Here is a 57,107-nt window from a genome sequence, read left to right on the forward strand (position 1 = left end):
CAGTTGGAGGTAACGGTTCAGCAAACGGATGGCGATGTTCGCGTGCGGGTGCTGGATCTGTCGGCAACTCCCGCGCTTGGCGAGGATCCGGACTACTTACAGTTGATCGGCTTAAGCCCCTGGCTCCCGCGCTTACCCCCGGTGCTAGGGGAGGTTGTCGGAGGCGGTCCGGCAGCTAACGCAGGCCTGCAAGTAGGCGATCGCGTTGTCGCCGTCAACGGCGATAAGGCGGAATCCTGGGCAGAGTTAGTCGAGTTGGTTCAGGCGCGTCCGAATCAGTCGGCTCGCCTCAGCGTAGTGCGGGACGAGCGTCAGTTCGCGATCGATGCGGAACTCGGCAGCCAGGAAATCGGGGGGAGACGGTTGGTTTGCTGGGCGCTCGCCCGGAGGTGCCCGACGATCTTTATGAAGGGATGCTTCGCGAGGTACGATACGGGCCGTTGGCCGCCGTTACGGAGGCTGCGCGGGCAACCTGGGAAGCGAGTTTGTTGACGGTTAGAGTCTTGTGGCGCATGGTGACCGGCGACGCTTCCCTGAAAAATCTAAGCGGGCCTATCAATATTGCGCAGTATGCCGGTGACTCGGTCAGCCTTGGGCTGGTACCGTTTCTACAGTTTTTGGCCATTGTCAGCATCAGTCTCGGCATACTCAATCTACTACCTATTCCCGTGTTAGACGGTGGGCATTTGCTTTACTTTGTTATCGAAGGCATACGCGGGAAGCCTTTATCTGAAGCCGCACAAGTCGCGGGGCAGCAGATCGGCATACTGCTTTTGTTGATGCTGATGGGCCTCGCTATTTATAACGATCTTGCCCGGCTATTCGGGTAACCAACGACTGGGACCGGCACACGCGTGATGGGACGGAGCTTACTCGTACTATTTTTATTGTTCGCCGTTATCGGCCAGGCAAAGGCGTTTGAAGCCTTTGAAGTCGAGGACATTCGGGTTGAGGGCTTGCGACGCATCGATGTTGGTACGGTTCTTAACTATCTTCCCGTTAGCGTAAATGACGTTGTCGACCAGCAAGTCGCGGCCAATGCCATCCGTAGCCTTTATCAGACAGGCTTCTTTCAGGACGTTGGTTTAGAACGCGACAACGGTGTGCTGGTCGTCGAAGTGGTGGAACGTCCGGCCATCGCTCGTATCGAGTTGCGAGGTAACCGAGCTATTGGGGACGACGCTTTGTTGGCCGCGCTGAACGAAGTCGGTCTGGCCGAAGGTCGGGTTTTTAATCGGTTTCTGCTTAACGATATCGAGCGAGAACTGCGTCGCCAATATTTGAACCAGGGGCAGTACGGGATGCAGGTGGAAAGCACCGTCTCGCCGTTGCCAAGAAACCGGGTAGGTATTCGCATCGATGTGACCGAAGGCGATCCGGCGCGAATTCGCGAAATTAACTTCGTCGGGAACGAGGCGGTGGCCGACAGCACCTTGCAAGGTTTGTTTGAGCAGGGTCCGCGTCGTTGGTACCAATTTTTCTCGCGTAGGGATCAATATTCGCGCGAGCAACTGGCGGCTGACTTGGAACGCCTGACATCTTACTACCACGACCGCGGTTATATTAATTTCAATGTAAGCTCAACTCAGGTATCGATTAGTCCGGATCGGCGCGATATCTATATCACGGTCAACGTATCCGAGGGCGAGCAGTACGATATCGGCGACGTTACCCTGGCCGGCAATCTGATCGTCGACGAAGCCGAGTTGCGCGAGCTGTTAGCGACACGACCGGGCGATCAGTATTCGCGCCAGGGCGTTACTCAAAGCAGTAACCGGATACGGGAGCGGCTCGGCCAGGAAGGGTATGCCTTCGCTAACGTTAACCCTGTCCCCGAGGTCGATGAAGATACCAATACGGTATCGTTGGTCTATTATGTCGATCCAGGGAAGCGGGTCTATGTAAGACGGATCAATATCGCCGGTAACTATCGTACTCAGGACGAAGTCATTCGCCGCGAATTACGGCAGATGGAAGGCGGCTGGTTGTCGAGCGATCGCTTGCGGCGTTCGCAAACTCGCCTACAGCGGCTGGGTTTCTTCTCTAACGTGAATATCGAAACGCCCCAAGTGCCGGGGACCGACGATCAGGTCGATGTCAATGTGTCCGTGCAGGAGCAGCTTTCTGGCAGTTTACAGGCCGGTGTCGGCTACGGGGACTATCAAGGTTTTTTGGTTAACTTCTCGGTTGAGCAGGATAACGTACTTGGTACGGGCGATCGGTTGAGCTTCGCCATTAACAACAGTCGCGTTAACCGCATTTATAGCCTGGCCTATACCGAGCGCTATCACACAATCGACGGGGTAAGTCGCAGTTTCAACGCAAGCCTAAGGGAAACCCAGGCGAGCCGTGCGGATTTGTCCGACTACGGGGTTCGTGCGGGCAACTTGGGGGTTGGCTATAACATTCCGATTAACGAAGACGATTCGATTAACGTCCAGTTCTCCTACGAGAACCTGCGGTTAGACGTGAGCGATACTACCGCGGCTCGAATTCTCGACTTCACCGACGAGTACGGCGAGCGTTTCGATAACTATAAGGCGACTTTAGGTTGGACTCGGGATACCCGTAATCGGGCGTTCTTCCCCAATTTCGGAGGCCGCCAACAGATATCGGCCGCAGTGGCAGTGCCGGGTAGCGATCTAGAGTTCTATAAGCTCAGCTATAACCATAAACGTTGGTTTCCTATAACTGACACCTGGACGTTGTCCGTGGAGGGGCGGCTAGCTTACGGCGACGGCTATGGTAATACCGATGAGCTGCCGTTTTTCGAAAACTATTATGCCGGCGGTATCTCCACCGTTCGGGGCTATCGAGGCAACTCGTTGGGGCCGCGGGACGAGGTCGACGATCGCCCATTGGGCGGTAACGCACGGATTTTAGGTTCGGCTGAGCTTATATTCCCGGTACCGTTTACGGAAGCGCAGTCTCTTAGGCTGTTCGGTTTTCTTGACGGGGGTAATGTTTTCGACACAACTGACGATGGTATAGATCTTGACGAGCTACGTTACTCTACGGGTGTAGGGCTGATCTGGCTTTCGCCGTTGGGTGCATTATCGATGAGTTTAGGCTGGCCGTTGAACGAGGAGCCGGAAGACCGGACGCAGCGGTTCCAGTTCTCCTTAGGGACATTCTTCTGATGAAAAAACGGAACATTTCTTTTTCGAGCACGGCGCTGGTCGCCGTCGTTGCGGTGTTCATGACGCTAGGTGCCGCCGGTGCCGCAGCGGCCGAAAGTCTGAAAATCGGTTTTGTTAACGCCGCGCGCGTCTCTTCCGAGGCTCCGCAAGCGGAGGAGGCGAGGCGTAAGCTTGAAAGCGAGTTTGCCGGCCGCGATCAGGAACTGGTGGCCATGCAGCGCGAAGCGCGGCAGCTCGAAGAGCGGCTGGCCCGCGATGCCGATGTGATGAGCGAGAGCGAACAGCGAGAGCTTGAGCGGCAGTTGGTGAGTCGACAACGTGAAATTCGTCGCGTGCAAGATGAATTTCGTGAAGACTTCAGCATGCGTCGTAATGAGGAGCTTGGTAAGCTGCAACGGCGTATTGTCGAGGCGATTCACGAATTGGCCAAGGAAGAAGGCTTCGATCTAATCGTCAGTGATGGCGTGATTTTCGCCAGCGACCAAGTCGATATTACCAATAAGGTGATTGAACGCCTGGGTACGGGCGAGTCCGGTAGCCGGCGTTAAGTTGCCCCCGTTTCGATCGGAGCGCTTACCGTTGACTGAAAAACGCTACTGCTTGGCTGACCTGGCCGAGCAACTGGAGGTTGAACTCCACGGCAATCCCGACTTGGAAGTCGATCATGTAGCACCGCTGGATCGGGCGCATAAGGGAGCTATCAGTTTTTTTGCCAATCCTCGTTACCGACAGCAGTTGCGCGCTGCGCGTGCAAGTGCTGTCATTCTTGACGGCAAGTCCGTGGACGATTGTCCCACAGCTGCGCTAGTGACGGATAACCCGTATTACATTTATGCGCGTGTTGCGCAATTACTGAACCCGATGCAAGCCCCGGCTGCCGGTATCGCGAGCAGTGCTTTTGTTCACCCGAAGGCGGTATTGGGCGAGGCGGTCAGCATTGGGCCGCACGCGGTTATCGAAGCCGGTGCCCGGCTTGGAGATCGCGTTGTGGTCGGTCCTGGCGCCGTTATCGGAAGCGATGCGGTCGTGGGCGAGGCGTGTATTCTCGGTCCGAACGTTGTGGTTGCTGCCGGTGTGGTGCTGGGCTGCCGAGTGCGCGTTCATGGTGGCGCGGTGCTGGGTGCCGATGGATTCGGTTTTGCGCGCGGCCCGGACGGTTGGGCGAAAGTTCCTCAGCTCGGAGGTTTGCGGATTGGTAACGATGTGGATATCGGAGCCAATAGCACGATCGATCGCGGCGCCTTGGACGACACTGTTATCGAGGACGATGTCAAGATCGACAACTTGGTGCAGATAGGGCATAACGTGCGCGTCGGTAAACACACGGTATTGGCTGGCTGCGCGGGCGTGGCCGGCAGTACGACAATCGGGGAAAACTGTTTGATCGGCGGTGCGACGGCCGTCGCCGGGCATCTTGAGATTGCCTCCGGTGTGACCCTGACGGGTATGACCGGTGTTACCGGCTCGATCGATAAGCCTGGCATGTATTCCTCAGTAACCCCAGTGGCACCGACGCGGCAGTGGCGCAAGAATGCGGTCCGCTTCAACCATCTGGATGAAATGTATCGACGCTTGAAGGCGTTGGAGCAGGAGCTTGCCGAGCTGAAAGGGCAAGCTTCCGAACAAGAATAAGCTTGAGGCACGCTAATGTTGATGGATGTGAAAAAATACTCAGTCACCTTCCGCATCGCTATCCGATGTTATTGGTGGATCGAGTACTCGAGTGCGATGTCGAAGGCATGTCGTTGGTGGCGGTCAAGAACGTCAGCATTAACGAGCCTTTCTTTGCCGGTCATTTCCCGCAAGAGCCGGTCATGCCGGGCGTATTAATCCTCGAATCGCTTGCCCAGGCCTGTGGTCTGTTAGGATTCGCCACCAGTGAAGAGCTGGAGGGCGACCATATTTTTACCTTGTCGGTATTGAGAATGCGCGTTTTAAACGGCCGGTCGTGCCGGGCGATCAGTTGCGTTTAGAGGTTCAGCATCGTCGTACTGTTCGCGGATTGTGGATCTTTGACGCACAAGGCACGGTCGACGGTGCCTTGGTAGCCGAAGCAGAAATCCGTTGCACGATGAGGGAAGTTGAGTGATTGACCCACGCGCTGTCATTGATCCGAAAGCCAAGCTCGGCGCAAATGTCAGCGTCGGCCCGTTTAGCGTTATTGGCGCGGACGTGGAGATTGGCGATGACACTTGGATTGGGCCGCACGCCGTTGTGCAAGGGCCGACCCGAATCGGGCGCGAGAATCGAATCTACCAGTTCGCTTCTATTGGCGAGGCGCCCCAGGATAAAAAGTACCAAGGCGAGCCAACGGTGCTGGAAGTCGGCGACCGCAACCTCTTCCGAGAGGGCGTAACCGTTCATCGCGGAACCGTACAGGGCGGCGGTGTGACGCGTATCGGTAACGATAACTGGATCATGGCCTATTGCCATATCGCGCATGATTGTATCGTAGGAAACAATACGACGTTCTCCAATTCGGCGTCGTTGGCGGGGCACGTTATCGTTGGCGATCATGCGATTCTGGGCGGTTTTTCGTTAGTACACCAATTCTGTCGGATTGGAGCGTATAGTTTCTCCGGCTTCGGTAGCGCTATTAATCGCGACGTTCCTCCTTACGTGATGGTTTCCGGTCAGATGGCTGCGCCGCACGGGATTAATTCGGAAGGGTTGCGTCGTCACGGCAAAGCGCAGAAGTCATCCGGGCGTTAAAACGAGCTTATAAGACCCTCTACAAATCCGGCTTGCGCCTTGAGCAGGCCAAAAGCAGCCTGCGCGACATGGCGGGCGATACCGAAGAGGTGAGCTTGCTGGTCGAGTTCCTCGAGCAAAGTGAGCGCGGCATCGTTCGCTGACGTTAGCGACAACTTTCGGCAACGGGCAACTCCGGGTTTGCGATGCCCCCTGCAGGGCCGGTTGTTTGTCGCACGGTATTAATAATCTTCAAGGCCCCGACGTTTTCGTTGGGGCCGTGTTTATTTCCTGTACGGCCAAGGAAGATTCATGCGTATCGCGGTAGTAGCCGGCGAGTTGTCCGGCGATTTGCTTGGCGCCGGTTTGATTCGCGCGTTGAAGCGTCGTTATCCCGACGCGCATTTCGAAGGCATTGGGGGGCCGGGGATGGCGAGCCAGGGGTTCGACAGCCTCTATCCCCTCGAAACGCTCTCGGTGATGGGGCTGACCGAGGTTTTGGCCCACCTGCCGCGGTTGCTTAAGCTGCGCCGGAGTTTGATCGAGCGCTGGAAAGCCGAGCCGCCCGATGTTTTTATCGGCATTGATGCCCCCGACTTCAATTTGGGGTTGGAAGAGCAGTTACGGCAAGCTGGCATCAAAACCGTTCATTACGTAAGCCCTACCGTTTGGGCCTGGCGGCAGGGGCGCATTCGCAAGATTAAACGTGCCGTCGATTTAATGTTGACCGTGTTTCCCTTTGAAGCCGATTTTTATCGACAACACGACGTTCCCGTGCGCTTTGTCGGGCATACGGCGGCGGATCGCTTTCCTTTAGAGCACGATGTGGAACGCGCGCGCGGTAAGTTGGCCATCGAAGGGAACGACCCTGTTATCGCTATCCTGCCGGGTAGTCGAGTCAGTGAAGTCAGTCGCTTAGGGCCCGTATTTGCAGAAGCGGCGAGTCGGCTTGCGGAACGTTTTCCGGCGGCACGATTCATCGCGCCGATGGCGACCGAGCAAGTTGGGACATTGTTTGCGAAGCAGCTCGCGCAACTGAATCTGACGGACCGGGTTCGTTGTCTGAAAGGGCGCTCCGAACTCGCCATGGGCGCTGCGGACGTTGTGCTGTCGGCGTCCGGCACCGCCACGTTAGAAGCGATGCTGTTAAAACGGCCGACGGTGGTCGGTTATATTGTCTCGCCAGTCAGCTATTGGTTGTTCCGGATGATGATTAAGGTCGATCGTATTGCGATGCCGAACCTGTTGGCTGGCGAAGAGTTAATGCCAGAGTTCATTCAGGGGCGGGCGACGCCGGTTGCGTTAGCCGAGGCGGTGGCCGCTTTGCTTAACAATCCGGACAACGCGGCGGCGCGGCGGGCACGCTGTCTTGAAATTCACAAGGAGTTGCGGCAGCAGGCCGACGAGGCCGCAGCGGAGGCGATCGCCGAGTGTTTGCTCTAGATCAGTTGGAATTAGGTTTTTCCGCGAACGCGGCCCGCATATGCGGGGTCGACGAAGCAGGCCGTGGCCCGTTAGCTGGACCGGTGGTGGCCGCTGCAGTCATACTGGACCCGGCGCATCCTATCGCTGGGGTGGCAGATTCCAAAACCTTACGTGCGAACGATAGAGCCTTGCTTTGCGAGCGCATTCAGGAAAATGCGTTAGCGTGGGCAGTGGGTCGTGCCGAGGTTGAGGAGATCGATCGGATCAATATTCTACAGGCCACCCTGTTAGCGATGCGACGTGCGGTAGACGGCTTAGACGTTCGCCCCGAGCACGCCTTGATCGACGGTAACCGTTGTCCAACGTTGGCATGCGCTGCAACCGCGATCGTTGGCGGAGACCGCAAGGTGGCGGCCATTTCGGCGGCGTCTATCATTGCTAAGCACCTGCGCGATCAAGAAATGGAACAACTGGATGAGGCGTTTCCGGGCTATGGTTTTGCCCAGCACAAGGGTTATGGTACGGCTGCGCATATGGCGGCGCTGCAACGGCTGGGCCCCTGTGCCATTCATCGTAAGTCGTTTCGTCCGGTTCGGGAACTGATGGTAAGTTGCTGAATTAAGGTGCCTGGCACAGCTTGCGATAGGCGCTGCCTGCCGGGTTTCTTCCGCAGTAATTTGCTACTAGCCAATTGAGTGGCCATCGATGAGCGTTAGCTTCGTACATCTTCACCTGCACACTGAATACTCGCTTTCCGACGGCATTGTCCGTATCAAGCCGCTGATCAAAGCGGCGGTTGACGCGGGAATGCCGGCGCTCGCGGTTACCGACCAAGGTAACTTGTTTGGGATGGTGAAGTTCTATGGGGCAGCGATAGCCGCCGGCATTAAGCCGATTATCGGCGCCGACGTGTGGGTGGAGGATGACGGCAGTCCCGAGCAGCGTTCCCGCCTTGTGTTGTTGTGCCGCGATGTCGAAGGCTACAAAGCCCTTAGCCGTTTGCTCAGCCGGAGTTATCTGGACGGACAGCAGCAAGGCCTGCCGGTCATCGCGCGAACATGGCTCGAGAATGATTGTGCGGGACTGATCGCGTTGGCCGGTAAGGAAAGCGAGCTTGGTCGTCTGTTGCTGGGCGGCGATATAAACGCGGTGGACGGCGCGCTAGCATATTGGCAGGAACTCTTTCCAGATGCCTTATATCTTGAGGTTCAGCGGACAGGGCGGCTGGGCGACGAGGATCACCTGCACGCCGCAGTCGAGATGTCGGCTCGCACCGGGGTGCCGGTTGTAGCGAGCAACGACGTTCGGTTTCTCACGGCCTCCGAGTTCGAGGCCCACGAGGCACGCGTCTGTATTCATGACGGTCGAACGCTGGACGACAACAAGCGCCCTCGCCGGTACAGCGAAGAGCAATATTTGCGTACCCAGGAGGAGATGGCGGAACTCTTTGCCGACTTGCCGGAAGCGCTGGAGAATACGATTGAGGTTGCCCGCCGGTGTAATCTTGAGCTAACCCTCGGCGAGAACTTCTTACCTGATTTCCCTATTCCCGAAGGGATGACCATCGATGAGTATCTGCAACAGCAGTCTCATGAAGGCTTGGATGAGCGCTTAGAGGTTTTGGTTGCCGCCGACGATCCCGACCGCGAAGAGAAGATAAAGGAGTATCGCGCGCGGTTGGATCGCGAGTTGGACGTCATTATCCAGATGGGTTTTCCCGGCTACTTTCTGATCGTAGCCGACTTTATCCAATGGGCGAAAGATAACGACATACCAGTAGGCCCAGGGCGCGGTTCCGGTGCGGGCTCCTTAGTCGCTTACGCGCTCAAGATTACCGATTTAGATCCATTAGCTTACGACCTTCTCTTTGAGCGCTTTCTTAACCCCGAGCGGGTATCCATGCCCGACTTCGATGTCGACTTCTGCATGGAAGGGCGCGATCGGGTTATCGACTACGTAGCGCAAAAATACGGCCGCGAGAAGGTTTCTCAGATCGCCACCCACGGCACCATGGCGGCGAAAGCGGTGGTTCGCGATGTGGGGCGAGTGTTAGGGCATCCGTACGGTTTCGTCGATCGAATTGCCAAGCTCGTTCCGTTCGAACTCGGGATGACGCTGGATAAAGCGTTAGAGCAAGAAGAAGAGCTGCGTAACCTTTACAACGAGGACGAGGAGGTCAAAGCGCTTCTCGATATGGCCCGCGCCCTCGAAGGTATGACACGTAATGTCGGTAAGCACGCCGGCGGCGTGGTCATCGCACCGACGGAACTGACCGACTTTTCGCCTTTATTCTGCGAGCCCGGTGGGCAAGGTTTGGCGACCCAGTACGACAAGGACGACGTCGAGGCTGTCGGTCTGGTTAAGTTCGACTTTTTGGGGCTGCGTACGCTGACCATTATCGATTGGACGGTGCAAGCGGTTAACCGGATGCGGCGAGAGCGCGGCGAGGAGCCGCTGGATATCTCCCGGATTCCACTCGATGACGAAGCCAGCTTCGATCTGCTCAAACGCTACGCGACCACGGCTGTCTTCCAGCTGGAGTCGCGGGGTATGAAGGATCTTATCAAGCGGCTGCAGCCGGATAGTTTCGAGGATATCGTTGCGTTAGTGGCCTTGTTTCGTCCCGGGCCCTTGCAATCGGGGATGGTGGACGATTTCATCGACCGTAAGCATGGCCGCGCCGAGGTTGCTTATCCCACACCCGAGCTCCATCACGATGACCTAGAGCCAATCCTGAAGCCGACCTACGGTGTCATTCTCTATCAGGAGCAGGTGCAGCGTATCGCGCAGGTTCTCGGCGGCTACTCACTCGGGGGCGCCGACCTGTTGCGGCGAGCAATGGGGAAAAAGAAACCCGAGGAAATGGCCAAGCAGCGGCAAATTTTCCTAGAGGGCGCGAAGAAGAACGGCCTGACCGAGGAGCATGCCGGCGGCATCTTCGATTTGATGGAAAAATTCGCCGGCTACGGTTTCAATAAATCGCACTCCGCTGCTTACGCGTTACTGTCGTATCAAACGGCGTGGTTGAAAGCCCATTATCCGGCCCCGTTTATGGCTGCCGTGTTGTCTTCGGATATGGATAACACCGATAAGGTCGTAACGCTCATCGAAGAGTGCCGGGAGCAGAAGTTAAGGGTAGAGCCGCCTAATGTTAATCGTTCGAACTACGCGTTCCGCGCGAGCGACGAACGTACGATTATCTACGGTTTAGGTGCGGTCAAAGGCGTTGGTCGGTCCGCTTTGGAGGCCTTGATCGAAGAGCGCGATGACAATGGGCCGTATAAAGATATATTCGATCTGTGCCGGCGGGCTGACCTGCGTAAAGTGAATCGACGAGTGCTGGAAGCCTTGATTCGTGCCGGTTGCTTCGATGAGTTGGCTCCGAACAGGGCGAGTTGTATGGCGACGTTGCCGCAAGCCCTGCAAGCGGCCGATCAGCAATCGAAAGCTATGGCGGCGGGCCAAAACGATATGTTTGGGTTGCTCGGAGACGGGGCACCGGTAGCGATTCCGCAGGAGCTGGTCGAAGTTGACGAGTGGGACGAGGCCGAGCGCCTGACCGCTGAGAAGGAAACGCTCGGGCTCTATCTTACCGGGCATCCTATCGACCGCTACGAGCGCGAGTTGGCGGCGGTAGTGACCGGCAAGATCGCCAGCGTTTTAGCGTCCGCACCGACGCCGACGGAGTCTACGCCCCAGCGCGGTCGACGTAATAACGGCAAGACTGTGACCGTGGCGGGGTTGGTGGTCGCTATGCGAACCCGAAATACGCAAAGCGGTGGTCGAATGGCTTTCCTGACGCTTGACGATCGCAGTGCGCGTATCGACGTGACTATTTTTCCGGAAGCTTTTCAACGCTATCGGCATCTGATTAGTCCGGATAGTTTGTTGTTGGTGGAAGGCAGCTTGGATTACGATGATTTCATTGGCGGTCACCGCGTCAGTGCGGAGAAGCTGCTGGATATCAGCGAAGTTCGCGATGCCTATGCTAAGCGGTTGGTCGTGAAGGTTAATCAGAAGCAGGCCGGCAATGGGTTCATGGCGGCGTTTCAGCAAACCTTGTCGGCTTACCGCGAAGGGCAGTGTCCGGTATGGGTGGAATACTATAATGAATCGGCGAAAGCGGTTTTGCGGCTCGGCGAAGAGTGGCGCGTCAAACCGAGCGACGAACTCATTAAACGCTTGAACAGCCTTGCCGAGCCGGGGGCGGTTCGGGTGGAGTATTAGCTAGGGGTTAAATTCCGCGCGCGGACTTTTTATTGGCTGAGCGGGCGCTACGTATCTACGCCGCACGGTGGCAATGCGCGGGAATAAGCCAACAGTTGTCCGGCGCTTATGGTTGCTGTCCCCGTTTTAGGGCGAAAACGAAACCGCGCCGGGTAATTTAATTACCATGTTGAGTAATACGTGCTTGCCAGCGCCGACATCTGTCGTTAGTGTACTGCGCCAACGGTTTTACATTGCCCCTGTTCGCAATAGATTCGCCTGGGCGAGTGGATTGGGAACCGGAGCGGCAGCGGTCGAACGGAGAACAGTGTAGATAATCATGAGTCTCAACTTTTTAGAATTTGAGCGTCCGATCGCGGAACTCGAAGCGAAGCTCGACGAGTTACGCTTTGTAGGCGATGATAATCACCTCAATATTTCAGAGGAAATCAATCGCTTGCAGGCGAAAAGCCGGCAATTGACGGAGCAGATTTTTTCTTCTCTCGATGCCTGGCAGATCTCTCAGCTAGCACGGCATCCGCAGCGTCCCTACACCATGGACTATGTGACGCGGATCTTTACCGAATTCGAAGAATTACACGGTGATCGCGCGTATGCGGACGATCAGGCCATTATCGGCGGCGTCGCCCGCTTGGACGGTTTGCCCGTTATGGTTATCGGGCATCAAAAAGGCCGGGATACTAAAGAAAAGATTCGCCGCAATTTCGGTATGCCAAGGCCGGAAGGTTATCGTAAAGCGTTGCGGTTAATGGAAATGGCCGAGCGATTCAAGTTGCCGGTGTTGACCTTTATCGATACGCCCGGCGCTTATCCCGGTGTCGGCGCGGAAGAGCGCGGGCAGAGCGAGGCGATTGCACGCAACCTATTGGTGATGTCCAAGTTGCGGACGCCTATCGTTTGTACGGTAATCGGCGAAGGCGGATCCGGTGGCGCGCTCGCCATTGGGGTCGGCGACCGGGTATTAATGCTGAGTTACAGTACCTATTCGGTTATTTCCCCCGAAGGTTGCGCTTCTATTCTTTGGAAAAGCGCGGACCGGGCAGCGGATGCGGCGGAGGCGATGGGTATTACGGCGCCGCGCTTGAAGTCGTTAGGCCTGGTCGATGACGTTATTGAGGAGCCCCTGGGCGGCGCCCACCGCGATGTCGATGTGATGGCCGAACGCCTGAAGAACAGCTTGTTAGAGCAGTTGTCCGGTTTGAATACGACACCGGTTAACGCGCTGCTCGATCAACGCTATCAGCGTTTGATGAGTTTCGGTAACTTTAAAGACTGATTGGCGCCCCGTCTAAAGGTCGGGCAATCGCAGGAGGCTATAGCGCGGCTTGCCGGCGGTGCGGCCAGAGGGCCGGGGTTGAAAATCCGCAAGGGTTTCTCAACCCCGGCCATCCTAATCAAACCATTCATTCATGATACGGCGGCGGTAGGTCGATGGCGGCTTTTACTAGCGCGGCACTGCAGCGGACGCTGCAACGCTATCCGTTGCCACACCGATACTGGGTTGCCTTCAGCGGCGGCCGGGACTCCCTTGCCCTCTTGCATGCACTGAGTAAGCTGCGGCCGCAGCTTGCGCCGGCGACAATCCATGCTATTCACGTCGACCATGGCCTGCAGGCAGTATCGGCGGCTTGGGCGGAGCATGCTGTTACACTCTGTAAGGCGCTACAGGTTGAGCTGACCGTGCGCCAAGTTAAGGTTCGGCCAGAGCCTGGCGAAGGAGTCGAGGCCGCCGCGCGGCGCGTTCGTTATGCGGTATTCCAGCAGGTTGTCGAGGCGGGGGATTGTTTGCTAACCGCGCATCACCGCGACGACCAAGCGGAAACGTTACTGTTGCGTTTGCTGCGTGGTAGCGGCGTTCACGGTTTGCAGGGAATGCCCGAGGAGCGCACCCTCGGGGCGGGAAGACTGCTAAGACCATTGCTTGGTTTTCCCCGGAGTGCGTTGGATAGTTACGTCCGCGAGCAGGGATTAGAGTGGGTTGAAGACCCGAGCAATGCAGAATTGGAGGCAGACCGGAATTATCTGCGCCATGTCGTCTTGCCGAGTATGTGTAAACGCTGGCCGGCAACAACTCAGGTGCTGACCGCTACCGCCGGGCGAATGAGCGAAGCTGCCGAATTGTTGGATGAATTAGCGCAGCAGGATTGGCAGGTAGTGCGTGCTGGTGACAGGCTTGTCGTCGAGCAGTTGCGCCGCCTGACGGATGCGCGTCAGCGTAATCTGCTGCGTTACTGGATTCGTCGCAGGGGGCTCCTGCCGCCTACCCACGCCCGTCTCGCCTCGGGGCTTGAGGCTTTGTTGACCGCGGGGGAGGATAGGCAACCCATACTGGAATGGGGAGGCGGGGCTGTGCGCCGTTATCGGCAGCATCTTTACCTAACGCCTCCGCTGTCGCCGCCGCCGAAGGGCGAGTACCGTTGGGATCTTTGCGAAGAGCTTGTCGTGTCGGGGATGGGGCGTTTACAGGCCATGCTCGGAGTGGGCGGTTTGCGCATCGATTTGCAGGGTAAGCGTCTTTGCGTTCGTTTTCGCCGAGGCGGGGAGCGTTGCCGGTTGGCGGGCGAAGGCCATAGTCGAAGCCTAAAGAAGCTGCTACAAGCGTCGGCGCTACCGCCCTGGCAGAGAGAGCGGTTGCCGCTTCTTTATCTTGACGATACGCTAATTGCAATTGGCGATTGCTGGATTTGCGAAGGCTTTCAGGCCTCGCCGGAGAAGGACGGTATACACTTGCGCTGGGATCCTGAAGGGTGATCGCCAATTGTGATATAACCGCCATTCTGTTAACGTTTACCCCGTCCAGAGCCCCCATACTCTCTAAGCGCGCAGAGTTCATATGACGCGATATATTTTTATTACAGGCGGTGTCGTTTCCTCTTTGGGTAAAGGGATAGCGGCCGCCTCGCTAGGTAGTATTTTGCAAGCCCGTGGCCTTAAGGTCACCATGATCAAGCTGGATCCGTATATCAACGTCGATCCAGGGACAATGAGCCCGTTCCAGCACGGCGAAGTGTTCGTCACCGAAGACGGCGCCGAAACCGATCTGGACTTGGGCCATTACGAGCGTTTTCTACGCATTCATGTATCGCGGCTGAACAATTACACGACGGGGCGTATTTACGAAAATGTTATTCGTAAAGAGCGTCGCGGCGAGTACTTGGGCGGCACGGTACAGGTTATTCCGCATATTACCGACGAGATCAAACGCTCCGTTATCGAAGGCGCGGGCGATGTCGATGTCGCCTTGGTCGAAATCGGCGGTACCGTCGGCGATATCGAGTCGCTTCCGTTTCTGGAGGCCATTCGCCAGATGGGTGCCGAGCTTGGGCGCGATCGTTGCCTATTCGTGCACCTGACACTGGTGCCGTTCATCGGTGCTGCCGGCGAGATGAAAACCAAGCCGACCCAGCACTCGGTGAAAGAGTTGCGTTCGATCGGTATTCAGCCGGATATTCTTCTATGCCGATCGACTCGCCCGATTCCGGAGGACGAACGGCGTAAGATCGCCCTGTTTACCAATGTCGAGCAGCGGGCGGTGATTTCCTCGCTGGATGTCGACAACATCTACAAGGTTCCCCAGGTTCTCCATGCGCAAGGCTTGGACGACATCGTGGCCGAGAAACTGCGGCTCGATCTGCCGCCGGCGGATCTGTCGGATTGGCATTATGTGGTCGACGCCATGGCTTACCCGCAAGGGGAAGTGACCATCGCCATGGTCGGCAAGTACGTCAACCTGGCCGACGCGTATATGTCGTTGAACGAGTCGCTGCGACACGCCAGCGTGCAGACGCGGCGGCGAGTGAACATCCGTTACGTCGATTCCGAAGAGCTTGAGCGCGAAGGCGTCGAGCAGCTGGCGGATGTCGATGCCATTCTGGTGCCGGGCGGTTTCGGCGAGCGCGGCGTCGAAGGTAAGATTATGGCAGCGCGCTATGCGCGTGAGCATAAGCTTCCTTATCTCGGCATCTGTCTCGGTATGCAAGTCGCCGTGATCGAGTTCGCGCGCCATGTTGCCGGGCTGGAACATGCCCATAGCACCGAGTTTAAGGCCGACACGAAACATCCGGTAATCGGTTTGATTACCGAATGGATGACGGAGGAAGGTTTGCGCGAAGTGCGTAACGCCAATTCCGATCTAGGCGGCACGATGCGCCTTGGGGCGCAAGCGTGTAGTCTTGAGAAAGACTCGCTGGCCGCTTCCGTCTACGGATCGGAGCAGATTTCCGAGCGGCACCGTCATCGCTACGAGTTTAATAATCAATACCGGGAACCGCTAGAGCAAGCGGGGCTTAAGTTCTCGGGTTGGTCGGGTGACGGGAATTTGGCGGAAGTCATTGAATTACCGGATCACCCGTGGTTCCTTGCTTGTCAGTTTCACCCGGAATTCACCTCGACGCCGCGCGACGGTCACCCGTTGTTTACGCGCTTTATAGAGGCGGCGGCCGAGTATCGGAAAGCGGGCAAGCAGGCGGATGTCGCTACGGCCAAAGTACCGTAGCGACGACGCCCTACGAGAGGGTTAGTATCTTATGTCGACTATCGACTTATGCGGTTTCAAAGCCGGCTTAGACCAACCGTTTTTTCTGATTGCCGGCCCCTGTGTGGTCGAGTCGGAGCAATTGGCGCTGGATAGTGCCGGCGAGCTGAAAGCGATTTGCGAGCGGCTCGGTATTCCGTTTATCTACAAATCGTCTTTCGATAAAGCGAACCGCTCTTCTCATGGCAGCTTTCGCGGCCCCGGCATGGAAGAAGGGCTGCGGATTCTCGATGAGGTCCGGCGTCAGATCGGGGTGCCGGTGCTTACCGATGTGCATGAAGACACGCCGCTTGACGAAGTCGCTGCCGTCGTGGACGTGTTGCAGACGCCGGCCTTCCTTTGTCGACAGACGAACTATATCCAGAATGTCGCTCGCCAAGGTAAACCGGTCAATATCAAGAAGGGGCAATTCCTAGCTCCTTGGGATATGAAAAACGTTGTCGATAAAGCGAAAGCCGTCGGTAACGAGCAGATCATGGTCTGCGAGCGCGGCGTCTCGTTCGGCTACAACAATCTTGTATCCGATATGCGCTCCTTAGCGGTTATGCGTAATACGCAGTGCCCTGTCGTATTCGACGCCACCCACTCCGTGCAATTGCCGGGTGGGCAGGGTAGCGCTTCCGGCGGGCAGCGCGAATTCGTACCCGTACTTGCGCGGGCGGCGGTTGCTGCCGGCGTTGCCGGTCTTTTCATGGAAACCCATCCGAATCCTGAAAAAGCCCTGAGCGACGGCCCCAATGCATGGCCGTTGCCGCGGATGGAAAGCTTGCTGCAAACCTTGCAAGTGCTCGATAACGCTGTCAAAGCACAAGGTTTTCCCGAGCAGGAGCTTATGGGCGACTGACTAAAAGCTTAATTTATAAATGGAGGGAACAAGAACAATGGCGAAGATAACGTCGATTCTCGCCCGTGAGATTATCGATTCCCGCGGTAACCCAACCGTCGAGGCGGATGTGACCCTGGAAGACGGCACCCTAGGCCGGGCAGCCGTACCTTCCGGCGCGTCTACGGGAACACGCGAAGCTGTGGAATTACGTGATGGCGATCAGCAGCGTTATCTTGGCAAGGGCGTCCGCAACGCGGTGAATAACGTTAACACCACGCTCAAGGATGCGCTTGTCGGAATGGATGCCAATGATCAGCGGACTATCGACGAGCGCATGATCGAGCTCGACGGCTCCGATAACAAAGGCCGTCTTGGTGCCAATGCATTGCTCGCCGTTTCGTTGGCTGTTGCCCATGCAGCCGCGAAAAGTAAGGGCGAATCCCTGTTCAAGCATTTGAATCCGAGCGGGCCCTACGCTTTGCCGGTGCCGATGATGAACATCCTCAATGGCGGTGCGCACGCCGATAACAGCGTCGACATTCAGGAATTCATGGTCATGCCGGTTCGCTTCGAGAGCTTCTCCGAAGCCCTGCGCTGCGGTACGGAGATCTTCCACGCGTTGAAGAAAGTCCTGAAAGCGCGGGGTTTGAACACAGCCGTTGGCGACGAAGGCGGTTTTGCGCCCGATTTGCCGTCCAACGAAGCTGCTCTGGAAGTGATTCGCGAGGCGACCGAGCAGGCCGGCTACAAACTTGGCGAAGATGTCTACCTTGCCTTGGACGTCGCCAGTTCCGAGTTCTACAAAGACGGCGTCTATAATCTCGAATCCGAGGGCCGGACCTTTAGTTCCGCCGAATTTGTCGATTACCTGGCCGACCTTGCCGACCGTTACCCGATCATTTCCATCGAGGACGGTATGGACGAGAGCGACTGGGACGGCTGGAAACTGCTGACCGACAAGCTGGCGGACCGCGTGCAACTGGTGGGCGACGATTTGTTCGTCACCAACACGCGGATTTTGCAGGAAGGCATCGATAAGGGTGTTGCTAATTCCATCTTGATCAAGTTGAACCAGATCGGCACCCTGACCGAAACCTTGGATGCGATCAAAATGGCTGCCGACGCCAACTACTCGTCGATCGCCTCCCACCGCTCGGGCGAAACGGAAGACACCACCATTGCCGATTTGGCCGTTGCCAGCCAGTCGACCCAAATCAAAACGGGTTCGTTGTGCCGGTCCGACCGCGTTGCCAAATATAACCAGTTGCTGCGCATCGAGCAGGAGCTGGGGGGCAAGCGGTTTATGCGGGCACGCAAGCGTTCCCTAATCTGAAGCGCTTCTAAACCGCGTTTGGCGAGCCTGGTATGCGTTGGCTAGCGGTTATTCTGGGAGTGATGCTGATACTACTTCAGTATCGCCTCTGGTTTGGCGAAGGCGTGCGCTCGAAGCGCACCGCCTTGCCGCTACCAGCGAACAATTGCGCGCGGAGAATTACGTGCTGAAAGCGCGCAACGAGGCTTTGGAAGCCGAAGTGAGCGACCTTAAAGAGGGCTTGGACGCTGTCGAAGAACGTGCTCGTAGCGAGCTGGGCATGATCAAGGACGGCGAAATTTTCTATCAAATTGTGGCCGACGAATGAGTAGTGTTGCCGTCCCAAGGATTTGGGCCGTTTTGCCTGCCGCAGGCGTAGGCCGGCGCATGGGGGCGGAGCTTCCAAAGCAGTATTTGCCGCTGCTCGGCGAACCCGTCATCTGCCGAACGCTAAGCTGTTTGCTGGGGCACTCCGCGGTTTATGGTGGCGTGATTGCTTTGGCCGAAGACGATCTGCATTGGGCTACGCTTCAGTATCAAAACGTCAAACCGTTGCACAGAGTGACGGGCGGTGCCGAGCGGCGGGACTCGGTGATGTCGGCTTTGCGCTTCCTGCTGGCGGAAGCCGATGACAGCGATTGGGTGATGGTGCACGATGCCGTACGCCCATGCGTTACTGAGCGGGAGCTTGACCGTCTCGTCGCGCGGGCGACCGCCCACGCCGCCGGCGGGCTGCTTGCCATGCCGGTACGGGATACCTTAAAACGCGAAGGTAGCCAAGGCACGGTTGCCGCTACAACCGACCGCGAAGGGTTGTGGCATGCGCTGACGCCCCAGCTGTTTCCCTTGCGTCTTCTTTACGAGGCGTTACTTGCCGTTATCGATGCCGATACCCCTGTTACCGACGAATCGCAGGCAATGGAATTGCGCGGGCACCGCCCGCTGCTAATAGAGGGTAGTGCAACGAATCTAAAGATTACCCGCCCCTCGGACCTCACCCTGGCCGAGGTTATTTTAAAAAGTTATTCATTAAGCGAGTCGGATACATGCGTATAGGGCAAGGGTTTGACGCGCATCGGTTTGCCCCTGGCAGGCGCTTGGTCATTGGCGGCGTCGATATTCCCTATGACTATGGGATGGAAGCGCACTCCGATGGCGACGTGTTATTGCACGCCATCACGGATGCCATCTTAGGCGCTGCGGGGGAGGGGGATCTGGGGCGTCATTTTCCCGACACGGACCCTAATCTCAGCGGGGTCGATAGCCGCATCTTATTGCGTCGCGCCGTCGAGCTGGCGGCCGCCCAGGGCCTCGGGGTCGGCAACGTCGATGCTACCGTCATTGCGCAGAAACCCAAGCTCGCGCCCTATATCGACGCAATGAAAGCCTGCATAGCCGATGACTTACTAATCGCGCAGAGCGCGGTCAATATCAAGGCAACGACTACCGAAAAGATGGGCTTTACCGGCCGCGGCGAGGGGATCGCCGCGATGGCCGTCGTTTTGTTGGTTCCGCAATCGGATGCAGCGGCGTGAACGGGGCGGAGCTGGCGATGGCAGCTTATGCTTATGGCGAACCGGGCGTGAAGGGGGTATTGCGCGCCGAGCCGGAAGACTTTCAGGTTCTGGAAATCCCCAGCTTTACGCCAAGCGGCGAGGGCGAGCACCTGTTCCTGCTGGTCCGTAAGCGTGGCTGGACAACTGATGCGGTAGCCGGGCTGCTGGCAAAACATCTGGGAGTCTCTCGCCGCCAGGTGAGTTATGCCGGGATGAAGGATCGTTGGGCTGTCACCGAGCAGTGGTTTAGCGTTCAGTTGCCAGGGCGCCCGATTGAGCTTGCCCCCGGTGAACTTGCCGACGGCGTTACTGTGCGGGCGGTTACGCGCAATCTAAGAAAACTACGCCGCGGCGCTTTGGCGGGTAATCGGTTTGTTTTGCGAGTTAGGGACTTGGAAGGCGATCTTAGCTCCCTTTCTCAGCGGCTGCTTTGGGTTGGGAGGTATGGGGTTCCCAACTACTTCGGCGAGCAGCGTTTTGGTCGAGGCGGCGACAACGTCGAACGCTCGCGTGAGATGTTTGCCGGTACTTTTAAGCCGAAAGGGCGCAATTTACGGGGGCTCCTACTGTCGGCGGCACGCGCTCATCTTTTTAACAACGTATTGAGTGCTCGGGTTGCCGACGGTACTTGGAAGCAATCGCTTGACGGCGATTTGATGATGCTCGATGGACGCAATAGCGTGTTTCCCGCTGAGGCAGGAGACGCGAGCCTTGAACGCAGGCTCTTACTACAGCAGATTCATCCGACGGGGCCTTTGCCGGGGCGAGAGACCGGAATGCAGCCTGAAGGTTCGGTAGCGATGTTAGAGGCCGGATTACTAGCGCAAGAGCTGGCCTTGCTCCAAGGTTTGCAGAGTCAGGGCGTCGAGTCGGCGCGGCGTGCGCTGCGCATTCGGGTGGCCGATCTTTGGTGGCGGTTTCCCGAAAATCGAGTTCTGGAACTGGGGTTCGCGCTGCCGGCCGGCGCTTATGCAACGAGCGTTTTACGCGAGCTCGTGCGTGTATAGCCCGTTAGAGTTGGCGACGAAGTAGGACGTATACCGCTCCCGTGCCGCCGTCGACCTGACGTGCGGAGCAAAAGGCGAGCACTTCGTCGCGTTGCCGCAGCCAGTGCTCAACCTTAGTTTTAAGAACAGGGCCTTTATTACTGGATCTGCGGCCTTTTCCGTGAATAATACGGACGCAGCGGAGTTTTCTCTCGCCGCAGGCTTTTAGAAAGTCGGCTACGGCGATTCGGGCTAGCGGAACGGTTAAGCCATGCAAGTCGAGTTCCGACTGCACGCTGTACTGACCGCGACGAAGTTTGCGCAGGACACGATGTTGCAAGCCCGGCCGAGCATACTCAAGCTCCTCGCCGGTAGCGAGGTCGGCCGGCTCGAATAAGTCCGACAGGATGTCGCGCATTACCTGTTGCTCGTCTTCGACGGTTTTGCGCGGCACAGGGGCAGGGCGCGGCGTTGCCGGCACGACCTTATCGGTCGCGAGGCGGCGCACGCCTTGCATGGCTTGTTCGAATAACCGGCGGTCGTCGGGGTCGTCGTCTTGCATGGCCGAGAACTCTAATATTGATCGGCCCAGTATACTAACTAGTACCGCTATTGAGGCGAAGCTTGGTAAGTGCCGTTTGCTGCGATGAAACGGAAGAACATCTCCGGAACGAACAACACTATGCATATTTTGGTAAGTAACGACGATGGCTATCAAGCGGTCGGTATTTTGGCGCTGGCCGAAGCGCTGCGAGCACTCGCGCGGGTAACGGTCGTGGCTCCAGAGCGCGATCGAAGCGGAGCCAGCAACTCTCTGACGCTTGAGTACCCGCTGCGTGCCATGGCAGTGGAAGAGGGGCGTTACCGGGTAGAAGGCACACCTACCGATTGTGTGCATCTGGCCTTGACGGGGCTGCTGGACGAGGAGCCGGATATGGTGGTTTCCGGTATCAATGCCGGTGCCAACCTCGGCGACGATGTGATTTACAGCGGGACGGTGGCTGCCGCTATGGAGGGGCGTTTCCTCGGTTTGCCGGCGATTGCGATGTCGCAAACCTCTTTCGCACCCAAACACCTCGGCTCTTCCGCGCGGGTGGCGGCCGCCTTGATCGAGAAACTGCGCTCGGATCCGCTGCCGTCGGATACCATCCTCAATGTCAATGTCCCGGATTTGCCTTGGGAGGAAATAAAAGGATTTCAGGCGACCCGGCTTGGTAGGCGGCATCGGGCGGAACCAGTGATAAAAGCGGAAGACCCGCGAGGCCGACCTATTTATTGGATTGGGCCGGCGGGGTTGGAAGAAGACGCCGGCCCCGGTACGGATTTCCACGCGGTAGCGAATGGCTATGTGTCGGTAACGCCTATTCAGGTCGATCTGACGCGTTATCAAGCGTTAGATCAGGTTGCCGGTTGGGTGCAGGGCCTGTCATGATCGATCCGACCCTTCTTCAAGGCCGCGGTATGACGTCGCAAAGAACGCGCGATCGCTTGGCGGCACGACTGCGGGATGAAGGCATCACCGATCCTCGCGTATTGGAAGTGATGCGCACCGTACCGCGACATATCTTTGTCGATGAAGCGTTGGCAAGCCGCTCCTACGACGATACGGCTTTACCGATCGGGCACGGGCAAACGATTTCGCAGCCTTACATTGTTGCCCGTATGACAGAGTTGTTGACCGAGCAGGGTTTGCCCGAGCGTGTGTTAGAGATAGGTACCGGTTCCGGCTATCAAGCAGCTGTGCTTGCCCAGCTTGGCGTACAGGTTTATACCATTGAGCGAATAAAAGCGTTATCGGAGCAGGCACGGGAGCGTTTTCGCGCCTTAAAGTTATGGAATATCCGTGCGCGATATGGCGATGGCAGTAACGGCTGGCCCCAATACGCGCCGTATGACGGTATTGTATTAACGGCAGCGCCGGAAGCAGTTCCCCAAGCTTTATTCGAGCAATTGGCACCCGGCGGACGTATGGTCGCGCCGGTAGGCGACGCAAATCGGCAAGAACTCGTTATTTTCGAGCGAGCCGATGAAGGGATTGTGCGACGAGTCGACAGTGAGGTGAGTTTCGTGCCAATGTTGGGTGGTGAGCAATGAAAGGGCCTTTCGCGTGGTTGTATGAGACAGTACTTCGTTGGGCTGCCCATCGGCATGCAGCGTGGTATCTCGGTGGCTTGAGCTTTGCGGAGTCCTCGTTTTTTCCGATTCCGCCCGATGTGATGCTGGCACCGATGTCGTTGGCGCAGCCGAACAAGGCGCTACGCTTTGCCTTTATCACCACAGTGACGTCGGTCGCCGGCGGCGTATTAGGGTACCTGATCGGCCTTTTTGCTTTAGAGGCCGTTGCGCCACTGATTCAGGAGGCCGGTTATTGGGACGAGTACCTGCGCGCACAGGAGTGGTTCTTAGTTTGGGGGTTTTGGGTCGTTCTCGTGGCTGGGTTTTCGCCGATCCCCTATAAAGTGTTTACCATAGCGGCCGGTGCCGCTAGTCTGGCGTTAGTGCCGTTTATTATTGCCTCCTTCATAGGTCGTGGCGCCCGCTTCTTTTTAGTAGCGTTGCTAGTGTCGTGGGGCGGGCCCAAAATGGAGCCCTGGATTCGAACGTATATAGAGCGCATCGGGTGGGCTACCGTAGCGCTGTTGGTTGTCGGTGTTCTATTGATGCGAGCCTAATGCGCTACTGGTTTGGTTTGACGGTTCTGGCAGCTGTGCTGGCTGCCTTATCGGGTTGTGCCAGCTTCTCCGCAGGCGGCGATGACATTCACGTCGTCCAGCGGGGAGATACCTTATATTCGATTGCTTGGCGCAATAACGTCGATTATCGGACCGTCGCCCGCATTAATCATATCGAGCCGCCTTACGTGATCTACCCTGGGCAGCGCTTGCGTCTTCACAGCCCAGGAGGCGGGCGCTCGTTAACCGACGGGCAAAGACCGGAAACACAAGCATTAGCGAGTGGCAGCGGCGGATCCGGGCCAAGGCCATTGGCGCCGCACCAACGTCGTTCCCCGCAAGCGTTAGGGCGTCCGCTGCGGGACGATCAATCGCGGCAGACGGCTTCTGCCGCGCCTTCTGAGCCACCACGTTCAGCGCCGGCCCCTGAGGAGCGGCAGACAACTGCGGCAGCACCGCCGCAAACGCCTGCAAGCCGTCCAGCCGAGAGTACCGCGTCCGCCCAGGCGACCACCCGGCCACGGCCTCCCGCGCCTACTCGTCCGTCCAGTCCTCCTCGCTCGTCAGGGGGCGATATTAGTTGGCAATGGCCAACCGATGGCGGGATCAGTAAAGCTTTTTCCGCGAGTGCGGATGGCAAGCGAGGCGTCAACATTAATGGACAAATCGGCCAAGCTGTCAGGGCAGCAGCGGATGGGCGGGTTGTGTATAGCGGCAGCGGCTTGCGAGGCTATGGCAATCTTATTATCGTTAAACACGATGGGCGTTATTTGACGGCCTACGGGTATAACAATCAATTGTTGGTTACGGAGGGCGATACCGTCAGTGCCGGACAGCGGATTGCCACGATGGGGATGGGCTCCGGCGGCGGGCCGGCGCTCCATTTCGAGTTGCGTCGAGATGGCGAGGCCGTTGATCCCGTCGGTTATTTGCCAAAGCGATAAGCGCCTCCGACTGTCCCTTGCGGGGTGGTAAGGTCTGTGGCTTTCGCCTCAACCATTGACCCTCTAAATAGGGTCCTGGAAAGGGCATAAAGCCGCCGCGCCTGCTGTAGCTTTTTCGATTTTTACTCAATTCTCATACAAGTGCCTGGTTTGTATTGTTTTTCCCTTAAATTAACCATTCGTCTTGCAAGTAAGCCCTTTTATCTTATTCCACCATTTTAGCGTTGCATGTTCGGTCAAGCCCGGCATATAGTGTTGGTTGACAACAAAAAAAGTCGGTTAGGGCTGTCGATTCGCCGCGTTATCGAGCACATAGAAGGCTCGGATAAAACTACAAGAAGGCGAAAGGCGGCTAACAGGAGGGGATTAACAATGACCAACCGGCAATCGTTGGCAGTCAGTGCCGCTCCGACGGAATTCGTAGAAGCTCCGGAAGAAGAGGTACTGTTGCTAGAAGGCGATGACCCTGATGACAGGGAACTTGAAACCACACCAGAGGCAGAGAACGAAGCGGTTGAAGAAGGGGTGTTTGCTGCCGGCGAGAGTCTGCAGTCCAGCCTCGATGCAACGCAGCTTTATCTTAACGAGATTGGCTATTCGCCTTTGCTTAGCGCGGAAGAAGAAGTTTATTTTGCGCGTCGAGCGCAAGCGGGCGACGCGGCGGCTCGGACGCGAATGATCGAGAGCAACCTGCGTCTGGTGGTTAAAATCGCCCGTCGATACATGAACCGTGGCCTTGCATTTCTCGATCTGATCGAGGAAGGCAATCTTGGGTTGATACGCGCTGTCGAGAAGTTCGACCCGGAGCGTGGATTCCGTTTCTCGACGTACGCAACTTGGTGGATTCGCCAGACCATTGAACGGGCCATTATGAATCAAAGCCGTACGATTCGGCTGCCGATTCACGTCATAAAAGAAATTAATCAATACCTACGAACTGCACGTAAGCTGACGCAGTGTCTTGATCATGAGCCGACAGTAGAAGAAATCGCCGAGGCTATGGGGCGACCGGTCGAGGACGTGCGGCGAATGATGGGCTTGAACGAAAGTACAACGTCGGTCGATGTACCTATTGGGAAGGACGCCGACAGAGTATTGTTGGACGCCATCCCCGACGAAAACTGTGCCGATCCGGTCTCCACCTTGCAGAACAGTGCTGTAGCGGTCCAGTTGGATAGTTGGTTAGACCAACTCAGCGAAAAGCAGCGCGCGGTCGTTGAGCGGCGTTTCGGTTTGCGGGGACACGAGAAAGCGACCCTGGAGCAGGTTGGGAGCGAGATAGGGGTAACGCGGGAGCGTGTTCGCCAGATTCAGATCGATGCACTGAAGAAGCTGCGGGAAATGATGGAGCGATCCGGCTTCTCGCAAGAGGCTGTTTTCGACTAAATGCCAGCGCCCTGCGGCAGCCGTTCTACGGGAAGGCTGCTGTGGGGCGTTTATCGCACGAGCAAGCCCGCGGCTACGCGGCGTCCTTCCGCCATCAGGATGTTGAACGTACGACACGCAGCGGCAGTGTCCATAACTTCGACGCCGATACCCTGTTTTATGACGTCGCGAAGTAAGCCCAGGTCGGGGAACGTTTGACGTTCGCCCGTGCCGAGTAGGATCACTTCCGGCTCGAATTCGGTGAGTACGGCTAGGTCTTGCGGCGTGAGCTGCTCGACGCTCAGGGCGGGCCAATCTCTTACCAAGGTGTCGAGCGTGACGACCACATTGGTTTCCAGAACTTCCTGGTTTACCGTTATGCGGCCGGGTTCGTAACCTCGGATGCGGTAGCTAGCGGTGCCGAACTCTTCGCTGAATTTCATGCGCAAACCTTATAGCAGTGAGGGTGGGCTGGCAACTGCGCACATTGACAGTTGCATGTTAGACCATTAATTTGCCGGCCTGACACCTAGGTGCGAGTATAGGCGCCGATTCTACGCGATCAAGGCAGCGTGGAATATATGCCTTTTAGCGTCGCTTGCTCCGGGCTGCAGAAGGACAAGTAACGTCAGTGTTTTCTCGGGCTTCGTGCCTGTTTCACAGCGGGACGCGGAAGCCCATGAAGTATTGCGCCGACTAAGGTATGGTTGTACCCCGTCGGTGCGCCGATTTTGTTGCACCGTCGAAAGTTAGGTTTGTAGGATGCCCTGATAGGGGAGGCAGGCTGTTGAATTCTGTAAAGGTCGGTTTGTTAGGCCTCGGTACCGTCGGTTCCGGCACGGTTAATTTGCTTACGCGAAATAGCGATGAAATTACGCGACGTGCGGGACGTGGCATTAGTATCGTGCATGCCGCAGCGCGGCATCTGGATCGTGCACGCAACTGTAGCACCGAGGGTATTACGCTGACCAACGACCCTTTCGAGGTGGTCGATAATCCGGAGTTGGAGGTTATCGTCGAGTTGATCGGCGGCGAGGAGCCGGCCCGAGAGCTGGTACTGCGCGCGATCGATAGCGGTAAGCACGTGGTTACCGCTAACAAAGCGTTAATCGCTAAACACGGCAACGAAATTTTCGAACATGCCCGCGAGCGGGGTGTGACAGTGGCCTTCGAGGCGGCGGTTGCCGGCGGTATCCCCATCATTAAAGCCATTCGCGAAGGCCTGACCGGTAACCGTATCGAATGGTTGGCGGGCATCATCAACGGCACGGCTAACTTCATCCTGACCGAGATGTTCTACGAACAGCGGGACTTTGCCGAAGTGCTAGCGGAGGCCCAGCGGCTTGGTTACGCGGAGGCTGATCCGACCTTCGATATCGAAGGGGTCGACGCTGCCCACAAGCTCACCATCCTGGCATCGATCGCGTTCGGTATCCCGTTGCAGTTCGATAAGGTCCATGTCGAGGGCATTAGCCATATCACGCGCGACGATGTCGAATACGCGGAAGAGCTGGGCTACCGAATCAAGCACTTAGGCATCTGTCGTCACCACGGTAGCGGTAACGGCATTGTGTTACGCGTGCATCCGACCCTGCTGCCGTCGCGACAGCTGCTGGCAAATGTCAACGGCGTGATGAATGCGGTGATGGTAAGCGGCGATGCGGTCGGTTCTACCTTATACTATGGCCCCGGCGCCGGTTCGGAACCCACCGCTTCGGCTGTAGTCGCGGACTTGGTCGACGTCGTTCGCGAGTTCAACTTGGAGCCAGAGAACCGCGTACCGTATTTGGCGTTCCAATCGCATGCGTTGTCGGACGAAACCGTGCTGGCTATCGGTGCGGTGGAAACGGCGTACTACTTACGGATGCAAGCCCTGGACGAGCCCGGTGTGTTGGCCGATGTCACCCGTATCTTGGGCAATTTCGGGATCAGCATCGAGGCCATCTTGCAAAAGCAGCCGGCGCCGGAGGCGGATCACGTGCCTGTTATTCTGCTGACCCACCGCGTCAAAGAGTCGCAGATGAATCAGGCAATCGAACAGATTGAAGCATTAGGGTCCATTCAGGGCCGGGTCACCCGGATTCGAGTGGAAAACCTGGAATAAGAACTGATAGGGGCCTTAGGCCCCGTTGACTGCGAGCGAAGCTGCTATGCCATTCCGACCCCGTTATACCGGCCTTATCGCCAAGTACAAAGACCGTTTGCCGGTCAAGGACGACACCCGTTTGATCAGCTTAGGCGAAGGGAATACCCCTTTGATTAAGTTGAATAATATTGCGCGCGAACTCGGACAAGACTGCGATATTTACGTTAAATTCGAAGGCTTGAATCCGACCGGCTCGTTCAAGGACCGCGGCATGACGATGGCCGTGACGAAAGCGGTAGAAGAGGGCAGCCGGGCCATTATTTGCGCATCGACAGGTAATACCTCGGCCTCCGCTGCCGCCTATGCGGCGCGGGCGGGTATTAAGGCTTTCGTGTTGATTCCCGAAGGCAAAATTGCCATGGGTAAACTGGCCCAGGCGATCATGCACGGCGCCGAAGTTATTCAAATTCAAGGTAACTTCGACGAGGGTATGCGCTTGGTGAAAGAGGTCGCCGGGGAAGCACCAGTGACCATCGTTAACTCGATCAATCCCTTCCGCCTGCAAGGGCAGAAAACGGCGGCCTTCGAGATCGTCGAGGAGCTGGAGCGAGCGCCGGATTATCACTGCTTGCCGGTCGGCAACGCCGGGAATATTACGGCGCATTGGATCGGTTACAGCGAATACGCCGGTGTCGACACCGCTGCTAATAACTATTCGCAAGGGCATAGCCGATTTGCGAGCGCTATTGTCGGTACCCGACCGAAGATGATCGGTTATCAAGCAGCGGGCAGTGCGCCGTTTATTCGCGGCGCGATGGTCGATAACCCGGAAACGGTGGCCACCGCCATTCGCATCGGGCATCCACAATCCTGGGATTATGCGTGGAAGGCACAGGAAGAGTCCGGTGGCTGGTTCGACGAGTGCAGCGACGAAGAAATTCTTGCCACCCAACGGTTGTTAGCGCAGAAAGAAGGTGTGTTCTGCGAGCCGGCTTCGGCAACCTCGCTGGCAGGCGCATTAAGGGATATTAAAAACGGCAAGATTCCGGAAGGTAGTACGGTCGTGTGTACCCTAACGGGCCATGGGTTAAAAGATCCCGATATTGTTATTCAGCAGGCTGGGGCGCCGATTAAACCGGTAGAGGCAACGCTCGATGCCGTTAAATCGGCCATTCTTGGTCGTTTATGACGGCTGCTATTCGCTGCCGACGCCATGTCTGACGGGCGGCAATTACGCCTAATCGTTCCCGGCCTGCTGGGGCCGCTGCCGAGGGTGGCCAATCCCGAGCGGTTGCCCCGTCTGCCGGCGTTGGAAGTTATTCTCGGGCGCGGTCGTATGACCGCGCTTTCCGTTCGCACATCTTCTCCTGTGCTGATTCAATCCCAGTTTGTTGCAGCGCCCAGCCAGTGTTTACCCGCCGGGCCGGTTGCCGCCTTGGGCGATGGCATTGAAGCGGGAGAGGGCTATTGGTTTTGTGCCGATCCGGTGCATCTGCACGCGGATCTCGATCGTCTGACCTTGATGAGCGAGCCGGACCTCATTACTAGCCCCGACGAAGCCGCCAGCTTTATTGCCGAGTTGAACGAATTCCTGCGCGATGACGGGATGCGGCTGGAGTACGGCGCGCCTACGCGCTGGTACCTGCATTGTGTCGAAGCGCCAAACTTGACGACTACGCCGACGATAGAGGTCAAAGGACACTCCGTTGGCGACAGCCTGCCCTCCGGTCCGGATGCCGGTCGGTGGGCGCGGCTACAAAGCGAACTTCAGATGCTGCTCCACAGTAGCGCGGCGAACCGAGAGCGTACGAGTCGGGGGCTGGTGCCGGTTAATGCACTTTGGCTCTGGGGCGGCGGGAGGCTCGCCGATGCGAAGGCGGAGCCGTATTGGACCGATGTGCTGACAGACGACCCGCTGGCAGGCGGTTGGGCGCGTTTAGCGGCTGCTACCGTGAGGGGAGCCGCGACCGGATTTGAGAATGTCGGCCAGCGGGTGCTCGGGGTTGACTGTCGACTCGACGATGTGGTCGCCGGAGGCGACGTTTATCGCGCGTGGCAAGGTTTGGAGCGCCTAGAAGCTGAGTGGTTCGCGCCGGCATTGGCCGCCTTGCAGGCAGGGGAGTTCGACAGCCTTGAGTTACAAACGGGGAGCGTACGATGCTCCTTACGTCGTAGCGACCGATGGCGCGTTTGGCGGCGTCTAAAACCTTTGCACGAAACTATGGAAGAGCAAGGCCGTTTATGAGTAAGCGTATACGGCGTCGAGCGGCGATCTACCCAGAGTCCGCCTTTGACGGTGTTCACCCCTTATTGGCCCGTGTTTATGCGCGGCGTGAGCAGGCGACACCGGGTGCGACGGGGGGGGCTTATCCGATCTGCTAAATGCCGATCGCTTGTTGGGTATCGAGGATGCCGTCTGTTTGCTTGAAGATGCCTTGTGGAGTCAGGCGCGGATTCTGATCGTCGGCGACTTCGACGCCGACGGCGCAACGAGTTGCGCCGTGGCTATACGTGCTTTACGGGCACTGGGCGCTCAGCATGTCGATTACCTGGTCCCGAATCGCTTCACCTATGGCTACGGTTTGACGCCGGAAATCGTCGATCTGGCGGCGGAGAAAGAGCCTGATTTGCTCATTACCGTCGATAATGGGATTTCTAGCATCGAGGGGGTGCGCGCTGCCCGTGCTCTCGGTATCGCGGTTCTTGTCACCGATCACCATCTGCCTGGGGCTGAGTTACCGGCGGCCGATGCAATCGTTAACCCCAATTTGCCGGATTGCGACTTCCCGAGTAAAAACCTGGCGGGCGTGGGCGTAATCTTTTACATCATGTTGGCGCTGAGAAAGCGGTTACGGGCTACCCAGTGGTTTAGCGAAACCGGCTTGGCGGAGCCAAACATGGCTAATTTGTTGGATCTGGTCGGTTTGGGTACGGTGGCGGATGTCGTCGTGCTAGATGCCAATAACCGGATCTTCGTCGACCAGGCCCTGCGGCGGATTCGAGCGGGCAAGACCGTGCCCGGCGTTCGGGCATTGCTAGAGGTTGCCGGGCGCGATTATCGGCGCATTGTTGCCGCCGATTTAGGGTTTGCCGTCGGCCCTCGGCTTAACGCAGCTGGGCGGCTGGAGGATATGAGCCTTGGCATCGAGTGCCTGCTAACGGACGACCCGGGTCAGGCGCGGGAGTATGCAGAGCGTTTAGACGATCTTAACCGTCAGCGTCGGGAAATCGAATCGCAAATGCAGGAGGAGGCGCTCGCGGACTTGAACCGGCTTCGCTTGCAGTGGGATGCCAAACAAGTGCCTGCCGGCATTTGCTTGATGGACGAAGGTTGGCATCAGGGCGTTATCGGGATTCTAGCTTCGCGCATTAAGGAGCGCTTCCACCGCCCAGTGGTTGCATTTGCCCCCGCCGGCGACGGAAGCTTGAAAGGCTCCGCTCGCTCGATCTCCGGCCTCCACATGCGCGACTTGCTAGACCTTATGGCGACTCGGCATCCGGGCCTGATCGAACGGTTTGGGGGGCATGCCATGGCGGCCGGCCTTAGTATCCCCGAGCACAATTACGGGCAGTTCGAGCAGGTATTCGCAGATACGGTCGACGAAGTCGTAGAGCCCGAGCTATTAGAAGAAGTGTTACTTAGCGATGGTTCTCTCGCCCCCCAGGAGTTTCAGCTCGAGGTCGCGGACACTTTGCGTGATGGCGGTCCCTGGGGGCAGGGTTTCCCTGAGCCGAGGTTTGACGGGAGATTCGAGATCGGGGAGAGCCGTATCGTTGGCGAGAAACACCTTAAGTTCAGTCTGCGTCCGCCGGGAGGACGGGAGTGGTTAGATGGTATTGCGTTTAATGCGGTCGAGCGTGGCTGGGGTTCGTTGCAAGGCGAGGTGACCGCGCTGTATCGCTTGGACGTAAACGAATTCCGTGGACGTCGTAGCGTTCAGCTGATGCTCGAGCATCTAGAGCCTTGATCCAGATCACCGGAAAATTGCTGCAATCGGCATCGCTGGAAGCCTGGGGCGGCAAAAGAGGTCGAATATGATAAAAATAGCCGCCGAGAGCGCAGTATGTCTCTCGGCGGCTATTTTTTATTCTCCCCGCGCTTGTAACGTTTTCTCGATGTCGGCAGCGGGTAGCGACGCCAAGTCGCGGAGATCCGCCACGATCGTTGCTGCGGTTTCCAGCAGCGTGTCCGGCATTTTGTCGAGCAGATCGTGCTCAATCGAGTCAAGTTTCTCCAGCCCGTATATCTCCCGACGGCGGTTTATGTACTCCAGCCGTTCGGCTTGTAGTCTATCGCGCTCGGCACGTCGCGCCTTCTCCGTTAACGGGGCGCTATCGACTCTTTGTAGACTGCGTAGATAGGCGTACTCGTCCAATAGCGCTTGGAAGGCTTTATCTTCGGCGCTACGCGATTCATGCCGTTCGCGCAGTGCGGGGAGTAGCGTATCCAGGGCGCGTTCGCGGCGGAAAGAGACGGCGCGGATTTCCCCCCAGGGGAGGGCATTACCAACGGCGTCCTCGCCGAACTCGTCCGGGCTAACCGGGCTCGGTAAGGTAATGTCGGGAACTACCCCTCGCTGCTGCGTGCTGCCGCCGCTGACGCGGTAGAACTTGGCAATAGTCAGCTTAAGGCGGCCGGCAGGATCCCTCGAGCGCAGGCCGAAGTGGTCTAAATCGACCAGGTTTTGCACGGTGCCTTTGCCGAACGTTTGCTGGCCAACGATGATGCCGCGGCCGTGGTCTTGGATCGCAGCGGCGAAGATCTCGGAGGCGGAAGCGCTAAAACGGTCGACCATAACGGCAAGAGGGCCGTCATAAACGGCTTCGGAGCTGCTATCGCGTAGGATTTCGACGTCTCCGGAGCTACGGCGCACCTGTACGACCGGGGCACCTGGCAAAAACAGCCCGGTCAGCTCGGTCGCTTCGCGTAACGAACCGCCGCCATTTCCGCGCAGATCGATGACTAGCCCGTCAATGCCGCCGTCTTCTTCCAGCTCGGCGATTAAACGGCGCACGTCGCGGGTCGTACTCCGGTAGTTGCGGTCGCCGGCGTCGGCCGCCTGGAAGTCCATGTAGAAGGTCGGTAGCTTAATGACGCCGATACGTTGCTTATCGTCGCCGGTACCGGTTTCCAGAACCTTAGATTGGGCTGCCTGCGCCTCGAGTTTGACTTCGTTACGTACAAGCTCGACCACCCGCGGCGTGGTATCGCCGGAGGACGGTAGAACCTGGATTCGTACAACCGATTCTTTCGGGCCGCGAATCAAATCAACGACATCTTGTAACCGCCAGCCGACTACGTCTTCCAGCTCGCCGTCTTTGCCTTGGCCGACGGCCAGAATCCGGTCGCCCGGCTGTATCCGGCCGTTTTCGGCTGCAGGCCCGCCCGGTACTAACTCGACGACTTCGGTCATGTCGTGTTCGCTACGTAGCACCGCACCGATGCCCTCGAGAGACAGCCGCATGTGAATGTCGAAGTTCTCGGATAGACGAGGCGACATGTAGGCGGTATGCGGGTCAAAGGTATTGGCCCAGGCGTTCATGTAGATTTCGAAAACGTCTTCCGGGCTGTGCTCGTTCGCGGCCCGCGCTAGCCGCTCATAGCGAGCCGTTAGGATCTCTTTGACCCTATCCCATTCTTGGTCGGCCAGGCGTAATGTCAGTGCGTCATGTTGAACGCGCTTACGCCACAATTCGTCAAGCTCTTCGCTCGTTTTGGCCCACTTGGCTTCGGAACGGTCCAACTCAATACGATCGTCGTCGGCAAAGCCCTCTAGACCATCGTTGAGTATGGCTTTGGCAACGCTAACGCGTTCCTTCACCCGCTTTTGGTAACGATTAAAGATTTGGTACGCGGCCGTAAGCTCGCCTCGCCGAAAGCTACTATCGAGGCGATTGCGATATCGGCTTAAGTCCTCGATGTCTTCGGCTAGGAAGTAGTACCGATCGCGGTCCAGCGCATCGAGATAAGCGTCAAACACCGTTTGCGATAGCTTGTCGTCGATGATCTGGGTGCGATAGTGATGTTGCGATAATAAATCGCTCACCAGCCGCGCTTTCTGGATATGAATCGGTTCGGGCGCCAGTGGCGTACCAACCTTGCCGTTGGCTGCGTCATCGCTAGCAGATTGCACATGGCCTGCTAGTGGAGTCAGCAGCACAAGTAGGCTGAGCATGATTAAGCCGCGATAGCGGTTACGCATCCACTTCATCATTATCTCGCTTCTTGTGAGTTGGAACGCCTCAATTGGCGAGGCTCTTGGAAACGATCTCATGTACGTCGTTGGACAGCTTCTGTGTCTTTAAGATCCGTTCCAATTCCAATTTCATTTGTTCCTGCCGTTTCGAGTCGTACCTTCGCCAGCGGCTCAACGGGGCAGCCAAGCGCGCTGCAATCTGCGGGTTAATGCCATCCAAGGCTATAATATTGTCGGCTAAGAATCGGTAGCCTTGACCGTCCGGCGCATGGAAACGTGCCGGATTAGCTTGACAGAATGCACCGATCAATGCGCGAACCTTGTTGGGGTTTCGCAGTTCAAAGGCCGGATGTTCGATGAGCGCTACCACTCTATCGAGGGCATCGGAGCGTTTCGACATGGCTTGCACTCGGAACCACTTGTCCACAACTAGCGGTTCGCGCTGCCAGCGCTCGTAGAATTCGCGTAACGCGACATCTGCCACTTCACCTTCAGTGTCGGCCAGAAGCGCTAAAGCTGCAAGTTGATCGGTCATATTCGTCGCCTGTCGGAATTGTTCCAGACAACGGGTTTGCTCGGACTCGCTATGCAGACAGCTCAGGTAGCCAAGCGCGACATTCTTAAGTCGCCGTTTGCCGGCACCGTCCCCATCGGGGCGGTAAGCGGTATTGTCGCTAGCGAGTTCTTGATAAAGGCTTAGCCATTGCTTGGCAAGCCCTTGCGCGAGTTGTTGGCGTAGCGCTTCCCGGCTTGCATGGATGCCGAGTGGATCAATCGTTTGCATTTGCTCGGCGAGATAGGCCTCGGTAGGCGGTGTTATAGCTTCGGCGATGAAGGCAGCGTCCAGCGCCTTGTGCGCGAGGGTTTCTTGGATCGCTTTTAGCAAAGGCTGTGGGAGTTTGCCGATACCCTTAGCCGTCCATTCCAATAACAGGTCCGACATCAAACGTTGGCCGGCCTCCCAACGGTTGAACGGATCGCTGTCGTGGGCGAATAAGAAAGCGAGATCTTCCGCAGTATAGGGGTAGTCCAACTCGACTGGCGCGGAAAATCCACGCAATAACGATGGCCGAGGGCGCTTGGGAATGTTGACGAAGCGGAAGCTTTGCTCTGCCTCCCGGATTTCTAAAACGCGGTGCGCCGTATCCAAAGCATGACTTTCGCCGTCCAGTTGCAACGGCAGGTCCTTGCCGTCGGTATCCACCAAGCCGACGGTTAGCGGCAAATGAAAGGGCTTTTTCTCGCTCTGGCCCGGCGTCGGCGGACAGCTTTGGCTAACGTGCAGAGTATAGGTTTGCGTTGCCGGGTCGTACTCATCGCGCACGCGAAGTTTCGGCGTGCCGGCTTGGCTATACCAAAGCGAGAACTGCGACAGATCGACGTTGTTAGCGTCGGCCATGGCGGCGAGGAAGTCGTCGCATGTCACCGCTTGGCCGTCGTGGCGTTGAAAGTATAAATCGACCCCGCGCCGGAAGCCTGCTTCGCCGAGCAGGGTGTGGTACATCCGAATAACTTCTGCGCCTTTGTTGTAAACCGTCGCCGTATAGAAGTTGTTAATTTCTATGTAGCTGTCCGGGCGCACCGGGTGCGCCATAGGGCCGGCGTCCTCAGGGAACTGGTGGTTCCGCAGGATGCGCACGTCGTTGATGCGTTTGACTGCCGCCGAGCCCATGGCAGCGCTGAATTGCTGTTCCCGAAAGACCGTCAGCCCCTCTTTTAGGCTCAACTGGAACCAGTCTCGGCAGGTTACGCGATTGCCGGTCCAGTTATGGAAGTACTCGTGTCCGATCACGGCTTCGACATTTTCGAAATCCGTATCGGTGGCCGTATCGGGGGAGGCTAGAACGTACTGCGTATTGAAAATATTGAGCCCTTTGTTTTCCATGGCTCCCATATTGAAGTCGCCGACGGCAACGATCATGTAGATATCGAGGTCGTACTCCAGTCCGTAGGCTTCTTCGTCCCACCGCATGGAGCGTTTCAGCGACGCCATGGCATGCGCCGTCTTGTCGATGTTCTCGTGTTCGGTATAGATCTCTAGCGTTACCTCGCGGCCGGAGGTCGTGACGTAGGTGTCGCGCCGACAGGCGAGATCGCCGGCAACCAGCGCAAAGAGATAAGACGGTTTGGGAAAAGGGTCCTCCCAGCGTACCCAGTGGCGGCCGTCGTCGTAGTCGCCGCGTTCTACCGGGTTACCATTAGAGAGCAGCACGGGATAGCGCGCCTTGTCGGCGATGACGGTGGTCGTATAGCGGCTCATCACGTCCGGGCGATCCGGAAAATACGTGATTCGCCGGAAGCCTTCGGCTTCACATTGGGTACAAAACATGCCGCCCGATTTGTATAAACCTTCTAATTGGGTATTCAATTGAGGTTGCAGGCGGGTGGTGATTTCCAGCGTGAACTGGGCAGGAACCAGAGCGATTGATAAACCATCCGACTTAAGCAAGTAATCGCCTAGCCGCAGGGCTTTCCCATCCAGGCTTAGTTCCAGCAATTCCATGCTTTCGCCGAACAAGTGCAAGGGTTCGTGCGGGTTTATACCGTCGTTTCGGCAGATGTGAAGCCGAGATTTAACAAGGGTTTCTTCCTCGTCGAGGGAAAACTCGAGTTCGAGCGAATCGACCCGGTATGGCGGCACCTGGTACTCGTGTCGGTGAACTGGAGTCGCGTGTTGTTCGGTCATAGTACCCTTCAACGTTAAGTCGGTTGATTGCCTTAATGCCGTCGGCCAGCCGGATACGCCAAGCGTTGCAGGGCGTACTATGTGAGTAAGCGCTTAAGACTGCGGCCGCGGTATACGGCACGGCGCACGATCAACAACCCGCTAATGGAAATGGGTTGTTTTTAGCGTAACGCCAAGCTCCGGTAGTTCCTAATGGGCTCGAAAAAATAGTAGATGTCGGCTAATAGCTCGTTCCTGTGCCAAATATGCCTATAGGCTGTGCCCCATCGTCAGCAGGGTCGCCGTCGTTTCCTTATATCTATTTAAATCGGTAGTATGATCGTAGCGATTTCTATGCCCAGTACATAGTCCAGCAATATTATGCGAGTACTGCAAGCCCTAACAGGTTACTGAAAAAGTCTATCCATGGGCTTTTCCAGTTTGCGGCGCCCTAGGTAGCACTGCTAATACTGCGATTTTGGCGAGGCCGCGCGTTATGCGGCGGGCGGGCTTGCCGTTCGCATTAGGTGGGCTTTTGTCCATGCTCCGTTCGGCCGTTAACGTCCGCTTAATTTAGCTTATTACATCCTTGGGGGCGCGCAATTCGCAATGGTACGACGAGGTGTCGTGCCTGCCGGTTAGGTCATGGCGCAGTGCTGGGCTTGATACGTGGGCGGCACGAGAACTATGACGTATGACGTATTTTCGCAGGCTTTTCCCATGTATCTTGCGGGAAGAGTAAATGCAGCGTTGAACCTGTGGGGGGTTCTTCACGACTTTTCTACTGCAGTGGGTTAAGTGCGGCGTTTTGCCTCTCGCAGGCCCCGTACACGTGAACATATGACGCGAAAGGAGAACGCTGCAGGTTCGCGGTTTTGACCTCGTTGCAGGTGTTGGCCTTGGTTTGGTTCGTAAGGCCACGACGAAATGGATGACGCTTATGTTCAGCTTGTTCAGTTATATGGGGCTTGGCCCCGCGTTGGATGGTTCTCAGTTGGAGGTGCTAGAGCATCACCCCGAGAGGCCCGTTAGCGATACGCCCTTGCTATTCGTGCACGGCGCATATGCTGGTGCGTGGTGTTGGGATGCCCACTTTCTGCCGTATTTCGCCCGCCGCGGCTATCATGCTTATGCGCTAAGCTTGCGTGGCCATGGGGAAAGCGCAGGGCATGAGTCGCTGCATTCGGCGGGAATCTCCGATTATGTGCAAGATGTCGCAAGTGTCGTTGAGCGTTTCGATTCGCCGCCGATTCTGGTCGGGCATTCCATGGGCGGCATGGTCGTGCAAAGTATCTTGAGCGCCATCAAGCTGCAGGCGCAGTGCTCATGGCTTCCGTACCGCCGACCGGCCTGTGCGGTTCCGCGCTGAGAATGTTGGCGACGGACCCGTATATGCTAGTACGCATGTCCTTCCTGCATGGTGGCGGTGGTTTTCCGGACGATTTCAAGATGACGCGACGGGCCGTTTTCTCGGAGGATGTTCCCGAGGAGGAAGTACAGCGCTATGCGAGTCGCTTCCAAGCTGAGTCCCATCGTGCATTATGGGATATGACAGTCGCGAATTTGCCCCAGCAATGGCGTATTAAACCGCCGCGGATGTTGGTTCTGGGGGCGGAAGACGACATTCTCTTCTCGCCGGCCATGGTGGAGACGACGGCGAGGGCTTATCAAGCCGAGATGGAAATGTTCCCCCGTATGGCGCACGGTATGATGCTGGAGACCAACTGGCAAGCGGTTGCCGACCGTATCCTCCGCTGGTTGCAAGCATAGCGGCAGCGGAGGGAGGGGCGGACCGCCCTCGCAAGGGTGGTCCGTCTGGGTAGATTTGGGCCGCTAGGGTTTACTAGTGTAGTTTAAGGCGCCCTTTGACGGGGCGGGTCAACCAGTTCCCGAGCGTCATGATTCCCGTTTTAAAACCGCCATGCAGCGCCATGAGATGGCGCTTGTACAGTAAGGCATACGCCCAGCGAGCGATAAACCCTTCTATCATCAGCCCTTTGATTGCCTTGCCCATTAATTGTCCTACCGCCTGCTGTTCGGTGTCGAGCGAGATCAGCGAGCCTCGGTCTCGGTATACGAAGCTAGGCAGCGGTTTGTCGTTAAGGCGGCGTTCGATAGCTTTCACCAGAAAGCGTGCTTGTTGCGAGGCCGCTTGGGCTCTGGGCGGAACAATCCGATCGGTGCCGGCTTGCGGGCAGGCTGCACAATCTCCCAGAGCAAAGACATTATCGTCGAGGGTCGTCTGCAGCGTTTGGCGAGTGAGTAGCTGATTGCTCCGATTCGTTTGTAAATCGCCCAGTTCTTTGAGCACCGTTGGGGCTTTAATGCCGGCTGACCAAACTTTGATGGCAGCCGGGATGAAACGGCCGCTTTTGGTGGTTACCCCTTCCTCCGTTACCTCGGTAACCAATTCGCCGGTGACGATCTCGACGTTCATTTTCCTGAGCTGTCGGGCAGTCTTTGCCGCGAGCTCTTCGGGTAAAGGCGGTAGAACGCGTTGTGCACCTTCGATCAGGGTGAGTTGGAGATCGCGCTCGGGGTCGATATGGTCGAGCCCATAGTGGACGGCGCGCTCCGCGGCACCTCTAAGCTCGGCAGCCAGCTCGACGCCGGTTGCCCCCGCGCCGATGATAGCGACGGATAATTGCTCGACCGTATCCGGTCAGCTTGCGCTCGGAGCATAAGTTGCATAAGTCGGTGGTGAAAGGCATCAGCTTCCTCAAGCTCGTCCAAGTGAAAGCAATGCTCGGCCGCTCCCGGCGTGCCGAAGTGGTTGCTGACGCTGCCGATAGCGATTACCAGGGTGTCGTAGTCGATACTGCGGGCCGGCACAATGTCGGTGCCGTCTTCGGCCTTAATGGGGGCGAGCTTGACCTGCTTGCGGTTGCGGTCCAGGCCGCATAGACGGCCGTACTGGAAGTGAAAATGGCAGCGGTGGGCCTGAGCTAGGAAGTTAACCGCATCTGCCTGAGAGTCCAGGGTTCCGGCGGCTACCTCATGATAAAGCGGTTTCCACACATGGACCAGCGAGGCATCGATGAGGGTAATTACTGCCTCGTCGCGGCGGCCTAGTCGACGACCTAACAAACTCGCTAGCTCCAGCCCGCCGGCGCCCCCGCCGACGATGACGATTCGATGTTGTATGCTCATGTCTAGCGCCTTGCTTTTCCAAAAGCTTGGTAACGTGAGTGTTACTCCTCACAGTTCGGGCACTAAGCGCATGAAAAACCGGCACGCCTTTGGGGCGTGCCGGTTTTGCAAGGGAAAGGTGTGTTTGCTTGAGTTCTCAGGCGGAGCGGCGACGGCGCCAGACCGGCTCGTGGACGTCGGCAGCGGCCTGATAGATAACGTCGAAGTCTTTCAGTGCCTGCAAAGCCTGCTCGGGGTCGCGGTCCTCGCGTACCTCGAACGCATTGAAACCGACGCGATGCATGTAAAACAGCTGATCGCGCAATACGTCGCCTACCGCGCGCAATTCGCCTCGATAGCCGTAGCGGTCGCGTAGCAATCGCGCATGCGAATAGCAGCGGCCATCCTTGAATGCGGGAAACTCCAAGGCAATCAGCGAGAATTTGTCGCGGTCTGCGGCGAGGTCTTCCGGCGCGACATCGCCCGTGGCCTGTACGCCGAGACGACCGTTGCGCTTAAGCAGGGTATCCGGCTCTTGCTGCCAGCGAGTCCAAGAGACGATGATGTCGCCTTCTGCAGGTAGGGCGGCGTCGTCAGCAACGTGAATCCAGCTATCCTCGACGATCGCGCCGTCTTTGATGATCTTACGCATAGATTCGCTCCTTAAACGGCGTCAGACCGATCCGCCGGTAGGTGTCGAGGAAGGGCTCGCCTTCTTCGCGGTGCTCGGCATAGACTTTGAGAATGCGGCCGATTATGTCCGCAACCTCGTCCTTGCCCACCGCAGGGCCTACCCGGTCGCCAAGCGCCGCGTCGTTGCCGCTGGTGCCGCCAAGGGTGATCTGGTAGTACTCTACGCCTTTCTTGTCGACCCCTAGAATACCGATGTGGGCGACATGATGGTGTCCGCAGGCGTTCATGCAGCCCGACATGTTGATCCGTACCGGGCCGAGATCGTAGAGGTAGTCGAGATCGTCGAACTTCTCGTTGATTTGCTCGGCAATACCGATCGAGCCGGCGTTAGCAAGACTACAGAAATCAAGCCCGGGGCAGCAAATCATATCGGTCACTGTGCCGATATTCGGCGTTGCCAGCCCTTGGGCCTTCAGCGCCTGCCATAATTCGTAGAGGTCTGCTTGTCGGACGTCGGCGAGAACCAAGTTCTGCGTGTGACTGACGCGCGCTTCGCCGAAGCTGAAGCGATCGGCAAGCTCGGCGACGGCCTCCATTTGCTCGTCCGTCATGTCGCCGGGAGCACGGCCGGGCGCCTTGAGGGATACGAACACTGCTCGATAGCCGCGCTGTTTGTGAGGAAGCACGTTGTGAGCCAACCAGCGAGCGAAGTTAGGGTCTTCTTCTCGTTGCTGCTCGTGGCGCGTGTCGTCGGCCGCGTTAGCATCGTAATCGGGCAGCGTAAAGAACTGTTGCATCCGCTCGATGTCGGCGTTTTCCAATGTGAGAGCAGCGTCGTCGCGTAAATACTCCCACTCTTGTTCGACCTGCTTGGCAAAGATCTCCGGGCCGAGCGATTTGACCAGGATTTTAATACGCGATTTGTAAAGGTTATCGCGCCGGCCATACAGGTTGTAGACGCGAAGAATCGCTTCTAAGTACGAGAGCAGATGCCGTTTCGGCAGGAATTTGCGGATGACCGCGCCGATAATCGGGGTACGGCCGAGCCCGCCGCCGACCAGCACTTCGAAACCGACTTCGCCTTGCTCGTTACGCACCAGCTGCAAGCCGATATCGTGCACCTGAGTGGCCGCACGGTCCTTCTGGGAACCGCTCACCGCAATTTTGAACTTGCGCGGCAAATAGGAGAACTCCGGGTGCAGGGTTGCCCATTGACGAATGATCTCGCAGTAGGGGCGAGGGTCTTCGATCTCGTCGTCGGCAACGCCGGCTAAGTGGTCGGAGGAGATGTTGCGAATGCAGTTCCCGCTGGTTTGGATGGCGTGCATCTGCACTTCTGCCAGCTCGGCCAGTATGTCCGGCACTTTTTCCAGCGCCGGCCAGTTGTACTGGATGTTCTGTCGGGTCGTGAAGTGACCGTAACCCTTATCGTAGGTGCGAGCGATCCGCGCCAACCGGCGTAGTTGTTCGCTTGACAGCAGACCGTAGGGAATGGATACCCGTAGCATGGGTGCCCACCGTTGAATGTACAGTCCGTTCATCAGCCTAAGCGGACGGAATTCTTCCTCGCTTAGCTCGCCGGCCAGAAAGCGCCGGGTTTGGTCACGGAACTGAGCCACGCGCTGGTCGACCAACGCCTGGTCATACTGATCGTATATATACATTGCCTCTGCGTCCTCAGATCGTCGCAGTAAACAGGTGGTTATTCCATCAGCCTGCGAAAAATGTGCTGTCTCCCCGTTCAGCCGATTTTACGGGGTTTGGCGCAAACCGTAGCAATTTCCCTATATGCGCAAAAGTAATGTTTCGGCATATCAACATCGCAATGCGTTATAAGAAGGCGCTGTTGGCGAAGCGCCAGCGGTCGATTTCCTTGCTTGCGCTTGGCTAGGCGCCGTACCGACATCTGGAGGAGAGCGACCGCGAGCGGTGTCCGGCGAAAGTCTTGCCGACTTCGAGGCCGGATACCACTGGGGTGCGTAGTCTACCATCGGAATTTGTCGAATAGTTCAGGATGAGCCCAGTTTCTACTGTTCAGCCAATCGGGCGTGGTTTTATACGTTGCGATATCGAACTGAAATAGCTCCACCGGCCCGGTCGGCCCCGTGCAGCGCAGATACCGCTGAAGCCGAGGCCGATCATGTCGCGATGATGCCAATTTTCTTGTGCAACCGGTAGAACGGCGAGAATCTGGCGTGCGTAAATGTCGCGCAGGCCGGCAATCAGACGCGAAATGTCCGACCGAGTCGCGTCTTCGAACAGGCCATCGAGCAGGGCGAGATCGTACTGGCCCAGGTCTGCAATGGCATCAGTCGCTGTGTCGGGGGCGAGTGCTTCGAGCCGGCAGTGGGGATGCTCTGCCCGATAAACGGCAGCCAGTTGTTGCGCGCGTTCGCCTACAGCGAGTAACGAAGTCGGTGCGACGTCCTTCAGCAACTCAAGGGCAACGTGGCGATAGTCGGGGGGGTATCCATTCAGGTAATCTCGTATTAAAGAGTGGCCAATCGCTTTTCCGGCAAACCGAAAGATGAGCGGCCACTATAGTGCTGATGAGTAACTACGAATCCGTCACGGTTCGGCGGAAAGCTATATGACACGCTATGTTGCCAGCTTATGTAAAGGCGGATAGCATGGCTTTCATTAGCAAATAATTAAGGAGCGGCACGGATCGCGACGTGGCGTCAGGAAGATTACCCCCTCCTATTATTATAAATAGTTAAGAAATTACTGATTAGTCGTTTAGTGGTTTCTTAACATTCACGAAATAATGCGATCAATGTGGTGGTTGCTCTGTTTGCACGTCTGCGAAATCGACAGCGGGCGGACGGTTTGCTTGGTGTCTCGTTGGACGAACGAGGCGTTGCGCTTGCGCGTCTCCGACGGGATGGCCGGCTAAGTCGGTTCGATTTGCTGTCTTACCAAACGGTGACCGGCGCTGAGGGTTGGCGCGATGCGTTGACTGCCCAGGTCGAGCGTTACGGTTTGACCGGAGGCTCATGCGTTTGTGTGCCGCCGGTATCCCATTATCAGCTAAACCAAGTCGAAGCACCGTCGGTAGCGGCGGAGGAAATGCGCAGCGCCGTGCGGTGGCGGTTGAAGGAGTTGATCGATTACCCGGTTGACGAGGCGGTTGTCGATACTTTCGAGGTTCCGGCTGCGCGAGGCCAGGCAAATAACAGTAGGCTGTTTGCGGTATCGGCGCATAGGCCGGTGCTTGAGGCGACCATCGATACGGTTCAAGCAAGCGGTCTGCAACTGCGAGCGATCGATATTCCGGAATTAGTACTGCGAAATCTGGCAGCGGAAGTGCCGGAGCAGGGCGGGGGCGTGGCTTTGGTGACGTTGCGCGAAAGTAGCGGCCTGATCACGATCAGCCGGGGCGAGACCTTGTTCTTGGCCCGTGGGCTGGATTTTGGCGTCCAGCAACTGCTGGACGGCCCTGCGGCGATTCGAGAAACCTTGCTGCTGGAGATACAGCGTTCGCTGGATTACTACGAAAGCCAGCTTACCTCGGTACCGCCTTCCCGCATTTTATTCGCGCCCATGCTCGGCGAGCGCGAACCGCTTCTCGATTACCTCAATACACAGGTGGGGGTGCCCACCTATGGGTTGGATTGCGAGCAAATTATCGATCTTGAGGAGCCCTGCGACCAGGTAGCGCAAGCTTACGCATTATTGGCTGTCGGTGCCGCTTTAAGAGGGAAAGGAGAGGCGGTATGAGGCAGCAGATCAATCTGTTCCAACCGCAGCGGCAGCGACACGGTGTTTGGTTATCGGCTCACAGCCTTGCGTGGGGCAGCGGCCTGTTGGTGCTGGGGTTGGCGTTGGCATCCTCGCTTTTTTGGTGGGGCGAGCAACGCGAGCTACGCGAGCTTGCAGGTATGCGCGTCGAGCATGCCGACCGGAGCGGTGAGGCGGTTGCGTTGCAACGGCAACTCGAAGAACGGAGGGCTGATTCCGCCGTTCAGATCGAGCTAGATCGTTTAGAAGCCGAGTTGGCCGCTAAACGTCGCTTTCTACACAGCTTCGATCCTTTGGAGGGGGCGCAAGGACAAGGTTTTGCCGATGTGCTCAGCGGTCTTGCGCAAGGCCGGGTCGAAGGCGTCTGGCTGCGAGAGATTCGTATAACGCGTCGAGGCGAGTTGCGTTTCGAGGGAAGTGCGACCGATCCGGCGCTGGTGCCCCGATTCGTCGATGCGCTAGGGCAGCAGTCGGCGTTTCAGGGGCGCGATTTTCGCCATCTGCGTATTGAGCGTATGGAAAACGCCAGGCAGGTCGATTTCAGCTTGCAGACACGGGGCGAGCGATGAAGCGAAGTTGGCAGGCATTAGAACAACGTATCGAGCAGCTATCGACCCGGGAGCGCCTGCTGGTAGGGCTTGCCTTAGTAACCTTGCTGCTGGGGGTATGGGTCATTGTTTTCTTTACGCCTTACGAAGCACGGAGCGAAGCGCGTCACATCGAGATGGAGCGCTTGACGAAGGATTTGTCGGCCTTGGAAAGCAAGTTGGCCCGGCTGCGGCAGTCTGTTGCCGACGATCCGCATGAGGCCTTGCAGCGGGAGCTGATTAACGTGCAACGGCGTCTGGCAGACGTCGAGGCGGACCTGCAAGCGCGGGCGGGCGGATTTGTTACGCCGCGGGAGATGTCCGGTGTGCTGCGAGATGTGCTGCATGCCCAGCCTGGGTTGACCTTACTGCGGCTGGAGAGCACCGGCGCGGAACCGCTTGCCACGGTTGGCGGGTATGCGCCGGTTTATCGGCACGGTTTGGTGCTGGAGTTTCGGGGCGATTACCGGAGCACATTACGGTACTTGGAAGCGCTCGAGTCCTTACCTTGGAGTTTCTTCTGGGAAGAGTTGGATTACCGCCTGGAACAGCATCCGGAGGCCGTTGTTCGGCTTCGCATCGGTACCCTTAGCGGACATGAGGAGTGGCTCGGTGTTTAAACGATTGGCGGTAATGGGTTTGCTGTTGCTGGGGAGTGCGGCGTCAGCGGACTGGGCCGATCCTACGCAGCCGCCGGCACACCTGCATGGGCAAGCGCCGGAGCGCGCGAGCGACACCGCTCCGGCGTTGCGCCTGACCTCGATTATTCATGGGAGCGAACGTCGCTTGGCGCGTATTAACGACCAGTGGGTGCGGGAGGGTGATCGAGTGGAAGGTGTGGAGGTGCTTGCTATCGGTACCCGCACCGTTCGCATCCGCCACGGCGGTCACCAAGTGCAGCTTTCTTTGCTGGGCGTGGAAATACAAAAGCGAGCCGTGACGGACTCGCACGATCAGTGAGTAAAGAGAGAATGAAGCTGAAATCAGCGCTGATTAGCCTCGTTGCCGGGAGCATGGTTGCCGGCTGTGCGACGACGGAGGCGCCGCCGCACGTTTCCGACTCGGCGTCGAGTCAGACGCTGCCCGAGGCGGCGGCACGACAGCAGCCCGAACAGGCAGAGGTGCCCGCTGTCGTGCACGAAGCGCTGTTGCCAGCCCAACTCAATACGCCCCTCCAGGCGAGGGAGGTATCGCCTCGCTTCGATATTGCGGTTAGCGACGTGCCTGCGCGGGAGTTTTTCATGGGGTTGGTCGACGGTACGCCGTATAACATGGTGGTGCATCCCTCCGTCGAGGGGGAGGTTTCGCTCACTTTACGCGGTGTGACGGTGGCGGAAACGATGGCGATCGTTAGAGAGGTGTACGGTTACGAGTATCGCCGCAACGACATTGGCTATCTGGTGCTGCCGAGCGAAGCGCAAACACGCATTTTCCATGTCGATTACTTGAACGTGAAACGTTCCGGCCGTTCCGAAACCCGTATTAGTGGCGGCCAAGTCAGCGACCAAGGCGGAACGGGACGGGAGCAGGAGCGCAACTCGGTGCGGCAATCCGGCGCCGGAACCCGGATCGAGACCGAGTCGGCTTCGGACTATTGGAGCGAATTGCGAGTGTCTTTGCAGGTGCTGGCCAAAGGAGATCCGGACGCTTCTATCGTGGTCAGTCCGCAAGCGGGCATTGTGGTAGCGCGTGGGCGCCCGGGCACCTTGCGCCAGGTGGAAGAGTACATCGAAGCGAGCCAGGGTAATCTTCAGCGGCAGGTAGTGCTGGAGGCGCAAATTCTAGAAGTGGTGCTGAGCGAAGGCCATCAAGCAGGTATCAATTGGTCGGGCTTGATGACTGCCGGGCGCAACGACCGTATTCAGATCAGTCAGACCGGCGGCGGCAATCTTAATCCGGGCAACGGAGAGGCCGGCTTCGATCGCTCCAGCGGCTCGCGCTCGTTATTGGGAGACGTCGGTACCAGCACCTTCGGCGGTGTCTTCGGTGTGGCGGTGGGCTTGCGGGATTTCGGAGCGTTCATAGAGTTGCTGGAAACCCAAGGCGAAGTCCAGGTTCTGTCGAGCCCGCGGGTGTCGACGGTCAATAATCAAAAGGCCGTTATCAAAGTCGGTAGCGACGAATTCTTCGTAACCGACATCGCCAGCGATACGACGCTAGTAGGGTCGGGCGCAGCGATAGGCTCGGATATTACCCTGACACCTTTTTTCTCGGGAATTGCACTGAATGTTACGCCCCAAATTGGGCGCGACGGCTTCGTCACCTTGCACGTTCATCCGTCGGTTAGCGAAGTGCAGGATCAGACCAAGGAGATCACCGTCGGCGACAGAACGCAGAGTCTGCCTCTGGCCTTTAGTACCATCCGCGAATCCGACAGCATCGTCCGCGCGCGAAGCGGGCAAATGGTGGTTATCGGTGGTCTGATGCAGACGCGCGAGATCGAGCGGCGGGCGAGTACGCCGCTGCTTGGTCAGTTGCCGCTCATCGGCGGTTTGTTCCGACATAGTTCGCAAAGCACGGTGAAAAGCGAATTGGTGATTCTGCTACGGCCGATGGTCGTCGAAGACGACACCTGGGATCAGCTGCGCAGCGAGCATAGGCAGCGCCTGCGAAGCCTTCAGCATCATCGATAACAGGCCGTTGTGAGTTTGGTTAATGACGTTCTGAACGATCGGCAGCGGCGGCGGGCGATGCCTTTGTTATTGCTTGCGGCTGTCCTGGCGGGTTTATGCTGGCAAGCCGCTTTTGCCGGCGCAATCCAGGGCTTTCAGCGCACAAATCCGAGTCCGGAGGCCGTTGGTCGGTATACCTTGCATCGAGAGCTGGTACGCGCCCAGGCAAGCATTGCCGCGGGGCGCCCGGCGGCCGGGGTCGAACGATTACAGATGCTGCTTGCCGAAGCGCCGGAATACCATCCGGCGCGCGAGTATTTGATTGCCTTATTAATTGAAGCGGGCGAGCGCGAGTGGGTGCTGGATGAGCTGCGGCTGGCCAGCGAGCGCTGGCCGGAGCATAGCCGTTATGCCCTATGGCATGCCCGTTTCCTGCTAGAGGCGGGCAATGCCGCGGGTGCGATTCGCTTACTCGAAACCGCACCGCCAAGCGATTTGAGCGACGGCGAATATCGCGCCTTGCTTGCCGCCGCATATCAGCGCGAGGGGCGCTATGCGCAGGCGCTGAGTGCCTACCGGGCATTGACGATCAGCGAGCCGGACCACGGACCTTGGTGGCTTGGGCTTGCCTTAGCGGCGGAAGGGGCCGGTCATGTCGAGAAGGCCGAACAGGCTTACCGGCGAGTTGTCGCGGATGGCAGGCTTAATACCGAGTTAAGGCGCTTTGCCGAGCAGCGGCTGAATAGTCTTTAGGAAACGCCGGCGCTTTACGCGTTTTCTGCCGAGTTACGGATGCGGTTGACAGTATGCAAAAGAAAATACGGATCGGCGACCTCTTAATTCAGCATCGGGTGATTACCGAGCAGCAATTGAAAGCGGCGTTGGCCGAACAGAAGCGAAGCGGACGTAAGCTGGGTAAGACGCTGATCGATCTCGGTTACCTGTCCGAGGACGCGTTGCTCGACTTCCTGTCGCGGCAGTTGGCGATTCCGTTTATCGATCTTAAGACCTTTCAGCTCGATCCGGCTACGGCTCGACGCTTGCCGGAAACGCATGCGCGACGGTTTCGCACCCTGATACTGAAGGAAACCGAGGCCGAATTTCTGGTCGGGATGGCCGATCCGACGGATATTTTCGCTTTCGATGAGTTAACACGCATTCTACCCAAGCCAGTCCGCGAGGCGGTCGTTCGGGAAGCGGACTTGCTGGCGAGTATCGACCGTATTTACCGGCGTACCAAGGAGATTAACAATCTCGCCGAAGAATTGGACGAAGAAATCGGTGAGGACGATTTCGATCTGGCCCAGCTTGCCGCCGACACCGAGAGCGCCAACGCCCCTGTCGTTAAGTTGTTACAGACTTTGTTTGAGGACGCGGTACAAGTCCAGGCCTCGGATATCCACATCGAACCCGACGAAAACGTCCTGCGCGTGCGGCAGCGGGTCGATGGGGTTTTGCAAGAACATGTCATGAAGGAAAAGCGTATCGCGCCCGCGTTAGTGCTGCGTTTGAAGTTGATGGCGGGGTTGAACATCTCGGAGAAACGGCTGCCGCAAGACGGGCGTTTTAACATCAAAGTTAAGGGCCGCTCCATCGATGTGCGGGTATCCACCATGCCGATCCAGCACGGCGAGTCGGTGGTGATGCGCTTGTTGGATCAGGCGGCCGGTATCCTCGACCTTACCCAGCTGGGAATGCCGGACGAGGTGCGCCGGCGATTCGAGCGCTTGATTGCTTATCCGCACGGCATGGTGTTGGTTACCGGCCCGACCGGCAGCGGTAAAAGTACGACCCTGTACGCGGCGTTAAACCGTTTAAACCAGGTCGAGCAAAAAGTGATTACGGTCGAAGATCCCGTCGAATACCGCCTGCCACGGGTAAACCAGGTACAAGTTCACGAGCGTATTGGATTGACTTTCGCCCGCGTGTTGCGGGCGGCCTTGCGTCAGGATCCGGATGTCGTGATGGTCGGCGAGATGCGCGATCAAGAAACGGCGGAAATCGGGTTGCGAGCGGCCGTTACCGGCCACTTGGTGCTGTCGACGCTGCATACCAACGATGCGGTTACGACCGCGATACGTCTGATCGACATGGGGGCGGAGAGCCATCTGTTGGCCGCTTCGTTGCGCGGGATCGTCGCGCAGCGACTGATGCGGCGCATTTGCCAGAGTTGTTGCGCCGACTATTCGCCGTCAGCGCAAGAACGGAGTTGGCTGGTGGCGGTGCTCGGCGCAGACGAGGCGGCGGAGCTTTGTCTGTTTGCCGGCAAGGGGTGTACGCATTGCAACAATAGCGGTTATCGCGGACGTGTCGGCGTTTATGAGCTGCTTGAGGTCGATGCGGCTATGGCAGATGCCTTGCGACGTGCCGACCAAGCCGAGTTCGCCCGGGCGGCAGCGGCCAGTGCCGGTTATCGGCCGCTGACACATGCGGCGCTGGATTATGCGAAAGCCGGTGTTACCACATTAGCCGAGGTGTTCCGAGTGGCGGGCGCGATCGATGAGTCTTTCTTGGCGTTGCCGATCGAGACCGGAGACGAAGGTGGCTAGATTCCGGTATACGGCTCGTAACACGCAGGGCGATGCCATCAAAGGCGAATTGGAAGGCGCGTCGGCAGAAGCCGTGGCCGAACGGCTGCTGGCGCTTGGTATAACGCCTATCGAGATCGCACACCGGGGCGGCAACTTACCCAAACGGGCGCAGCGAAGCGGTCTGCTCGAACCGCGGGTCGGAACCGACGATTTAATCATGCTGAGTCGCCAGATGTACACGCTGACCCGGGCCGGAGTGCCGATCATGCGGGCGATTAACGGCTTGGCCGAGACGTCGCGTAACCCACGCCTACAGCGAGTCCTTGCCGCTGTAGGCGACAGCCTGGAGTCCGGGCGGCCGTTGGCCGAAGCTTTACGTCAACATCCGGAAGTGTTTCCCAATCTTTACGTCAGCATCGTCCAAGTGGGAGAAAACGCCGGGCGTCTGGACGAGGCTTTTTGCAGATGGCGCGGCACTTGGAGTTGGACCAGGACAATCGCCAGCAAGTGAAGACCGCTTTACGTTATCCGTTGTTGGTTTTGTTCGCCATCGCGGTCGCGATGGTGGTGATTAATATCTTCGTGATTCCAGCCTTTAGTAGCGTATTTAGCGGTTTTAACGTCGACCTTCCGCTCCCGACCCGAGTGCTGCTAGCGGTATCGGGTTTCATGGTCGACTATGGCTTATTACTTGCGGCGCTGCTCGCCTTAGGCGGCGTCGGCGGAGCGTGTTATTTGCGCACCGAGGCCGGGGCTTACCGTTGGGACCGTTTAAAACTACGCTTGCCGATTGCCGGCAGCCTCATTCGTCGTGCCACGCTGGGCCGTTTCGCGCGTTCGGCGGCCATGGCTTTACGCTCGGGCGTGCCGCTTTTGCAAGCGCTGACGCTGGTCGCGCGGGCAGTCGATAATCGCTATGTGGAAGCGCATATCCTCGGTATGCGCAGTGGCGTCGAGCGCGGGGAAACGCTGACGCGGACGGCGCAAGGGACGGGAATGTTTACGCCGCTTGTCGTGCAGATGCTCTCGGTTGGCGAGGAGACGGGGCAGGTCGACGATATGCTTGAGCAGGTCGCCGAGTTCTATGAACGCGAAGTAGAGCACGATCTGAAGCGACTCAACACGTATATCGAACCGGTTTTGATCGGCGCTATCGGGGGAATGGTGCTCGTCCTCGCGTTAGGGGTATTCCTGCCGATGTGGGACTTGGCTAGCGCAGCGAGAGGCGGCTGAGTTTCGTGGTAGGGGGCGGGCGTGTCAGGCTGAGCCTGCCGGCACTACGGTTTGTGGCCCTTGTGCTCTTACTGGCGAGCCTGCTGGCCGTTATGGTGCCGAGGTTCGACGATGTGCGCTTGGAGGCGGAGCGGATTGCTTACGAACGCCAGTTGGCCGAGATGCAGACCCTGCTGCGTTTAGAGTTGGCAAGCACTCTGTATCGGGAAGGTTGGTCGGGTGTCGGGCGTTTGGATGGGGATAATCCCGCCAAGCTTTGGCAGCGCCAATTCGGAGAGGCCATGCCCCGCTATAGCGGCGAGTTTCCTCGGGAGGCGGCGTTCGCGCCGGGAACCTGGGCATATGACCCGGAGCGGCAAACGATTACTTACCGGCCCCGCCGTCAGCGGGATCTGTGTCGAGCCGATGGCGCCTGGCCCGCGCGGCCAAGCTATCGAATTGTCGTCACGTATCGGCAAGACAGTAATCCGGACCTTCCGCGGGCGCTAAACTTGCTGCCGCAAGGGCGCTATAGCTGGCGTCGGGCGGGCGAGCAGGCATGCCGACCGGAAGCTGTGACGGAGTAGTGTTTTGAAAGTACAGCATATGATTAAATGCTACTAGTTTTACAAACGCCAGGACGCAGTGGGTCGTGAGGGAGTGAGCGGCGACCGGTAAGACCGGTAGGGGAGAGCGTCGAACTTTTCCCGCCAATTCTAACTGTACTAACCATTACCTTCACGAGGGGGAAAAATGCGAAAGTCTAGCGCCGGCTTTACGTTGGTCGAGTTGGTTATCGTCATTGTAATCTTGGGGATTCTCGCGGCGGTCGCTCTACCGCGCTTTTTCGATATGTCCGAAGGCGCCCACCGGGCTGCGGTGGAGGGAACGGCGGGTGCTTTGGGCTCCGGTGTCCAGTTGACTCGTGCGGCTTGGTATGCCGGCGGTCAGGAAGGCGACAGCGTGATGGCCGACGACGTTGAAGTTTATGTTAATACGGCGAGCGGCTGGCCGTCCGGTAATCAGGGGAGTGCGCCGACGACGGCGGAGCATTGCGAAAACGTTTGGAACCAGGTTCTGCAGAATGCGCCGCTTACCGCTACCAGCGCTGGCGGGGATGTGGTTTATGTCGCCGATATCGACGGCGCTAGCTGTACCTATACTTACCAGAAGGGTTCTGCCGAACACGTTATCGCCTACAATGCGACCAACGGTAATGTTACCGTCGACTGGCAGTAAGGGTTAACCGGCGAGGTCGGCTGATACGCCTTCACGCTGCATAGGCAACGTTAAGCGTGAAGGCGCACTAGCCGGGCTTGCATTTTCCCCTTCCTATTTTATGCGCGCTCAAATTAGTGCCACTCGGGCCATTAGCGGGCGGCGGTGCCCTCATGGGTTTACGTTGGTCGAGCTGGTGCTTGTTCTTCTATTGCTGAGCATTCTTGCAGCGGTCGCAGCACCGCGTTTCTTCAATCTACAGCCGTTTCGGGAAGCGAGCTTAATCGAGGAAACCGCAGCCGCGGTACGTTACGGGCAAAAGCTTGCGCTGGCGACGCGCTGCGAGGTTCGCGTGCGGGTTAACGCGGATGGGCTGGCTTATGCTCTGGATTGGGGCGAGCAAAGCCACTGCGCCGAAGCCGGCTCCGTGTCCCGGCCGGTGCGAGCGGGGAACCCTTTCTGCTACCGCTACCGGATAGGGTCGAGTTAGCAGGTAGCCTCGATGTTTATTTCGATGCAGGCGGTCGTCCGACAGCCGGTGGGGAAGTGCAGATAGGCTCTCGTACGCTACGGCTTACGGCGGAGACGGGGGTCGTCTATGTCGAATAGACGAGAACGCCGCCAACGCGGTGCCACGCTGATCGAGTTGATCGTCTCGATTGTGATTGTCAGCATTGCCTTGAGCAGCATTCTGTTGGCGTTTGGTCGACTAAATCGGGGCAGCGTCGATCCTATGATTCAAACTCAGGCACAGGCAATTGCCGAGTCCTATCTGGAAGAGATTCTTCGGCGGGAGGCGGCCGCGTGTACGTCCTCCGGCTATACGGAGCGGGATCGATTTCGCCACGTTATGGATTATAACGGGCTATCCGAAGCGCCGACGGATATGTATGGAGAGCCCATCGTAGAGCTTGCGGCCTATCGAGTCGAGGTAAGGGTCGAGGGTTGCCTCCCGTTAGGGCCGGCAGGCGCAACCGTGCCGGCGGCGCGAGTGATCGTAGAAGTTGCAAACGGCGACTACCGTACTCGTTTCTATGGCTACAGAGCCGATTATTAATATGCGACCGATCGCGGCCAGCAAAGCGGCTGGTTATACGCTGGTGGAGTTGGTGCTGGTTATCGTTATCGGCGGTATCCTCGCCGGGCTGGCTGCGAATGCGATTGTACAGCCTATAACCGCTTCCGTTAAAACGGGATGGCGGGCGGTTCTGACCGACGAGGCAGCCACCGCCCAACAGCGTATGGTACGTGAGATCCGGCGTGCTCTGCCGAACAGCGTTCGTGTTGCCGACCGACAGCGAGTGGAGTTTATCAGTATTGTGGGCGTCGCCGGGTATAGATCGGCGCCGGGGGCGATTTTACTCATACCGAGGATTGGCTTGATTTCGGTCGTCGCGACGATGCGTTCAATGGCTTCGGGTGCTTATACGAATTGACGACCGAAACCGAATTTCCCGACTACCAAATCGCCATTTATAGCACTGGCTTACAAATTTACGCAGACGCCGTTGCACCGCTGGCGGCTAGCGCGCCGAGCGAAGGCGACGGGCGTATAACGCCGCCGGGCGTTGTACTAAGCGCATGCGATGCGAGCACAGAAGAGCAGGCTATACGGCTAAGTCATGCCTACCGTTTCAGCCAGTCCTCGCCGCAGCAAAGAATGTATTTGGTAGAGGGAGCGGTGAGTTATGTTTGCGACCTCGAACAAGAAACGTTGTTGCGTTTCGGTCCCTATCCTGTGCGCGCCGAGCAGCCCGATTTGGCGCAGCTTATGGCAGAGCACGAGGCAGCGGTATTAGCCAGAAACGTACAGGACTGCCAATTCGATTATCGTCCCGGGGTAGCGTATCGAACGGCGCTTGTTACGCTACGCTTGAATCTCGCGCGGGAGGAGGTCGGCGACGTGCGCTTGATCAGGCAAGTGGCGATGGATAACCAGCCGTGAAATTATCTGCTCGGCAAACGGGATTCGGGCTGGTCAGCACCCTGTTTGTGGTGGTGGTGTTATCGTTGCTGGCCGCCCTTATGCTGCAAACGGTACTGCTACAAAGCGGTACGAGCGTTTTAGCCGACCAAAGCGCCCGCGCTTATTATGCCGCGCAGGCCGGTATGGAGTGGGCTGCGGCGCGTGGCGCGCAGGGCGCTTGCGCGGACGAGACGAGCTTTTCCGTCGAAGCGTTTTCGGTAACGGTCGTGTGCAGGGAGCGCGTGCATGAAGCGCCGTATCCGCGGCGTCACCTGCGATTTACCGCTACCGCCGTTCCGCAGCAGGTGGCGCCGGGTGAGCCCGGGTATGTATCCCGTGCCCTGAGTGGCGAGCTTGTCTTACCGCAAGATTAGAATGAACGAGATAGCCGCTTGTGCGCGAGCCGTCCGGCTCGACAAGCCGGACGGCTTGGTACAACATGTTGCCGCGTCAATAAGCATTGCTGGAATGCGAGGGAATCCGTGTATTCGTTGCTGCGCCATTTACTGTTTCGCTTGGAACCCGAACTGTCTCACTCGATCGCCTTGAACTCGTTGGATGCGACTTATCGGCTGGGCATCGGTCGTTTGTTCGGATCGCCGCCGCCAATGTTGCCTAAGCGCGTGATGGGCATCGAGTTTCCTAATCCGGTCGGCTTGGCGGCGGGGTTGGATAAGAACGCCGATCATTTACGGGCGTTGGGAAGCTTGGGGTTTGGGTTTATCGAAGTCGGCACTGTTACGCCGCGGCCGCAGAGCGGAAACCCTAAGCCTCGATTGTTTCGCTGCCCGGAGCAAAGGGCGCTGGTTAACCGCATGGGTTTTAACAACAAGGGTGTCGATCACCTGGTGTCCCGTGTTCGTACAGCCGGTTATCGCGGCGTGTTGGGGATTAACATCGGTAAGAACTTCGACACGCCGGTTGAGCGGGCAACGGAGGATTATCTGCTGTGCTTGCGCAAGGTCTATCCGTTTGCCGATTACGTCGTTGTGAACATCTCCTCGCCGAATACGCCCGGCCTGCGAGATTTGCAACATGGCGATGCTTTGGACGAATTATTGGCGACGCTAAAGCTTGAGCAGCGGCAGTTGGCACTGCAATACGAACGGCATGTTCCATTAGTCGTCAAGATCGCGCCCGACCTTGATGCAGAACAGATCGCCGTCTTCGCCGCTAAATTGCTGGAGCATAACATCGATGGCGTAGCGGCAACCAATACCACCTTGAGTCGTGTCGGCGTTGAAGGAACGCGGTGTGCGGAGGAAGCAGGCGGCTTAAGCGGGCGCCCGATGTTCGATGCCTCCACCGAGGTGCTACGGCAACTGAACCGCCATCTACGCGGCGCGATTCCGATTATCGGGATTGGCGGGATTCATAGCGGCCGGGATGCGGTGCGAAAATCTAAGGCCGGGGCTTCGCTAGTTCAGGTCTATACCGGCTTTATTTACCGTGGCCCGAGGCTGATCGGCGAGATTGGGCGGGCTTTGAAGCTGGAAGACGACGAGCGCCCGGCTGTTTTGGGGCCGTATTGACGGCTCGGCTGCTTTTTCCATTCTAAAGCTTGTAAAACAAGCGGCGTCTCTACACAATATGCCTCTCTCCGGAGAGCTGGCCGAGTGGTTGAAGGCGGCGGTCTTGAAAACCGTTAGGGCGTAAGCCCTCGGGGGTTCGAATCCCTCGCTCTCCGCCAGGCAAATAAAAAGGGCTGCCCGCTGGGCCGCCTTTTTATTGCTGGTGGGCCCTTGCGGGAAATGCGCGGGGCAGAGGCCGTCGAAGGGATAAGCGGCTCGGTGCAGGCGGACGATTTTGCTACGATAGTGTACTATGGCGGGATTAGATCTGGTTTTTGTATATGGCACCTTACGCCGGGGCGGGACTAACCATCATTGGTTGGATGGCGCTGAGTGGTTGGGGTATCACCGAACCGAGCCTAAGTTCCAGATGCTGGATCTTGGACCCTATCCGGGGGTGGTGCGACCGGGCACCGATGCGATTGTCGGCGAGTTGTATCGAATTAACGCGTTAATGCTGAAACGCTTGGATCGCCTAGAAGACTACCCTGTTCTCTATACACGGACGCGTATCCCCACCGACCACGGCCACGCTTGGTTGTATCTATACCGCTGCCGAGACGGTAGCCGGTACCCGAGGATACGGCAGGGCGATTGGCTGGCCTGCCAACATAACCAAGTATCCTAAAGCCCCATCCTTCCTGGGCTTTATCACTTCCGCACCGCCGAGTTGCCCCAACTGATATAAGAGTTGAGAGACGCCGAATAGGGTGTCGTTCTCTGCTGATAGCCCGCCTGCTTCAACGCTTGTCGGCGGTGCTACTTTCATGCTGCGTGGATGCACGCGAATGCAGAGAGGGCCGGCATGGGGCGGCAAGCTGCGCAAATAAGAGCCATGCGAAAACGGGGCCGGCGGGATACGATGCTCGCGTGGTTAGTGCTTGTGCTTGGCGTTGCTCTGAGCATTGTCGGTTGGTATTGGACAAGCCAACTCGATCAACAGCAAATCGAAAGCCGCTTCCAATTCCGTGCTAACGACATTACCACGGCCCTGACGGATCGGATGAGCACCTATAAACAGGTGCTCAGAGGCGGTGCCGGCTTATTCGATACCGGCGCGGAGGTCGATCTCGACGCTTGGGCGCGCTATGTCCACAGGCAGCGGCTACGGAGGAACTTCCCGGGCATTCAGGGGGTGGGGTTTGCCGCGCTGGTGCCGGCTGCGCAGCTGGAGGAGCACGTTCTACGGGAAAGGCAGCAGGGGCGGCACGATTATGCGGTTTGGCCGGAAGGCGTACGCACCTTCTACGGACCGATTGTTTATCTCGAGCCGGACGATTG

56 protein-coding genes, 1 tRNA gene and 4 pseudogenes (2 of these 61 cut by a window edge) are annotated in these 57,107 nt (G+C 57.7%); 51 read left to right on the forward strand and 10 right to left on the reverse strand.

The window, feature by feature from the left end; translation table 11 throughout:
- The 19 genes and pseudogenes from rseP (CAI21_RS13135) to truD form a co-directional block, all read left to right on the forward strand.
- Positions 1-492, forward strand: partial view of an RIP metalloprotease RseP gene (gene rseP / locus CAI21_RS13135; RefSeq protein ID WP_309544702.1) — the 3' portion only. The gene continues 531 nt to the left of window position 1, outside the view; only the last 492 of its 1,023 coding nucleotides appear in the window; its start codon lies beyond the left edge, outside the window; it ends in the stop codon at positions 490-492.
- On the forward strand, positions 414-830 hold the full coding sequence (gene rseP / locus CAI21_RS25655; RefSeq protein ID WP_309544703.1) for an RIP metalloprotease RseP: 417 nt from the start codon (positions 414-416) through the stop codon (positions 828-830). The genes rseP (CAI21_RS13135) and rseP (CAI21_RS25655) overlap by 79 nt, the downstream gene beginning before the upstream one ends.
- 27 nt (positions 831-857) lie before the next feature.
- Positions 858-3,140, forward strand: a complete 2,283-nt coding sequence (gene bamA, locus CAI21_RS13140; protein WP_116302704.1) for an outer membrane protein assembly factor BamA — start codon at positions 858-860, stop codon at positions 3,138-3,140.
- Positions 3,140-3,688, forward strand: coding sequence for an OmpH/Skp family outer membrane protein (locus CAI21_RS13145; protein ID WP_258868951.1), 549 nt, complete (start codon positions 3,140-3,142; stop codon positions 3,686-3,688). The genes bamA and CAI21_RS13145 overlap by 1 nt, the downstream gene beginning before the upstream one ends.
- Before the next feature lie 31 nt (positions 3,689-3,719).
- Positions 3,720-4,772 (forward strand): UDP-3-O-(3-hydroxymyristoyl)glucosamine N-acyltransferase, encoded by a 1,053-nt coding sequence (gene lpxD, locus CAI21_RS13150; RefSeq protein WP_116302769.1) that lies wholly within the window; start codon positions 3,720-3,722, stop codon positions 4,770-4,772.
- A 65-nt stretch (positions 4,773-4,837) separates the two neighbouring features.
- Positions 4,838-5,229, forward strand: a pseudogene (gene fabZ / locus CAI21_RS13155) (3-hydroxyacyl-ACP dehydratase FabZ).
- Positions 5,226-5,995 (forward strand): annotated as a pseudogene (gene lpxA / locus CAI21_RS13160) (acyl-ACP--UDP-N-acetylglucosamine O-acyltransferase). Before fabZ ends, lpxA begins: the two co-directional pseudogenes overlap by 4 nt.
- A gap of 148 nt (positions 5,996-6,143) precedes the next feature.
- Positions 6,144-7,274, forward strand: a complete 1,131-nt coding sequence (lpxB, locus tag CAI21_RS13165) for a lipid-A-disaccharide synthase (protein WP_116302705.1) — start codon at positions 6,144-6,146, stop codon at positions 7,272-7,274.
- Entirely contained in the window at positions 7,262-7,873 is a 612-nt protein-coding gene (gene rnhB / locus CAI21_RS13170; RefSeq protein WP_181919417.1) for a ribonuclease HII, read from the forward strand. Before lpxB ends, rnhB begins: the two co-directional genes overlap by 13 nt.
- Positions 7,874-7,961: 88 nt before the next feature.
- Positions 7,962-11,483 (forward strand): DNA polymerase III subunit alpha, encoded by a 3,522-nt coding sequence (dnaE, locus tag CAI21_RS13175; protein ID WP_116302706.1) that lies wholly within the window; start codon positions 7,962-7,964, stop codon positions 11,481-11,483.
- A gap of 319 nt (positions 11,484-11,802) precedes the next feature.
- Positions 11,803-12,759: an acetyl-CoA carboxylase carboxyl transferase subunit alpha gene (accA, locus tag CAI21_RS13180; protein ID WP_116302707.1), complete on the forward strand. Its 957-nt coding sequence runs from the start codon at positions 11,803-11,805 to the stop codon at positions 12,757-12,759.
- A gap of 155 nt (positions 12,760-12,914) precedes the next feature.
- Complete coding sequence (gene tilS / locus CAI21_RS13185; protein ID WP_116302708.1) at positions 12,915-14,234, forward strand: tRNA lysidine(34) synthetase TilS; 1,320 nt, start codon at positions 12,915-12,917, stop codon at positions 14,232-14,234.
- Between the two features lie 82 nt (positions 14,235-14,316).
- Entirely contained in the window at positions 14,317-15,978 is a 1,662-nt protein-coding gene (locus tag CAI21_RS13190; RefSeq protein WP_116302709.1) for a CTP synthase, read from the forward strand.
- A 40-nt stretch (positions 15,979-16,018) separates the two neighbouring features.
- Positions 16,019-16,861, forward strand: coding sequence for a 3-deoxy-8-phosphooctulonate synthase (gene kdsA, locus CAI21_RS13195; RefSeq protein ID WP_116302771.1), 843 nt, complete (start codon positions 16,019-16,021; stop codon positions 16,859-16,861).
- Between the two features lie 37 nt (positions 16,862-16,898).
- Positions 16,899-18,187, forward strand: a pseudogene (gene eno / locus CAI21_RS13200) (phosphopyruvate hydratase).
- A gap of 21 nt (positions 18,188-18,208) precedes the next feature.
- Positions 18,209-18,483, forward strand: a pseudogene (gene ftsB / locus CAI21_RS13205) (cell division protein FtsB).
- Positions 18,480-19,211 (forward strand): 2-C-methyl-D-erythritol 4-phosphate cytidylyltransferase, encoded by a 732-nt coding sequence (gene ispD / locus CAI21_RS13210; protein ID WP_116302711.1) that lies wholly within the window; start codon positions 18,480-18,482, stop codon positions 19,209-19,211. Before ftsB ends, ispD begins: the two are co-directional and overlap by 4 nt.
- Positions 19,202-19,690 carry a 2-C-methyl-D-erythritol 2,4-cyclodiphosphate synthase gene (gene ispF / locus CAI21_RS13215; RefSeq protein ID WP_116302712.1) on the forward strand — a complete coding sequence of 163 codons (489 nt, stop codon included), beginning with the start codon at positions 19,202-19,204 and terminating at the stop codon, positions 19,688-19,690. The genes ispD and ispF overlap by 10 nt, the downstream gene beginning before the upstream one ends.
- A gap of 17 nt (positions 19,691-19,707) precedes the next feature.
- On the forward strand, positions 19,708-20,718 hold the full coding sequence (gene truD, locus CAI21_RS13220) for a tRNA pseudouridine(13) synthase TruD (protein ID WP_116302772.1): 1,011 nt from the start codon (positions 19,708-19,710) through the stop codon (positions 20,716-20,718).
- A 4-nt stretch (positions 20,719-20,722) separates the two neighbouring features.
- On the opposite strand, the gene CAI21_RS13225 is transcribed toward truD, so the two are convergent.
- Entirely contained in the window at positions 20,723-21,259 is a 537-nt protein-coding gene (locus CAI21_RS13225; protein WP_116302713.1) for a Smr/MutS family protein, read from the reverse strand.
- Positions 21,260-21,379: 120 nt separating this feature from the next.
- Between CAI21_RS13225 and surE the strand changes: the two genes are divergently transcribed.
- The 5 genes from surE (at position 21,380) to rpoS (ending at position 25,699) form a co-directional block, all read left to right on the forward strand.
- Positions 21,380-22,129 (forward strand): 5'/3'-nucleotidase SurE, encoded by a 750-nt coding sequence (surE, locus tag CAI21_RS13230; protein WP_116302714.1) that lies wholly within the window; start codon positions 21,380-21,382, stop codon positions 22,127-22,129.
- Positions 22,126-22,791, forward strand: coding sequence for a protein-L-isoaspartate(D-aspartate) O-methyltransferase (locus CAI21_RS13235; RefSeq protein ID WP_116302715.1), 666 nt, complete (start codon positions 22,126-22,128; stop codon positions 22,789-22,791). The genes surE and CAI21_RS13235 overlap by 4 nt, the downstream gene beginning before the upstream one ends.
- Positions 22,788-23,369: a YqaA family protein gene (locus tag CAI21_RS13240; RefSeq protein ID WP_116302716.1), complete on the forward strand. Its 582-nt coding sequence runs from the start codon at positions 22,788-22,790 to the stop codon at positions 23,367-23,369. The genes CAI21_RS13235 and CAI21_RS13240 overlap by 4 nt, the downstream gene beginning before the upstream one ends.
- A complete protein-coding gene (locus tag CAI21_RS13245; protein ID WP_116302717.1) occupies positions 23,369-24,313 on the forward strand; it encodes a peptidoglycan DD-metalloendopeptidase family protein in 945 nt (314 codons plus the stop codon). Before CAI21_RS13240 ends, CAI21_RS13245 begins: the two co-directional genes overlap by 1 nt.
- Before the next feature lie 372 nt (positions 24,314-24,685).
- Complete coding sequence (gene rpoS, locus CAI21_RS13250; protein ID WP_116302718.1) at positions 24,686-25,699, forward strand: RNA polymerase sigma factor RpoS; 1,014 nt, start codon at positions 24,686-24,688, stop codon at positions 25,697-25,699.
- Between the two features lie 50 nt (positions 25,700-25,749).
- On the opposite strand, the gene CAI21_RS13255 is transcribed toward rpoS, so the two are convergent.
- Complete coding sequence (locus CAI21_RS13255; protein ID WP_116302719.1) at positions 25,750-26,121, reverse strand: Mth938-like domain-containing protein; 372 nt, start codon at positions 26,119-26,121, stop codon at positions 25,750-25,752.
- A gap of 344 nt (positions 26,122-26,465) precedes the next feature.
- Between CAI21_RS13255 and CAI21_RS13260 the strand changes: the two genes are divergently transcribed.
- The 5 genes from CAI21_RS13260 to recJ are packed head-to-tail and all read left to right on the forward strand — an operon-like array spanning position 26,466 to position 31,732.
- Positions 26,466-27,782 carry a homoserine dehydrogenase gene (locus CAI21_RS13260; RefSeq protein ID WP_116302720.1) on the forward strand — a complete coding sequence of 439 codons (1,317 nt, stop codon included), beginning with the start codon at positions 26,466-26,468 and terminating at the stop codon, positions 27,780-27,782.
- Positions 27,783-27,828: 46 nt separating this feature from the next.
- Positions 27,829-28,953 (forward strand): threonine synthase, encoded by a 1,125-nt coding sequence (thrC, locus tag CAI21_RS13265; protein WP_116302721.1) that lies wholly within the window; start codon positions 27,829-27,831, stop codon positions 28,951-28,953.
- Between the two features lie 24 nt (positions 28,954-28,977).
- Positions 28,978-30,009 (forward strand): hypothetical protein, encoded by a 1,032-nt coding sequence (locus CAI21_RS13270; RefSeq protein WP_116302722.1) that lies wholly within the window; start codon positions 28,978-28,980, stop codon positions 30,007-30,009.
- Complete coding sequence (locus CAI21_RS23210) at positions 30,006-30,146, forward strand: hypothetical protein (RefSeq protein WP_181919418.1); 141 nt, start codon at positions 30,006-30,008, stop codon at positions 30,144-30,146. The genes CAI21_RS13270 and CAI21_RS23210 overlap by 4 nt, the downstream gene beginning before the upstream one ends.
- Before the next feature lie 14 nt (positions 30,147-30,160).
- The gene (gene recJ / locus CAI21_RS13275; protein ID WP_258868113.1) at positions 30,161-31,732 is read left to right on the forward strand and encodes a single-stranded-DNA-specific exonuclease RecJ; all 1,572 of its coding nucleotides are present in this window, start codon (positions 30,161-30,163) and stop codon (positions 31,730-31,732) included.
- Between the two features lie 117 nt (positions 31,733-31,849).
- Here recJ and CAI21_RS13280 read toward each other — a convergent pair whose 3' ends face one another.
- Together CAI21_RS13280 and pepN are read right to left on the reverse strand one after the other, a co-directional pair.
- Entirely contained in the window at positions 31,850-33,979 is a 2,130-nt protein-coding gene (locus tag CAI21_RS13280; protein WP_181919419.1) for a carboxy terminal-processing peptidase, read from the reverse strand.
- A 28-nt stretch (positions 33,980-34,007) separates the two neighbouring features.
- A complete protein-coding gene (pepN, locus tag CAI21_RS13285) occupies positions 34,008-36,647 on the reverse strand; it encodes an aminopeptidase N (protein ID WP_116302725.1) in 2,640 nt (879 codons plus the stop codon).
- Between the two features lie 919 nt (positions 36,648-37,566).
- Between pepN and CAI21_RS23940 the strand changes: the two genes are divergently transcribed.
- On the forward strand, positions 37,567-37,995 hold the full coding sequence (locus CAI21_RS23940; protein WP_220348217.1) for an alpha/beta hydrolase: 429 nt from the start codon (positions 37,567-37,569) through the stop codon (positions 37,993-37,995).
- Positions 37,953-38,396: an alpha/beta hydrolase gene (locus CAI21_RS23945; RefSeq protein WP_220348219.1), complete on the forward strand. Its 444-nt coding sequence runs from the start codon at positions 37,953-37,955 to the stop codon at positions 38,394-38,396. Before CAI21_RS23940 ends, CAI21_RS23945 begins: the two co-directional genes overlap by 43 nt.
- Before the next feature lie 73 nt (positions 38,397-38,469).
- Here CAI21_RS23945 and CAI21_RS23950 read toward each other — a convergent pair whose 3' ends face one another.
- The 6 genes from CAI21_RS23950 to CAI21_RS13310 form a co-directional block, all read right to left on the reverse strand.
- Positions 38,470-39,255, reverse strand: coding sequence for an NAD(P)/FAD-dependent oxidoreductase (locus CAI21_RS23950; protein ID WP_309544704.1), 786 nt, complete (start codon positions 39,253-39,255; stop codon positions 38,470-38,472).
- On the reverse strand, positions 39,138-39,776 hold the full coding sequence (locus CAI21_RS23955) for an NAD(P)/FAD-dependent oxidoreductase (protein WP_220348234.1): 639 nt from the start codon (positions 39,774-39,776) through the stop codon (positions 39,138-39,140). Before CAI21_RS23955 ends, CAI21_RS23950 begins: the two co-directional genes overlap by 118 nt.
- A 136-nt stretch (positions 39,777-39,912) precedes the next feature.
- Positions 39,913-40,407, reverse strand: coding sequence for a DUF934 domain-containing protein (locus tag CAI21_RS13300; RefSeq protein ID WP_116302726.1), 495 nt, complete (start codon positions 40,405-40,407; stop codon positions 39,913-39,915).
- Entirely contained in the window at positions 40,400-42,052 is a 1,653-nt protein-coding gene (locus CAI21_RS13305) for a nitrite/sulfite reductase (RefSeq protein ID WP_116302727.1), read from the reverse strand. Before CAI21_RS13305 ends, CAI21_RS13300 begins: the two co-directional genes overlap by 8 nt.
- Positions 42,053-42,372: 320 nt before the next feature.
- Positions 42,373-42,456: a DUF6231 family protein gene (locus CAI21_RS25995; protein WP_404840873.1), complete on the reverse strand. Its 84-nt coding sequence runs from the start codon at positions 42,454-42,456 to the stop codon at positions 42,373-42,375.
- Positions 42,423-42,824 carry a DUF6231 family protein gene (locus CAI21_RS13310; protein ID WP_116302728.1) on the reverse strand — a complete coding sequence of 134 codons (402 nt, stop codon included), beginning with the start codon at positions 42,822-42,824 and terminating at the stop codon, positions 42,423-42,425. Before CAI21_RS13310 ends, CAI21_RS25995 begins: the two co-directional genes overlap by 34 nt.
- A gap of 342 nt (positions 42,825-43,166) precedes the next feature.
- On the opposite strand from CAI21_RS13310, the gene CAI21_RS13315 reads away from it, so the two are divergent.
- From CAI21_RS13315 to CAI21_RS13405, 20 genes are all read left to right on the forward strand, one after another.
- Positions 43,167-44,108: a type IV pilus biogenesis protein PilM gene (locus CAI21_RS13315; protein ID WP_116302729.1), complete on the forward strand. Its 942-nt coding sequence runs from the start codon at positions 43,167-43,169 to the stop codon at positions 44,106-44,108.
- Entirely contained in the window at positions 44,105-44,698 is a 594-nt protein-coding gene (locus tag CAI21_RS23215; protein ID WP_181919420.1) for a PilN domain-containing protein, read from the forward strand. The genes CAI21_RS13315 and CAI21_RS23215 overlap by 4 nt, the downstream gene beginning before the upstream one ends.
- On the forward strand, positions 44,695-45,336 hold the full coding sequence (locus tag CAI21_RS13325) for a type II secretion system protein GspM (RefSeq protein WP_116302730.1): 642 nt from the start codon (positions 44,695-44,697) through the stop codon (positions 45,334-45,336). Before CAI21_RS23215 ends, CAI21_RS13325 begins: the two co-directional genes overlap by 4 nt.
- Complete coding sequence (locus CAI21_RS13330) at positions 45,329-45,676, forward strand: hypothetical protein (protein ID WP_116302731.1); 348 nt, start codon at positions 45,329-45,331, stop codon at positions 45,674-45,676. Before CAI21_RS13325 ends, CAI21_RS13330 begins: the two co-directional genes overlap by 8 nt.
- Positions 45,677-45,687: 11 nt before the next feature.
- The gene (gene mshL, locus CAI21_RS13335) at positions 45,688-47,349 is read left to right on the forward strand and encodes a pilus (MSHA type) biogenesis protein MshL (RefSeq protein ID WP_116302732.1); all 1,662 of its coding nucleotides are present in this window, start codon (positions 45,688-45,690) and stop codon (positions 47,347-47,349) included.
- Between the two features lie 9 nt (positions 47,350-47,358).
- On the forward strand, positions 47,359-48,081 hold the full coding sequence (locus CAI21_RS13340; RefSeq protein ID WP_116302733.1) for a tetratricopeptide repeat protein: 723 nt from the start codon (positions 47,359-47,361) through the stop codon (positions 48,079-48,081).
- A gap of 53 nt (positions 48,082-48,134) precedes the next feature.
- On the forward strand, positions 48,135-49,877 hold the full coding sequence (locus CAI21_RS13345; RefSeq protein WP_116302734.1) for a GspE/PulE family protein: 1,743 nt from the start codon (positions 48,135-48,137) through the stop codon (positions 49,875-49,877).
- Positions 49,870-50,370: a type II secretion system F family protein gene (locus CAI21_RS24935; protein ID WP_258868952.1), complete on the forward strand. Its 501-nt coding sequence runs from the start codon at positions 49,870-49,872 to the stop codon at positions 50,368-50,370. The genes CAI21_RS13345 and CAI21_RS24935 overlap by 8 nt, the downstream gene beginning before the upstream one ends.
- Positions 50,325-51,092, forward strand: a complete 768-nt coding sequence (locus tag CAI21_RS24940; protein WP_258868953.1) for a type II secretion system F family protein — start codon at positions 50,325-50,327, stop codon at positions 51,090-51,092. Before CAI21_RS24935 ends, CAI21_RS24940 begins: the two co-directional genes overlap by 46 nt.
- 53 nt (positions 51,093-51,145) lie before the next feature.
- The gene (locus tag CAI21_RS13355; protein ID WP_147305110.1) at positions 51,146-51,658 is read left to right on the forward strand and encodes a hypothetical protein; all 513 of its coding nucleotides are present in this window, start codon (positions 51,146-51,148) and stop codon (positions 51,656-51,658) included.
- 166 nt (positions 51,659-51,824) lie between these two features.
- Positions 51,825-52,310 (forward strand): type II secretion system protein, encoded by a 486-nt coding sequence (locus CAI21_RS25660; RefSeq protein ID WP_116302736.1) that lies wholly within the window; start codon positions 51,825-51,827, stop codon positions 52,308-52,310.
- 100 nt (positions 52,311-52,410) lie between these two features.
- Positions 52,411-52,779: a prepilin-type N-terminal cleavage/methylation domain-containing protein gene (locus CAI21_RS25665; RefSeq protein ID WP_116302737.1), complete on the forward strand. Its 369-nt coding sequence runs from the start codon at positions 52,411-52,413 to the stop codon at positions 52,777-52,779.
- Between the two features lie 108 nt (positions 52,780-52,887).
- Positions 52,888-53,346: a type IV pilus modification PilV family protein gene (locus CAI21_RS13370; protein ID WP_116302738.1), complete on the forward strand. Its 459-nt coding sequence runs from the start codon at positions 52,888-52,890 to the stop codon at positions 53,344-53,346.
- Between the two features lies 1 nt (position 53,347).
- Positions 53,348-53,725, forward strand: a complete 378-nt coding sequence (locus tag CAI21_RS13375; RefSeq protein WP_181919421.1) for a PulJ/GspJ family protein — start codon at positions 53,348-53,350, stop codon at positions 53,723-53,725.
- Positions 53,722-54,234, forward strand: coding sequence for a hypothetical protein (locus tag CAI21_RS13380; RefSeq protein WP_116302740.1), 513 nt, complete (start codon positions 53,722-53,724; stop codon positions 54,232-54,234). The genes CAI21_RS13375 and CAI21_RS13380 overlap by 4 nt, the downstream gene beginning before the upstream one ends.
- Complete coding sequence (locus CAI21_RS13385; RefSeq protein WP_116302741.1) at positions 54,231-54,629, forward strand: pilus assembly protein MshP; 399 nt, start codon at positions 54,231-54,233, stop codon at positions 54,627-54,629. Before CAI21_RS13380 ends, CAI21_RS13385 begins: the two co-directional genes overlap by 4 nt.
- 108 nt (positions 54,630-54,737) lie before the next feature.
- Positions 54,738-55,787 (forward strand): quinone-dependent dihydroorotate dehydrogenase, encoded by a 1,050-nt coding sequence (locus CAI21_RS13390; RefSeq protein WP_116302742.1) that lies wholly within the window; start codon positions 54,738-54,740, stop codon positions 55,785-55,787.
- A 70-nt stretch (positions 55,788-55,857) separates the two neighbouring features.
- A tRNA-Ser gene (locus CAI21_RS13395) sits at positions 55,858-55,945 on the forward strand.
- A gap of 134 nt (positions 55,946-56,079) precedes the next feature.
- On the forward strand, positions 56,080-56,454 hold the full coding sequence (locus tag CAI21_RS13400; RefSeq protein ID WP_116302743.1) for a gamma-glutamylcyclotransferase family protein: 375 nt from the start codon (positions 56,080-56,082) through the stop codon (positions 56,452-56,454).
- A 234-nt stretch (positions 56,455-56,688) separates the two neighbouring features.
- Positions 56,689-57,107, forward strand: partial view of a CHASE domain-containing sensor histidine kinase gene (locus tag CAI21_RS13405; protein WP_181919422.1) — the start only. It continues 2,197 nt past the right edge of the window; 419 of the gene's 2,616 nt are visible here — the first part of the coding sequence; the start codon lies at positions 56,689-56,691; the stop codon falls past the right edge of the window.

The organism is Alkalilimnicola ehrlichii (genome assembly GCF_003399765.1).
Lineage (GTDB): Bacteria > Pseudomonadota > Gammaproteobacteria > Nitrococcales > AK92 > AK92.

Coding starts and splice junctions, on each gene's coding strand:
- lpxB (WP_116302705.1), top strand. CDS start 6,144: ATGCGTATCGCGGTAGTAGCCGGCGAGTTGTCCGGCGATTTGCTTGGC.
- CAI21_RS13305 (WP_116302727.1), bottom strand. CDS start 42,052: ATGTATATATACGATCAGTATGACCAGGCGTTGGTCGACCAGCGCGTG.
- CAI21_RS23945 (WP_220348219.1), top strand. CDS start 37,953: ATGGCTTCCGTACCGCCGACCGGCCTGTGCGGTTCCGCGCTGAGAATG.
- CAI21_RS13255 (WP_116302719.1), bottom strand. CDS start 26,121: ATGAAATTCAGCGAAGAGTTCGGCACCGCTAGCTACCGCATCCGAGGT.
- CAI21_RS13240 (WP_116302716.1), top strand. CDS start 22,788: ATGAAAGGGCCTTTCGCGTGGTTGTATGAGACAGTACTTCGTTGGGCT.
- ispD (WP_116302711.1), top strand. CDS start 18,480: ATGAGTAGTGTTGCCGTCCCAAGGATTTGGGCCGTTTTGCCTGCCGCA.
- mshL (WP_116302732.1), top strand. CDS start 45,688: ATGAAGCTGAAATCAGCGCTGATTAGCCTCGTTGCCGGGAGCATGGTT.
- tilS (WP_116302708.1), top strand. CDS start 12,915: ATGGCGGCTTTTACTAGCGCGGCACTGCAGCGGACGCTGCAACGCTAT.
- CAI21_RS13345 (WP_116302734.1), top strand. CDS start 48,135: ATGCAAAAGAAAATACGGATCGGCGACCTCTTAATTCAGCATCGGGTG.
- accA (WP_116302707.1), top strand. CDS start 11,803: ATGAGTCTCAACTTTTTAGAATTTGAGCGTCCGATCGCGGAACTCGAA.
- rpoS (WP_116302718.1), top strand. CDS start 24,686: ATGACCAACCGGCAATCGTTGGCAGTCAGTGCCGCTCCGACGGAATTC.
- CAI21_RS13145 (WP_258868951.1), top strand. CDS start 3,140: ATGAAAAAACGGAACATTTCTTTTTCGAGCACGGCGCTGGTCGCCGTC.
- surE (WP_116302714.1), top strand. CDS start 21,380: ATGCATATTTTGGTAAGTAACGACGATGGCTATCAAGCGGTCGGTATT.
- ispF (WP_116302712.1), top strand. CDS start 19,202: ATGCGTATAGGGCAAGGGTTTGACGCGCATCGGTTTGCCCCTGGCAGG.
- truD (WP_116302772.1), top strand. CDS start 19,708: ATGGCAGCTTATGCTTATGGCGAACCGGGCGTGAAGGGGGTATTGCGC.
- CAI21_RS13225 (WP_116302713.1), bottom strand. CDS start 21,259: ATGCAAGACGACGACCCCGACGACCGCCGGTTATTCGAACAAGCCATG.
- CAI21_RS23215 (WP_181919420.1), top strand. CDS start 44,105: ATGAGGCAGCAGATCAATCTGTTCCAACCGCAGCGGCAGCGACACGGT.
- dnaE (WP_116302706.1), top strand. CDS start 7,962: ATGAGCGTTAGCTTCGTACATCTTCACCTGCACACTGAATACTCGCTT.
- CAI21_RS13235 (WP_116302715.1), top strand. CDS start 22,126: ATGATCGATCCGACCCTTCTTCAAGGCCGCGGTATGACGTCGCAAAGA.
- CAI21_RS25660 (WP_116302736.1), top strand. CDS start 51,825: ATGCGAAAGTCTAGCGCCGGCTTTACGTTGGTCGAGTTGGTTATCGTC.
- CAI21_RS13370 (WP_116302738.1), top strand. CDS start 52,888: ATGTCGAATAGACGAGAACGCCGCCAACGCGGTGCCACGCTGATCGAG.
- CAI21_RS13325 (WP_116302730.1), top strand. CDS start 44,695: ATGAAGCGAAGTTGGCAGGCATTAGAACAACGTATCGAGCAGCTATCG.
- CAI21_RS23940 (WP_220348217.1), top strand. CDS start 37,567: ATGTTCAGCTTGTTCAGTTATATGGGGCTTGGCCCCGCGTTGGATGGT.
- CAI21_RS23210 (WP_181919418.1), top strand. CDS start 30,006: ATGAGTAAGCGTATACGGCGTCGAGCGGCGATCTACCCAGAGTCCGCC.
- CAI21_RS13245 (WP_116302717.1), top strand. CDS start 23,369: ATGCGCTACTGGTTTGGTTTGACGGTTCTGGCAGCTGTGCTGGCTGCC.
- rseP (WP_309544703.1), top strand. CDS start 414: ATGCTTCGCGAGGTACGATACGGGCCGTTGGCCGCCGTTACGGAGGCT.
- CAI21_RS13280 (WP_181919419.1), bottom strand. CDS start 33,979: ATGATGAAGTGGATGCGTAACCGCTATCGCGGCTTAATCATGCTCAGC.
- pepN (WP_116302725.1), bottom strand. CDS start 36,647: ATGACCGAACAACACGCGACTCCAGTTCACCGACACGAGTACCAGGTG.
- CAI21_RS24940 (WP_258868953.1), top strand. CDS start 50,325: ATGGCGCGGCACTTGGAGTTGGACCAGGACAATCGCCAGCAAGTGAAG.
- thrC (WP_116302721.1), top strand. CDS start 27,829: ATGCCATTCCGACCCCGTTATACCGGCCTTATCGCCAAGTACAAAGAC.
- bamA (WP_116302704.1), top strand. CDS start 858: ATGGGACGGAGCTTACTCGTACTATTTTTATTGTTCGCCGTTATCGGC.
- CAI21_RS25665 (WP_116302737.1), top strand. CDS start 52,411: ATGCGCGCTCAAATTAGTGCCACTCGGGCCATTAGCGGGCGGCGGTGC.
- CAI21_RS13375 (WP_181919421.1), top strand. CDS start 53,348: ATGCGACCGATCGCGGCCAGCAAAGCGGCTGGTTATACGCTGGTGGAG.
- CAI21_RS13400 (WP_116302743.1), top strand. CDS start 56,080: ATGGCGGGATTAGATCTGGTTTTTGTATATGGCACCTTACGCCGGGGC.
- CAI21_RS13270 (WP_116302722.1), top strand. CDS start 28,978: ATGTCTGACGGGCGGCAATTACGCCTAATCGTTCCCGGCCTGCTGGGG.
- CAI21_RS13300 (WP_116302726.1), bottom strand. CDS start 40,407: ATGCGTAAGATCATCAAAGACGGCGCGATCGTCGAGGATAGCTGGATT.
- CAI21_RS13190 (WP_116302709.1), top strand. CDS start 14,317: ATGACGCGATATATTTTTATTACAGGCGGTGTCGTTTCCTCTTTGGGT.
- CAI21_RS23955 (WP_220348234.1), bottom strand. CDS start 39,776: ATGAGCATACAACATCGAATCGTCATCGTCGGCGGGGGCGCCGGCGGG.